Origin of the sequence: Sphingopyxis sp. (assembly GCF_035686825.1) — a bacterium.
Lineage (GTDB): Bacteria > Pseudomonadota > Alphaproteobacteria > Sphingomonadales > Sphingomonadaceae > Sphingopyxis.
The window spans coordinates 505,093-559,330 of the sequence record NZ_DASRYZ010000003.1; the positions used below are offsets into that span (position 1 = coordinate 505,093).

61 protein-coding genes (2 of these 61 running past the window's edge) are annotated in these 54,238 nt (G+C 66.0%); 34 read left to right on the top strand and 27 right to left on the bottom strand.

Features of this window, described 5'->3' with window-relative positions:
- Nucleotides 1–651: the 5' portion of a succinate--CoA ligase subunit alpha gene (gene sucD, locus VFG17_RS06995; RefSeq protein WP_325028731.1), read on the bottom strand. It extends 240 nt beyond the left edge of the window; 651 of the gene's 891 nt are visible here — the first part of the coding sequence; the start codon lies at nt 649–651; the stop codon falls past the left edge of the window.
- Nucleotides 652–776: 125 nt separating this feature from the next.
- The gene (gene mdh, locus VFG17_RS07000; protein WP_325028732.1) at nt 777–1,739 is read right to left on the bottom strand and encodes a malate dehydrogenase; all 963 of its coding nucleotides are present in this window, start codon (nt 1,737–1,739) and stop codon (nt 777–779) included.
- Nucleotides 1,740–2,076: 337 nt separating this feature from the next.
- Here mdh and VFG17_RS07005 point away from each other — a divergent pair, with 337 nt between their 5' ends.
- The gene (locus VFG17_RS07005) at nt 2,077–3,120 is read left to right on the top strand and encodes a polysaccharide deacetylase family protein (RefSeq protein ID WP_414712935.1); all 1,044 of its coding nucleotides are present in this window, start codon (nt 2,077–2,079) and stop codon (nt 3,118–3,120) included.
- A gap of 227 nt (nt 3,121–3,347) precedes the next feature.
- Here VFG17_RS07005 and zapE read toward each other — a convergent pair whose 3' ends face one another.
- Genes zapE through VFG17_RS07020 form a run of 3 tightly spaced genes read right to left on the bottom strand, consistent with a single transcriptional unit; the run spans nt 3,348 to nt 5,745 of the window.
- Nucleotides 3,348–4,478 (bottom strand): cell division protein ZapE, encoded by a 1,131-nt coding sequence (zapE, locus tag VFG17_RS07010; RefSeq protein WP_325028734.1) that lies wholly within the window; start codon nt 4,476–4,478, stop codon nt 3,348–3,350.
- Nucleotides 4,475–4,966 carry a PaaI family thioesterase gene (locus VFG17_RS07015; protein ID WP_325028735.1) on the bottom strand — a complete coding sequence of 164 codons (492 nt, stop codon included), beginning with the start codon at nt 4,964–4,966 and terminating at the stop codon, nt 4,475–4,477. Before VFG17_RS07015 ends, zapE begins: the two co-directional genes overlap by 4 nt.
- Nucleotides 4,963–5,745, bottom strand: coding sequence for a succinate dehydrogenase iron-sulfur subunit (locus VFG17_RS07020; protein ID WP_325028736.1), 783 nt, complete (start codon nt 5,743–5,745; stop codon nt 4,963–4,965). Before VFG17_RS07020 ends, VFG17_RS07015 begins: the two co-directional genes overlap by 4 nt.
- A 222-nt stretch (nt 5,746–5,967) precedes the next feature.
- Here VFG17_RS07020 and VFG17_RS07025 point away from each other — a divergent pair, with 222 nt between their 5' ends.
- Genes VFG17_RS07025 through VFG17_RS07045 form a run of 5 tightly spaced genes read left to right on the top strand, consistent with a single transcriptional unit; the run spans nt 5,968 to nt 10,877 of the window.
- Nucleotides 5,968–7,512 (top strand): lipopolysaccharide biosynthesis protein, encoded by a 1,545-nt coding sequence (locus VFG17_RS07025; protein ID WP_325028737.1) that lies wholly within the window; start codon nt 5,968–5,970, stop codon nt 7,510–7,512.
- On the top strand, nt 7,509–8,219 hold the full coding sequence (locus tag VFG17_RS07030) for an HAD-IB family phosphatase (RefSeq protein ID WP_325028738.1): 711 nt from the start codon (nt 7,509–7,511) through the stop codon (nt 8,217–8,219). The genes VFG17_RS07025 and VFG17_RS07030 overlap by 4 nt, the downstream gene beginning before the upstream one ends.
- Entirely contained in the window at nt 8,219–9,358 is a 1,140-nt protein-coding gene (locus VFG17_RS07035; protein ID WP_325028739.1) for a hypothetical protein, read from the top strand. The genes VFG17_RS07030 and VFG17_RS07035 overlap by 1 nt, the downstream gene beginning before the upstream one ends.
- The gene (locus VFG17_RS07040) at nt 9,355–10,452 is read left to right on the top strand and encodes a CDP-alcohol phosphatidyltransferase family protein (RefSeq protein WP_325028740.1); all 1,098 of its coding nucleotides are present in this window, start codon (nt 9,355–9,357) and stop codon (nt 10,450–10,452) included. Before VFG17_RS07035 ends, VFG17_RS07040 begins: the two co-directional genes overlap by 4 nt.
- On the top strand, nt 10,449–10,877 hold the full coding sequence (locus VFG17_RS07045; protein ID WP_325028741.1) for an HIT family protein: 429 nt from the start codon (nt 10,449–10,451) through the stop codon (nt 10,875–10,877). The genes VFG17_RS07040 and VFG17_RS07045 overlap by 4 nt, the downstream gene beginning before the upstream one ends.
- On the opposite strand, the gene VFG17_RS07050 is transcribed toward VFG17_RS07045, so the two are convergent.
- The 3 genes from VFG17_RS07050 to VFG17_RS07060 are packed head-to-tail and all read right to left on the bottom strand — an operon-like array spanning nt 10,865 to nt 13,343.
- The gene (locus VFG17_RS07050; protein WP_325028742.1) at nt 10,865–11,629 is read right to left on the bottom strand and encodes a phosphocholine cytidylyltransferase family protein; all 765 of its coding nucleotides are present in this window, start codon (nt 11,627–11,629) and stop codon (nt 10,865–10,867) included. The genes VFG17_RS07045 and VFG17_RS07050 overlap by 13 nt on opposite strands.
- Entirely contained in the window at nt 11,626–12,420 is a 795-nt protein-coding gene (locus VFG17_RS07055; protein ID WP_325028743.1) for a nucleotidyltransferase family protein, read from the bottom strand. Before VFG17_RS07055 ends, VFG17_RS07050 begins: the two co-directional genes overlap by 4 nt.
- Nucleotides 12,417–13,343 carry an alpha/beta hydrolase gene (locus VFG17_RS07060; RefSeq protein WP_325028744.1) on the bottom strand — a complete coding sequence of 309 codons (927 nt, stop codon included), beginning with the start codon at nt 13,341–13,343 and terminating at the stop codon, nt 12,417–12,419. The genes VFG17_RS07055 and VFG17_RS07060 overlap by 4 nt, the downstream gene beginning before the upstream one ends.
- A gap of 120 nt (nt 13,344–13,463) precedes the next feature.
- Between VFG17_RS07060 and VFG17_RS07065 the strand changes: the two genes are divergently transcribed.
- The 5 genes from VFG17_RS07065 to VFG17_RS07085 all read left to right on the top strand — a co-directional run bounded on the left by VFG17_RS07065 (nt 13,464) and on the right by VFG17_RS07085 (nt 18,054).
- Complete coding sequence (locus VFG17_RS07065; protein WP_325028745.1) at nt 13,464–14,297, top strand: diacylglycerol/lipid kinase family protein; 834 nt, start codon at nt 13,464–13,466, stop codon at nt 14,295–14,297.
- The gene (locus VFG17_RS07070; protein ID WP_325028746.1) at nt 14,294–15,142 is read left to right on the top strand and encodes a metallophosphoesterase; all 849 of its coding nucleotides are present in this window, start codon (nt 14,294–14,296) and stop codon (nt 15,140–15,142) included. The genes VFG17_RS07065 and VFG17_RS07070 overlap by 4 nt, the downstream gene beginning before the upstream one ends.
- Before the next feature lie 65 nt (nt 15,143–15,207).
- Entirely contained in the window at nt 15,208–16,299 is a 1,092-nt protein-coding gene (locus tag VFG17_RS07075; protein ID WP_325028747.1) for a hypothetical protein, read from the top strand.
- Nucleotides 16,296–17,336: a phosphotransferase gene (locus VFG17_RS07080; RefSeq protein WP_325028748.1), complete on the top strand. Its 1,041-nt coding sequence runs from the start codon at nt 16,296–16,298 to the stop codon at nt 17,334–17,336. The genes VFG17_RS07075 and VFG17_RS07080 overlap by 4 nt, the downstream gene beginning before the upstream one ends.
- 127 nt (nt 17,337–17,463) lie before the next feature.
- On the top strand, nt 17,464–18,054 hold the full coding sequence (locus VFG17_RS07085; protein ID WP_325028749.1) for a histidine phosphatase family protein: 591 nt from the start codon (nt 17,464–17,466) through the stop codon (nt 18,052–18,054).
- A gap of 131 nt (nt 18,055–18,185) precedes the next feature.
- On the opposite strand, the gene rpsI is transcribed toward VFG17_RS07085, so the two are convergent.
- The 4 genes from rpsI to VFG17_RS07105 all read right to left on the bottom strand — a co-directional run bounded on the left by rpsI (nt 18,186) and on the right by VFG17_RS07105 (nt 21,181).
- Entirely contained in the window at nt 18,186–18,683 is a 498-nt protein-coding gene (gene rpsI / locus VFG17_RS07090) for a 30S ribosomal protein S9 (protein WP_325028750.1), read from the bottom strand.
- Nucleotides 18,683–19,162 (bottom strand): 50S ribosomal protein L13, encoded by a 480-nt coding sequence (rplM, locus tag VFG17_RS07095; protein ID WP_325028751.1) that lies wholly within the window; start codon nt 19,160–19,162, stop codon nt 18,683–18,685. Before rplM ends, rpsI begins: the two co-directional genes overlap by 1 nt.
- 166 nt (nt 19,163–19,328) lie before the next feature.
- On the bottom strand, nt 19,329–20,135 hold the full coding sequence (locus tag VFG17_RS07100) for a hypothetical protein (protein ID WP_325028752.1): 807 nt from the start codon (nt 20,133–20,135) through the stop codon (nt 19,329–19,331).
- Nucleotides 20,132–21,181 (bottom strand): COX15/CtaA family protein, encoded by a 1,050-nt coding sequence (locus VFG17_RS07105; RefSeq protein ID WP_325028753.1) that lies wholly within the window; start codon nt 21,179–21,181, stop codon nt 20,132–20,134. Before VFG17_RS07105 ends, VFG17_RS07100 begins: the two co-directional genes overlap by 4 nt.
- 106 nt (nt 21,182–21,287) lie before the next feature.
- Here VFG17_RS07105 and VFG17_RS07110 point away from each other — a divergent pair, with 106 nt between their 5' ends.
- From VFG17_RS07110 to galU, 6 genes are all read left to right on the top strand, one after another.
- Entirely contained in the window at nt 21,288–22,277 is a 990-nt protein-coding gene (locus VFG17_RS07110) for a M48 family metallopeptidase (protein WP_325028754.1), read from the top strand.
- A gap of 69 nt (nt 22,278–22,346) precedes the next feature.
- Nucleotides 22,347–22,883, top strand: coding sequence for a peptide-methionine (S)-S-oxide reductase MsrA (gene msrA / locus VFG17_RS07115; RefSeq protein WP_325028755.1), 537 nt, complete (start codon nt 22,347–22,349; stop codon nt 22,881–22,883).
- A gap of 140 nt (nt 22,884–23,023) precedes the next feature.
- The gene (locus tag VFG17_RS07120; protein ID WP_325028756.1) at nt 23,024–23,560 is read left to right on the top strand and encodes a YfiR family protein; all 537 of its coding nucleotides are present in this window, start codon (nt 23,024–23,026) and stop codon (nt 23,558–23,560) included.
- Nucleotides 23,560–24,786 (top strand): diguanylate cyclase, encoded by a 1,227-nt coding sequence (locus VFG17_RS07125; RefSeq protein ID WP_325028757.1) that lies wholly within the window; start codon nt 23,560–23,562, stop codon nt 24,784–24,786. The genes VFG17_RS07120 and VFG17_RS07125 overlap by 1 nt, the downstream gene beginning before the upstream one ends.
- A 16-nt stretch (nt 24,787–24,802) precedes the next feature.
- The gene (locus VFG17_RS07130) at nt 24,803–25,300 is read left to right on the top strand and encodes an OmpA family protein (RefSeq protein WP_325028758.1); all 498 of its coding nucleotides are present in this window, start codon (nt 24,803–24,805) and stop codon (nt 25,298–25,300) included.
- A gap of 60 nt (nt 25,301–25,360) precedes the next feature.
- Nucleotides 25,361–26,224 carry a UTP--glucose-1-phosphate uridylyltransferase GalU gene (gene galU / locus VFG17_RS07135; protein WP_325028759.1) on the top strand — a complete coding sequence of 288 codons (864 nt, stop codon included), beginning with the start codon at nt 25,361–25,363 and terminating at the stop codon, nt 26,222–26,224.
- Nucleotides 26,225–26,259: 35 nt separating this feature from the next.
- Here galU and aqpZ read toward each other — a convergent pair whose 3' ends face one another.
- Together aqpZ and VFG17_RS07145 are read right to left on the bottom strand one after the other, a co-directional pair.
- A complete protein-coding gene (gene aqpZ / locus VFG17_RS07140) occupies nt 26,260–26,985 on the bottom strand; it encodes an aquaporin Z (RefSeq protein WP_325028760.1) in 726 nt (241 codons plus the stop codon).
- A gap of 99 nt (nt 26,986–27,084) precedes the next feature.
- Nucleotides 27,085–28,371, bottom strand: coding sequence for a methyl-accepting chemotaxis protein (locus VFG17_RS07145; RefSeq protein ID WP_325028761.1), 1,287 nt, complete (start codon nt 28,369–28,371; stop codon nt 27,085–27,087).
- 181 nt (nt 28,372–28,552) lie between these two features.
- On the opposite strand from VFG17_RS07145, the gene VFG17_RS07150 reads away from it, so the two are divergent.
- Nucleotides 28,553–28,858 carry a hypothetical protein gene (locus VFG17_RS07150; protein ID WP_325028762.1) on the top strand — a complete coding sequence of 102 codons (306 nt, stop codon included), beginning with the start codon at nt 28,553–28,555 and terminating at the stop codon, nt 28,856–28,858.
- 25 nt (nt 28,859–28,883) lie between these two features.
- Here the strand turns inward: VFG17_RS07150 and VFG17_RS07155 are convergent, their stop codons facing one another.
- Nucleotides 28,884–29,552: a LexA family transcriptional regulator gene (locus VFG17_RS07155; protein WP_325028763.1), complete on the bottom strand. Its 669-nt coding sequence runs from the start codon at nt 29,550–29,552 to the stop codon at nt 28,884–28,886.
- A 137-nt stretch (nt 29,553–29,689) separates the two neighbouring features.
- On the opposite strand from VFG17_RS07155, the gene VFG17_RS07160 reads away from it, so the two are divergent.
- Nucleotides 29,690–29,953, top strand: a complete 264-nt coding sequence (locus VFG17_RS07160) for a hypothetical protein (protein ID WP_325028764.1) — start codon at nt 29,690–29,692, stop codon at nt 29,951–29,953.
- On the top strand, nt 29,950–30,276 hold the full coding sequence (locus tag VFG17_RS07165) for a hypothetical protein (protein WP_325028765.1): 327 nt from the start codon (nt 29,950–29,952) through the stop codon (nt 30,274–30,276). The genes VFG17_RS07160 and VFG17_RS07165 overlap by 4 nt, the downstream gene beginning before the upstream one ends.
- On the opposite strand, the gene VFG17_RS07170 is transcribed toward VFG17_RS07165, so the two are convergent.
- On the bottom strand, nt 30,273–31,109 hold the full coding sequence (locus VFG17_RS07170) for a hypothetical protein (protein ID WP_325028766.1): 837 nt from the start codon (nt 31,107–31,109) through the stop codon (nt 30,273–30,275). The two genes, VFG17_RS07165 and VFG17_RS07170, sit on opposite strands and share 4 nt — an antisense overlap.
- 59 nt (nt 31,110–31,168) lie before the next feature.
- Nucleotides 31,169–32,386: a TIGR04063 family PEP-CTERM/XrtA system glycosyltransferase gene (locus VFG17_RS07175; RefSeq protein ID WP_325028767.1), complete on the bottom strand. Its 1,218-nt coding sequence runs from the start codon at nt 32,384–32,386 to the stop codon at nt 31,169–31,171.
- A 65-nt stretch (nt 32,387–32,451) separates the two neighbouring features.
- Between VFG17_RS07175 and VFG17_RS07180 the strand changes: the two genes are divergently transcribed.
- The 8 genes from VFG17_RS07180 (at nt 32,452) to VFG17_RS07215 (ending at nt 38,971) form a co-directional block, all read left to right on the top strand.
- Nucleotides 32,452–32,616 carry a hypothetical protein gene (locus tag VFG17_RS07180; protein ID WP_325028768.1) on the top strand — a complete coding sequence of 55 codons (165 nt, stop codon included), beginning with the start codon at nt 32,452–32,454 and terminating at the stop codon, nt 32,614–32,616.
- Complete coding sequence (locus tag VFG17_RS07185) at nt 32,609–33,991, top strand: putative O-glycosylation ligase, exosortase A system-associated (protein ID WP_325028769.1); 1,383 nt, start codon at nt 32,609–32,611, stop codon at nt 33,989–33,991. The genes VFG17_RS07180 and VFG17_RS07185 overlap by 8 nt, the downstream gene beginning before the upstream one ends.
- 40 nt (nt 33,992–34,031) lie before the next feature.
- Nucleotides 34,032–35,042, top strand: coding sequence for a DNA topoisomerase IB (locus tag VFG17_RS07190; protein WP_325028770.1), 1,011 nt, complete (start codon nt 34,032–34,034; stop codon nt 35,040–35,042).
- Nucleotides 35,043–35,063: 21 nt separating this feature from the next.
- Nucleotides 35,064–36,260 carry a mechanosensitive ion channel family protein gene (locus tag VFG17_RS07195; RefSeq protein ID WP_325028771.1) on the top strand — a complete coding sequence of 399 codons (1,197 nt, stop codon included), beginning with the start codon at nt 35,064–35,066 and terminating at the stop codon, nt 36,258–36,260.
- A 95-nt stretch (nt 36,261–36,355) separates the two neighbouring features.
- Nucleotides 36,356–36,814 carry a MaoC family dehydratase gene (locus VFG17_RS07200; RefSeq protein WP_325028772.1) on the top strand — a complete coding sequence of 153 codons (459 nt, stop codon included), beginning with the start codon at nt 36,356–36,358 and terminating at the stop codon, nt 36,812–36,814.
- A gap of 66 nt (nt 36,815–36,880) precedes the next feature.
- Nucleotides 36,881–38,062, top strand: coding sequence for an acetyl-CoA C-acyltransferase (locus VFG17_RS07205; RefSeq protein WP_325028773.1), 1,182 nt, complete (start codon nt 36,881–36,883; stop codon nt 38,060–38,062).
- A gap of 1 nt (nt 38,063) precedes the next feature.
- The gene (locus VFG17_RS07210; protein ID WP_325028774.1) at nt 38,064–38,660 is read left to right on the top strand and encodes a carboxymuconolactone decarboxylase family protein; all 597 of its coding nucleotides are present in this window, start codon (nt 38,064–38,066) and stop codon (nt 38,658–38,660) included.
- A 20-nt stretch (nt 38,661–38,680) separates the two neighbouring features.
- Complete coding sequence (locus tag VFG17_RS07215; protein ID WP_325028775.1) at nt 38,681–38,971, top strand: putative quinol monooxygenase; 291 nt, start codon at nt 38,681–38,683, stop codon at nt 38,969–38,971.
- A gap of 145 nt (nt 38,972–39,116) precedes the next feature.
- Here the strand turns inward: VFG17_RS07215 and soxR are convergent, their stop codons facing one another.
- Nucleotides 39,117–39,587 carry a redox-sensitive transcriptional activator SoxR gene (soxR, locus tag VFG17_RS07220; RefSeq protein ID WP_325028776.1) on the bottom strand — a complete coding sequence of 157 codons (471 nt, stop codon included), beginning with the start codon at nt 39,585–39,587 and terminating at the stop codon, nt 39,117–39,119.
- Between the two features lie 86 nt (nt 39,588–39,673).
- Here soxR and VFG17_RS07225 point away from each other — a divergent pair, with 86 nt between their 5' ends.
- The gene (locus VFG17_RS07225) at nt 39,674–40,069 is read left to right on the top strand and encodes a VOC family protein (protein ID WP_325028777.1); all 396 of its coding nucleotides are present in this window, start codon (nt 39,674–39,676) and stop codon (nt 40,067–40,069) included.
- A 65-nt stretch (nt 40,070–40,134) separates the two neighbouring features.
- Nucleotides 40,135–40,599: a pyridoxamine 5'-phosphate oxidase family protein gene (locus tag VFG17_RS07230; RefSeq protein WP_325028778.1), complete on the top strand. Its 465-nt coding sequence runs from the start codon at nt 40,135–40,137 to the stop codon at nt 40,597–40,599.
- Between the two features lie 2 nt (nt 40,600–40,601).
- Here VFG17_RS07230 and VFG17_RS07235 read toward each other — a convergent pair whose 3' ends face one another.
- On the bottom strand, nt 40,602–41,594 hold the full coding sequence (locus VFG17_RS07235; RefSeq protein WP_325028779.1) for a dipeptide epimerase: 993 nt from the start codon (nt 41,592–41,594) through the stop codon (nt 40,602–40,604).
- 24 nt (nt 41,595–41,618) lie between these two features.
- On the opposite strand from VFG17_RS07235, the gene VFG17_RS07240 reads away from it, so the two are divergent.
- Nucleotides 41,619–42,029: a YkvA family protein gene (locus tag VFG17_RS07240; protein ID WP_325028780.1), complete on the top strand. Its 411-nt coding sequence runs from the start codon at nt 41,619–41,621 to the stop codon at nt 42,027–42,029.
- 16 nt (nt 42,030–42,045) lie between these two features.
- Here the strand turns inward: VFG17_RS07240 and VFG17_RS07245 are convergent, their stop codons facing one another.
- Entirely contained in the window at nt 42,046–43,266 is a 1,221-nt protein-coding gene (locus VFG17_RS07245; RefSeq protein ID WP_325028781.1) for a polyhydroxyalkanoate depolymerase, read from the bottom strand.
- 275 nt (nt 43,267–43,541) lie between these two features.
- Between VFG17_RS07245 and VFG17_RS07250 the strand changes: the two genes are divergently transcribed.
- The 3 genes from VFG17_RS07250 to VFG17_RS07260 all read left to right on the top strand — a co-directional run bounded on the left by VFG17_RS07250 (nt 43,542) and on the right by VFG17_RS07260 (nt 46,274).
- Nucleotides 43,542–43,799 carry a YjhX family toxin gene (locus tag VFG17_RS07250; protein WP_325028782.1) on the top strand — a complete coding sequence of 86 codons (258 nt, stop codon included), beginning with the start codon at nt 43,542–43,544 and terminating at the stop codon, nt 43,797–43,799.
- Between the two features lie 117 nt (nt 43,800–43,916).
- On the top strand, nt 43,917–45,716 hold the full coding sequence (locus VFG17_RS07255) for an ABC transporter transmembrane domain-containing protein (RefSeq protein ID WP_325028783.1): 1,800 nt from the start codon (nt 43,917–43,919) through the stop codon (nt 45,714–45,716).
- A gap of 15 nt (nt 45,717–45,731) precedes the next feature.
- Entirely contained in the window at nt 45,732–46,274 is a 543-nt protein-coding gene (locus tag VFG17_RS07260; protein ID WP_325028784.1) for a DUF1993 domain-containing protein, read from the top strand.
- A 13-nt stretch (nt 46,275–46,287) separates the two neighbouring features.
- Here the strand turns inward: VFG17_RS07260 and VFG17_RS07265 are convergent, their stop codons facing one another.
- The 7 genes from VFG17_RS07265 to VFG17_RS07295 form a co-directional block, all read right to left on the bottom strand.
- On the bottom strand, nt 46,288–46,725 hold the full coding sequence (locus tag VFG17_RS07265; RefSeq protein ID WP_325028785.1) for a biopolymer transporter ExbD: 438 nt from the start codon (nt 46,723–46,725) through the stop codon (nt 46,288–46,290).
- A 226-nt stretch (nt 46,726–46,951) separates the two neighbouring features.
- Nucleotides 46,952–48,067 carry an OmpA family protein gene (locus VFG17_RS07270; RefSeq protein ID WP_325028786.1) on the bottom strand — a complete coding sequence of 372 codons (1,116 nt, stop codon included), beginning with the start codon at nt 48,065–48,067 and terminating at the stop codon, nt 46,952–46,954.
- A gap of 130 nt (nt 48,068–48,197) precedes the next feature.
- The gene (locus VFG17_RS07275) at nt 48,198–48,650 is read right to left on the bottom strand and encodes a DUF2793 domain-containing protein (RefSeq protein ID WP_325028787.1); all 453 of its coding nucleotides are present in this window, start codon (nt 48,648–48,650) and stop codon (nt 48,198–48,200) included.
- Nucleotides 48,651–48,659: 9 nt separating this feature from the next.
- Nucleotides 48,660–50,837 carry a phage tail protein gene (locus tag VFG17_RS07280; protein WP_325028788.1) on the bottom strand — a complete coding sequence of 726 codons (2,178 nt, stop codon included), beginning with the start codon at nt 50,835–50,837 and terminating at the stop codon, nt 48,660–48,662.
- A gap of 63 nt (nt 50,838–50,900) precedes the next feature.
- Nucleotides 50,901–51,323: an NlpC/P60 family protein gene (locus VFG17_RS07285; protein ID WP_325028789.1), complete on the bottom strand. Its 423-nt coding sequence runs from the start codon at nt 51,321–51,323 to the stop codon at nt 50,901–50,903.
- Nucleotides 51,316–52,137, bottom strand: a complete 822-nt coding sequence (locus VFG17_RS07290) for a DUF2163 domain-containing protein (protein WP_325028790.1) — start codon at nt 52,135–52,137, stop codon at nt 51,316–51,318. Before VFG17_RS07290 ends, VFG17_RS07285 begins: the two co-directional genes overlap by 8 nt.
- On the bottom strand, nt 52,134–54,238 hold the 3' portion of the coding sequence (locus VFG17_RS07295) for a DUF2460 domain-containing protein (protein ID WP_325028791.1). Its footprint extends 229 nt past the window's final position; 2,105 of the gene's 2,334 nt are visible here — the last part of the coding sequence; the start codon falls outside the window, past its right edge — the gene reads right to left on this strand; it ends in the stop codon at nt 52,134–52,136. Before VFG17_RS07295 ends, VFG17_RS07290 begins: the two co-directional genes overlap by 4 nt.

Genomic DNA, 54,238 nt, shown 5'->3' on the forward strand with positions numbered 1-54,238 from the left:
CTGCTCCTCGGCGTCGCCGCCGATTTCGCCGATCATGATGATGCTCTTCGTCGCATCGTCGGCGAGGAAGAGTTCGAGCACGTCGATGAAGTTGGTGCCGTTGACGGGGTCGCCGCCGATGCCGACCGCGGTGGTCTGGCCGAGGCCGACGTTCGAGGTCTGGAACACCGCTTCATAGGTCAGCGTGCCCGAACGCGAGACGACGCCGACGCTGCCCTTCTTGAAGATGTTGCCGGGCATGATGCCGATCTTGCATTCGTCGGGGGTCAAAACGCCGGGGCAGTTCGGGCCGATCAGGCGCGATTTCGAACCCGACAGCGCGCGCTTCACCTTGACCATGTCGAGCACCGGAATGCCTTCGGTGATCGCGACGATCAGCTCGACCTCGGCATCGATCGCCTCGAGGATCGAGTCGGCGGCGAACGGCGGCGGCACATAGATGACCGAAGCGGTCGCGCCGGTCGCATGCTTCGCTTCCTCGACGGTGTTGAACATCGGCAGGCCGATGTGCTGCGTGCCGCCCTTGCCCGGCGTCACGCCGCCGACCATCTGCGTGCCATAGGCCAGCGCCTGTTCGGTGTGGAAGGTGCCGGTGGCACCGGTCATCCCTTGCGTGATGACCTTGGTATTCTTGTCGATGAGAATGGACATAGATTTCGTTCCGTTGCTCGTGCCCCTGCGGAGGCAGGGGCCCATCTCCTGATTTCGCGTCGCCCGCCGCCCTGATTTGAGAGCGCGGGTGATGGGCCCCTGCCTTCGCAGGAGCACAATGTCCTTTATGCGAGGCTGGGGTCCAGCGCCTTGCACGCGTCGAGCAGTTCCTTGACCGCGTCGACCGAGACCTGGAGGCCCGCCTTGTCGGCGTCATCGAGCTCGATCTCGACGATCTTCTCAACGCCGCCCGCACCGATCATGACCGGCACGCCGACATAGAGGCCGTCGACGCCGTACTGGCCGTCGACATAGGCGGCACAGGGCAGGATGCGCTTCTGGTCGCCGAGATAGGCTTCGGCCATCGCGATGCCCGAGGCTGCGGGCGCATAGAAGGCCGAACCGGTGCCGAGCAGCGCGACGATCTCGCCGCCGCCGCCGCGGGTGCGCTTGACGATCGCGTCGATCTTGTCCTGCGACGACAGGCCCATTTTGACGAGGTCGGGAACAGGGATGCCGTTGATGGTCGAATAGCGGACGACGGGGACCATCGTGTCGCCATGGCCGCCGAGCACGAAGGTGTTCACATCCTTCACCGACACGTCGAACTCGTCGGCGATGAAGTGGCTGAAGCGCGCCGAGTCGAGCACGCCGGCCATGCCGACGACCTTATTGTGCGGAAGCCCCGAGAATTCGCGGAGCGCCCACACCATGGCGTCGAGGGGGTTGGTGATGCAGATGACGAAGGCGTCGGGGGCGTTGGCCTTGATGCCTTCGCCGACGGCCTTCATCACTTTCAGATTGATGCCGAGCAGGTCGTCGCGGCTCATGCCCGGCTTGCGGGCGACACCGGCGGTGACGATGATGACGTCGGCGCCGGCGATATCCTTGTAATCGTTCGTGCCGGTGATCTTCGCGTCGAAGCCCGCGATCGGGCCGACCTGCGACAGGTCGAGCGCCTTGCCCTGCGGCACGCCTTCGACGACGTCGAACAGGACGACGTCGCCCAGTTCCTTCTGCGCGGCGAGCAGCGCCAGCGTTCCGCCGATATTCCCGGCTCCGATCAAAGCGATCTTCTTGCGTCCCATGGCGCGCGGCACTCCCTTCCTGGCAAGCCCGGCAATTGGTTCACAGACCGGCGGGAGCACGGGCTAAAGCTCCGCTCCGGTCCCAAGACTGGCGACGCCCCTACGCCGATTCCCTTAACGAAACAACCGCCAAAAGGACGAAAAACCGCCTTTCTTTGATAATAGTTCGCAATAACAATAGTGTTGTCAAAATTGGATTTCGGAGACAGGCTGGCGCGTGATAGGATAGGATCGCAACGGGTTCGCGGTGGAATGGAACAAAAATGCGTCGTCCGCATAAGCTATCGCCCCGGGGCCGATTAACCCTCCCTTATTCCCGCTTTGTTACGCGCACATGGTGACGCGCGCGATCATCAGCTTTGACACCGAATTGTCGGCCGGCCTCTATCAACGGGGCCATGACGCGCGCGCCAATTTCGAAAGCTCGATCCTCGGCCGCTGCCGCGACGGCGATTTCGGCATCCATTTCCAGATGGACATGCTGGAAAAATACGGCCTCAAGGGCGTGTTCTTCGTCGATCCGATGCCGGCGCTCGTTCACGGATCGTCGATCATCCGCGATATCGTCGCCCCCATCGTCGCGCGCGGTCACGAGGTGCAATTGCACATCCACACCGAATGGCTCGCCTTCGCGCGGTTCAGCCCGGTCGGGCGGCTGACCGGGCGCAACATCGGCGACTTCCCGCTCGGCGCGCAGAAAAAGCTGATCGGGCTCGCGGCGGATATGCTGATGCGCGCGGGCGCCCCCGATCCGGTCGCCTTCCGCGCGGGCAATTTCGGCGCCAACGACGATACGCTGCGCGCGCTCGCCACGCTGGGCTTCGACTATGACAGCAGCTTCAACAGTGCTTATGTGGGCCAGGGCTGCGACATTGCGCTCGACCGCCGCAATATCGGGATGCGCCTGCACCACGGCGTTTGCGAGGTGCCGGTCAGCGGCTTGATGGACCGCGCCGACAGCTTTCGCCCGGCGCAGCTGTGCGCGATGTCCGAAGAGGAGATGCGCGACGCGCTCGATCATACGGCGGCGAGCGGGGCGATCCAATTCTCGGCCTTCAGCCACAGCTTCGAACTTCTGAGCCGCGACCGCGCGGTCGCCAACCGGCTGGCGATCGCGCGCATGGAGGCGCTGTGTCAAGCGGTCGCCGCCGATCCGCGCGTCACCAACGGGGGCTTCGCGGACCTGCCCTTGCCGCCCGCGCGGCCGGGGCCGATCCGGATGCCCGAACCGCGGCCGTTACGGACGCTGCGCCGCACCGCCGAACAGGCAGCGGGGCATCTCGCCCACGAAATGCGTTACGTCCGCAGCCTCACCTATGTCGCCGCCAACACATCACGCTGGGGGAAGATCGCCGGCGGCATCCTGTTGGCCATGGCTTAGGCCACGGACCCGGCGATAGCACGCACGAGGCGTCGAAATGGCGAAGATATCGGGTTTGGGTGGCCGCCGCGGGTAGCATCGCTACCCGCAAGGCCGCGCAGGCCAGAGATCGAAGCCATTTCGGCGTCCCTTCGGGATTTGACCGATTTTGCCCATGGCTTCGTCGGCAAGTCTTGAAATATCGACATATTCCCGCGCCTTGCCTCCTAGCCCTGAGCAAAATCGCTTCAAACCTCGTGCGTGCTATCGCCGGGTCCGTGGCCTAACGCCAGGTAATCGTCGGACTGCATTTCGGCGAGGCGGCTCGCGGTGCGCTCGAATTCGAACGCGCCGTCGCCCGCTACATACAGCTGGTCGGGCATCGCCGCCGCGCTTGCGAGCAGCTTGACCTTATATTCGTAAAGCGCATCGATCAGCGTGACGAAGCGCGCCGCCTCGTTGCGGTTCTCGGGCCCCATGCGCGGGATGCCGACGATGATCACGGTGTGAAAGTGGCGCGCGACGGCGAGATAGTCGGCGGCCCCGCGCGCCTCGCCGCACAGCCGCTTGAACGAAAAGACGGCGACGCCCTTCAGCGCCTTGGGAACGTGCAAGCTCCGCCCGCCGCCGACGTCGAGGTCGAGGCTCGGCACATGCGCGCGATCCTCGGGCGGATAGTCGGTGAGGCGAAAGAAGGCGGCCGACAGCGCCGCGCTCGCGGCATCGTCGGCCGGAACGAACCAGCGCGCGCCGTCGCCGAGCCGGTCGCGGCGGTAATCGGTCGGCCCGTTCAGCCCCATGACGTCGAGCCGTTCCTCGACGAGCGCGATGAAGGGCAGGAAATGCTCGCGGTTGAGCCCGTCCTTGTAGAGATCCTTCGGCGGCCGGTTCGACGTCGCGACCATCGTCACGCCATGATCGAGCAGCGCGGTGAACAGGCGCGAGAGGATCATCGCATCGGCGCTGTTGTTCACGACCATCTCGTCGAAGGCGAGGCAGCGGGTATTTTCGGCGAGCGCCTCGGCGACGATCGGGATCGGATCGCCGCTCTCGCCCTTGCGCACTTCGCGCAGCCGCGCGTGGACATCGAGCATGAAGGCGTGGAAATGGACGCGCCGCTTCCGCTGGATGGCGAGCTGATCATAGAACAGGTCCATCAGCATCGACTTGCCGCGCCCGACCGCGCCCCACAGATAGACGCCGCGCAGCGCATCGGGCTTGCGCCCCGCGAGGCGCCACAGCAGGCTGCCGCGGCGCGGCACCGCTTCGAGTTCGGCCTGCAGCTGATTCAACCGCGTCGCCGCCGCGCGCTGCTCGGGATCGGGGCGGAGCTCGCCCGCCGCGACAAGCGCGTCATAAGCCGCAAGGACGGTGGTCACTTGGCGCTCGCCTTGCGGATCGTTCCGGCGAAGCTCAGCACGATATGGCCGTCATCCTCGCCCTGCACGACCAGCCCGCGCAGGAAGATCAGCCGGCCGGTTTCGCGCACCAGCTCGACCACGGCGTCGAGCGGCTCGCCGACGCGGCCCGCGCCGACGAACTGGGTCGACAGGTCGAGCGTCACCGAATGCCCCGCATTGAGCGAACCGAACTGGTGCGACGCGGCGAACAGCGCGATGTCGACGAGCGCCAGCGTCACCGCGCCGTGAACATTGTCGCCGAGGTTGCTGTGCTTGCGTTCGGGGACCATCCGTACCCGCGCGCAGGGCCGGCCGTCGGCCGTCGGCGGCTCGACGCGAACCGTCAGCGGTTCGATGAAAGCGTTGAAGCGGCTGGGATCCTTGAGGTTCCAGCTGACCCAACCATCCTCCAGCGTCTCCGCGCTGAAATGGTCGCGACGCTTCGGTTCCTCGATCCCGTCGTTCACACCTGCCGCTCGGCCTCGAGCTTCTTGATCTCGGCGATCGCGCGCGCCGGGCTCAGACCCTTGGGGCACGCGTTGGCGCAGTTCATGATCGTGTGGCAGCGATAAAGGCGGAAGGGATCCTCCAGCTCGTCGAGCCGCTCGCCGGTCATCTCGTCGCGGCTGTCGGCGAGCCAGCGATAGGCCTGAAGCAGGATCGCGGGACCGAGGAACTTGTCGCTGTTCCACCAATAGCTCGGGCAGCTCGTCGAGCAGCAGGCGCAGAGGATGCACTCGTAAAGCCCGTCGAGCTTTTCGCGTTCCTCGGGCGACTGGAGCCGTTCCTTGCCGCTCGGCGTCGTCGTCTTGGTCTTGAGCCACGGCTCGATCGACGCATATTGCGCATAGAAATGGGTGAAGTCGGGGACGAGGTCCTTGATCACGTCCATCGACGGCAGCGGCGTGATCGTGATGTCGCCCTTCAGATCCTCGATCGCGGTCGTGCAGGCGAGCCCGTTCTTACCGTTCATGTTCATCGAACAGCTGCCGCAAATGCCTTCACGGCACGAGCGGCGGAAGGTCAGCGTCGAATCCTGCTCGCTCTTCATCTTGATGAGCGCGTCGAGCACCATCGGGCCGCATTTTTCGGTATCGATCTCGAACGTGTCGAAATGCGGATTCTGCCCCTTGTCGGGATCGTAGCGATAGACCTTGAATTTCTTCACCGCCGCAGCGCCCTCGGCCTTGTGGACCTTGCCCGTCTTTTGCGGGCGGCTGTTCTTGGGCAGGACAAATTGAGCCATATCGCGGTCTTCCCTATGCAATCGCGGGCTGCCTAGACCGATTGGGCAGAGTCGGCAAGAGGGTGAGGCGCCACATTTATCTCTCGATTTTCGAGTTGCGTCCCCGCGAAGGCGGGGACCCATCACCTGCCGGCTCTAGCTTGCGCCATCCGGTGATGGGCACCCGCCTTCGCGGGTGCACACGGCTTTTCTTTCGTATGAATACTGCTTAGGTGCGCTGCGATGAGCGAAAGCGTCGCCCAACCCGCCGTTACCAGCCGCAGCGTCGCGCGCGGGCTCGGCACGACCGTGCTGGCGCGGCTGGGCGCGGTGGTCGAAATCATCGCGCAGCCGCTCTACGTCCTGATGTTCGGCCTCGCGGGCTACGGCCTCTACGCGGTGCTGTGGGCGGCGGTGAACCTGCTCGAGAATATCTTCGACCTCGGCATGACGAGTGCGATGCAGCGCACCGTGCCGCAATCGGCGAGCAATGCCGAAGCCGCGGCGGCGCTGCGCACGGCGATGGTCTTTGGTGTGGGACCGTGCATCCTCGTCGCGGCGCTCGTCGCCGTCTTCGCCGCCGACCTCGCGCCGCTGCTCAACGTCGCGGCGAAGGACCGCGAGCTTGTCACCCCCGCGATCCGCATCTTCGTCTGGGCGCTGCCGCTCTGGGCCTTTGTCGAGATCGCGACCTCGGCGCTGCGTGCGCGCATGCTATTCGGGGCCGAGATACGCCTGCGGATCGTGTGGGAACAGGTGATGCGGCTGGTCTTCGCCGGCCTGTTCTTTGCCGGCGGGCTCGGCCTCAAGGGACTGTTCATCGCGCATCTTTGCTCGCTTGGCATCACCGCGGCACTGAGCATCCGCCTCCTCGCGCGCCACTACAGCTTCACCGACCTGTGGCGCGGGCCGTGGGCGGGAGAGACCGCGCGCAACACCTTTTTGGCGGGGCTTTCGATCCTGCCCTCGAACATCATCGCGCGGCTGTTCGGCGACGCCCCGGCGCTGATCCTCAATATGCTGCTTCCCGGTGCGGCGGGCGCCGCGGCCGCGGGGCTGTTCACGATCGCGCGCAAACTGTCGAGCGTCGTCCAGCTCGTGCGTATCGCCTTCACCTATGTGATGGCGCCGCTCGCCGCCAGCGCCGAGCGCGAGGACCGGCGCCAGGTCGCCGACATCTATGCCTATGCGACGCGGCTGATTCTGGCGATCGCGCTGCCGCTCGCCGCCGTGCTCGCGGCGGGCAGCGCGTCGCTGCTCGGCCTGTTCGGGCATGGCGCGCAGGCGGCGCAAGCCGCGCTGATCATCCTGCTCTTCGCCCGCGCCGCCGAGGCGGTGCTCGGCATTTCGGCGCCGGTGCTGCAGGTGGTCGCCGCCCTCCGGCATCAGCTCACCGCCAGCATTTTCGGTGTTGGCGTCGCGATCGGCGCCGGCTGGCTCATCGTCGGCCATCTCGATCCGCTGACGGGGGTGACGTTGGCGACCGCATTGGGCCTCGTCGTAATGGCGGCGATCCCGATGATACAGCTCGCGATCACCGAAAAGCTGCATCCTTTCGACGCGCAATTTCCGATGCTGGCGCTGCGCGGCATCGCGATCACCCTTGTAGCCGGCGCCGCAGCGATGCTCGCCGACCTGTTGCCCGACGCGCTTTCGCTGCCGCTGCTCGGGCTGATCGCCGCTGCGTCGATATGGCTTGCGCTGCGCTTCGCCTTGCCGCTCGCCGATCGCATGTCGCTGGGCAAGACCGGCCGCAAGCTCCGGCTATTCGAGCCCGAAACCGCATGACCGACGCGCCATCCTCCCCCCGCGTCGCGATTTACGATCTCGACCGGACCGTGCTGCGCACCCCGACCTTCACCCTGTTTCTGCTGTGGGCGGCGTGGCGCGAGGCGCCGTGGCGCTTGCTGCTACTGCCCGCGCTCGCCGCGCTGATGATCGGCCATGCGCTGCGCCTTTACGGACGCGACCGGTTCAAGCCCGCCGCCATCCATCTGATGCTCGGCAAAAGCATCGCACCCGCGCGGGCCGAAGCCCTCGCCGCCGCCTTCGCCGCGTGGCGCGTTCCGCGCGACGTCCCGCCGGGCGCCGCCGCGTGCATCGCGCGCGACCGGGCCGAGGGATACCGGCTGCTGATGGCCACCGCCGCCCCCGAATTCTACGCAAGCGCGATCGCCGAAGCACTCGGCTTCGACGCCATCGTGGCCTCGCGCCACCGGCGCGACAATGCTGGCAACTGGCTCCCCCTGCTCGACGGAGCCAATTGTTACGGAGCGGAAAAGGCGCGGCGCGTCAGCGAATGGCTCGCCGCGAACGCCCCGGACGGCACGGCGCATATCCGCGCCTATTCGGATCATCTCAGCGACGCGCCGACCTTTGCGCTGGCCGGAGAGGCCTGGCTGATCGGGCGCGGCAACAAATATATTCGGCTGGCCGCGAAACATGGCTGGCGCGCCGCCGATTTCGAGGATGTCGCGGTGACGGAGGTCCGCTGATGCGCATCCTCTTCCTCTTCATCGGCGAGCCGCATCATGTGTTCCACGCGCTGCCCATCGCCGCGGAGATGGCGGCCGCGGGGCAGCTCATCGATGTCGCGGTGGCGAGCGCCGACCATTTGCGAATGGTCGAGCAGGTCGCGCTGGCCTATCCGGGCTTCGCGCCGGACATCGCCATGCTCGGCCAGAAGGGATTGTCGCGCTGGCTGCGCGATAGGGGCCTCTTCCGCAATCCGCGCTTGCCGATGCTGCTCGAAGCCCTGCCCTTTCTGCGGCGGTTCGACGCGATCGTCGTGCCCGAGCGGACGACCACGTCGATCCGGCATTTCCTGTCGCAGGGGACGCGCCTTGTCTTCACGCCGCACGGCGCAGGCGACCGGGCGATCACCTTCGACATACGCGACCGGCATTTCGATTTTGCGCTCGTGGCCGGCGAAAAGAGCGAACATCGAATGCTCGATGCCGGGACGATCCGGCCGGGTCATTATGCGGTGAACGGCTATGTGAAGCTCGACCTGATGCCGCGACTGCAGGCGGCGCGCGAGCCCTTGTTCGCCAACGGCCGGACGACGGTTCTCTATTCGCCGCACTTCAAGCGCGAGCTGTCGTCGTGGGACCGCTTCGGCCGCGACATCATCGCCTGGTTCGCGGGCCAGGATCGCTACAATCTCGTCGTCGCGCCGCATGTTCGCCTGTTCGCCGAAGCGAGCGATGCCGAGCGCGCGGCGGTCACGAAACTGGCGGTGTCGGACAAGGTCATGATCGACCTCGCGTCCGACCGCCTGTTCGACATGAGCTATACGAGCGGCGCCGACATCTATCTCGGCGATGTGAGCAGTCAGGTTTACGAGTTTCTCGCGACCCCGCGCCCGTGCGTCTTCCTCAACGCTCACCATGTCGATTGGGCCGGCGATCCCGATTACCTCTTCTGGACGCTCGGCGACGTCATCGACGATCTTGCCGAATTGCCAGAGGCGCTGGAACAAGCGCCCGTTCGCCATCCATTTTATGCCGATGCCCAGAGCGCGAGGCTGGCCGAATCGATCGGCGGCGATCCGGCGGGCGCGGCGCGGCGCGGCGCCGAAGCGATCCTCGGCTTCCTTGCAAAGAACGCCCGGCAGGATAAGAGCGGCGAATGACCGACGCCAAGTCCCTCCCCGCCCTGACCCCGATCAGCGAAAATTCGACGCCGCTGTGGGGCATGACCAATGCCGAACGGCTGCGCCGGCTGGCGCGCGCGGAAGGCCTGCCCGAAACGTCGCCGACAGCACGGCTTTACGTCAATCTCGACTATGTCTTCGACCCGGTGTGGCTGCGTCACATCGTCGCGCTGCCCGGCACCGTGGTGATGGATGGCGGCGACCTCGTGATGGCGCATCTGACCGGCGGCATGACCCCCGTGGATATCGCGCAGCATCGCGGTGCGCTCAGCATCATCGACTATCGGGACAATCCGCAAATCTACAACCGCCAGCTCCGCAAGCTCGACTGCCCCTTCATCCAGCGGCTGACGCCCGAAACGCGGCGCGCGATCGAACGGAAGAGCTATTTCGGCGCGTATAAGGGCGTCACCGACGCGCTGACCAAATATCTGTGGCCCGAGCTCGCTTTGTGGCTGACGCGTGGCGCCGCGAGCATCGGCATGACCCCGAATATGGTCACCGCGATCGGCGCGGTGCTCTGTGTCTATGCGACATATCTCTTCGCTTATGGCCATTACTGGACGGGGATGCTCGCGGGTTTCATCTTCATGGTGCTCGACACCGTCGATGGAAAGCTCGCGCGCTGCACGATCACCTCGTCGAAATGGGGCAATGTCGCCGACCATGGCGTCGACCTGATCCATCCACCCTTCTGGTGGTATTTCTGGGGCGTCGGCCTCGGCGCCTGGGGTCTCGCGCTATCGACCCAAACCTTCATCTGGGTGATGGTCGCGGTCGTCGCCGGCTATGTGCTGCAACGCGTGATCGAGGGGTTGTTCATCAAGGACTTCGGCATGGACATCCATGTCTGGCAAAGGTTCGACAGCCAGTTCCGCCTGATCACCGCGCGGCGCAACCCGAACTTCGCGATCCTCTTTTTCGCAACGCTGGCCGGGCGCCCCGACATCGGCCTGATCGCGCTCGCCTGGTGGACGGTCATCTCGCTGGTCGTCCATGCCGTGCGGCTGGCGCAGGCCTATGCCGTCAAGCGTTCCGGCCGCCCGATCGTCAGCTGGATGGAAGAAGCATGAACGCAACGATCGAGAAATTCGGCCACCCCGCGACGCTGATCGCCGAATATGATCATTGGGTCGTGCTGCTCCGCCCCGCGCAGCCGACGCTCGGCGCGCTGGTCCTGGCGGCGAAATCGGATGCGACGGCGTTCGGCGACCTGCCCACCGAAGTGCATGCCGAACTCAAGACCGCGACCGCTGCGATCGAGGCCGCGCTGACGCAGGCCGTCGGTTACGCGAAGATCAACTATCTGATGCTGATGATGGTGGACCCGCACGTCCATTTCCACGTCCTGCCGCGCTATGAGGGCGAACGCAGCGGTGCGGGTCTGACGGTGGTGGACGCAGGCTGGCCGGCGCAGCCCGACCTCGGGCAGGCGGTAAAGCTCGACGACGCACAGGTCGCCGCGCTTGCAGACTGGCTCAAACCCTATTTCGCATAACGGCCTTCTTCGGCCCATTTTGCGGTAAGCGCGTCGGCGGCTTCAACGTCCTGCGGGAAGTCGACTTCCTGCCATTCGAGCCCCTCGATCGACACGGTGCCGACGCGGTTGCCCTTCGCGATGATGTCGATCGCGCGCAGATACCAGCGCTCCACGCCATCGGGTGTGCGCATCATCTGGTCGACCTGATTGCGGAAGATCGACGGCCCGTCGCCGACGAAGGCGAGCATGCCGATCGATTCGGCATTGGTATCGGGCGGCAGCAGCCGCTTGCCGATGTGATGCAGCCGCCCCTCGGCGTCGCGGTTCACCTTCATGTCGTCATCGTCATAATCGCTTTTCACATCGACGGTGACGTTGATCGGCTCGTTCGCCCCCGCGATCAGCTTCGCGACGATCTCGTCCGAAATGATCGTGTCGCCGTTGAGGATGATGAAGTCGCGATCCATCTCCTCGCGCGCGATCCAGCAGGTGCCGAGATTGTCGGCAACCTGGAAGAAGGGATTGAAGAGCGTGCGGATGCGCGCGCCGGTGTCGCGGTAGAGCTGGAGCGCATGATCCTCGACACGCTCGGTGCGAAAGCCGGTGACGACGACGATATCCTTGATGCCGTTCGCAACGAGCGCCGCGACCTGCCAGCTGATCAGGCTGCGGCCGTTGAACTCGATCAGGCATTTGGGAATATCGCGGGTCAGCGGCAGCAGGCGGGAGCCTTGCCCGGCCGACAGGATGATGGCTTTGTCGATGGTCATAGGGGCTGCCCTATAGCGCCTTGCCGCCGCGCGGCAAATATCGCTTCGATCAGTTCGATGTCGGCGGGCTTGTCGGCATCGATGCACGCTTCGGGTTCGGACATCGGCACGACCCGTGCCTTGAGCCCGAAACGAAGTCCGGCGCGCGCGACGCCCCGCTGGATCGTGAAGAGGCGAAGTAGCGCGCCGATCAGCAGCCACGGACCGAAAGCGGCGACGATCCTGAGCCCTTTCTTGCGGTCGCGTTCGATGCGGCCCCAGAAGTCGAGCAACGGTAGAACGCGGCGCCCGCGCAGGCGGAACATGTTCGCGCCCGACCACCAACCGCCGCGGAATTTCAGCCAGGTGCGCCTGGATTCCGGGTAGCGCGCAAGCAGCACGTCGCGCTCGACCATCGCCACCGCGACATCGCTGTCCGGCGCGCCGCCGAGAAACTCGGCGATCATCGTGGGCGTGAGCAGCACATTGTCGGCGGTCGTGACGAGCAGCGGATCGTCGCCCGGCGGCAGCGCGGCGGCAAGCGAGCTGCTGATCCCCTGCCCCGAATCCGCGAAATGCAGGTCCGCGAAATCCGCGAGGTCCGGCTCGGCGGCCAGTTCGGCGCTATTCTGTGCCAGGATCGTGATCGGCCCGACCAACGGCGAGTTCCGGAGCGCGTCCACGACATGGACGAGCATCGGCCGCCCGTCGATCGGGAGCAGCGCCTTGGTCGACACGCCGCTTCCCGAAAGCAGCGGGTCCGGGCCGGGGCGGCTGCCCGCGAGGACGATCGCGGGGATAAGGGCGCTCACTGCGCGGCCTCTGCCGCGGACGCGATGCGGCGGCCGGTAACCCCGCGCAGGAAGTCGGTCGCCTCGTCGAGCACCGGTCCCTTGTTCTGGAACGGCGCGGCGAGCGCCATGACGATGCCGGTATGCCCCATGCCCGGATAGACGCGCAGCGTCGCCGATCCCCCCGCCTTTTCGATCGCGGCGGCGAGGTTCTGGCTGTTGCGCGGGCGCACCGTGCCGTCCTCTTCGCCGGTCGCGAGCCATAACGGCGGCGCGTCGCCGCGCGCGAAGTGGATCGGCTGCGTTTTCTCGATCGGTTTGACCTTGCCCATCGCCCTGTCCCCGCGCCCGCCCTTTTCGAGCGGGAGGAAATCATAAGGCCCGGCCAGACCCGCAACGCCGCGGATGATCGCAGGGTCACTCTTTGCCGCACGCAGCCATTGCGGGTCGAGCGCGAGCATCGCGGCATTATAGGCACCCGCCGAATGGCCCATCAGCGCGATCCGCTCGGGATCGCCGCCCAGTTTTTCGATATGCTCGTGCGTCCAGGCGACCGCCGCCGCGCTATCCTCGATAAAGTCGGGCCAATGCGCTTTGGGCACGAGGCGATAGTCCGGGATCACGACGACGAAGCCTTGCCGCGCCAGAGCGCGTCCGGCGAAACCGTAGCTGCCCCGCTCACCGCTGTCCCAGCCGCCGCCATAGAAAAAGACGACCACGGGCAACCGGTCGCCCTCTTTGGCATTTTCGGGAGCCCAGATGTCGAGCGATTGGCGCGGTCCCCGGCCATAGGGCTGGTCGGCGAGCAACAGCCGCGCGCCGTCGCCCTGTCCGAGCAGCCGGTCGGCCATGTTGAGCGACTTCGCGCCGCCCGCGACGATCATCTTGGCGCCGCCGCCGAACAGCAGCACGAGCAGCAGGACCACGAAGAGAATCTTGATCAATCGCTGTCCTTTGGAAACCGGCGCGTCATCCTTCGCGCCCTACAGGGCAGCGGACCGGCGAACAAGCCGGCGGCGCGATAGGCACGCGACCTTTTCCGCCCTCGCGCGTAGGAAAGTGCGATGACGACAGGAAACTTCACCCGCCCCGCCCTTGTCTGCAACATCCAGAGCGGCAGTCATGATGACGCCGTCCTGGCCGAGATCGTCGAAAGCTGCCGCGCTGCGGGCGCGCCGCTCGTCGCCGTCTTCGCGCTGCCCGACGACGAGATTCCCGATGCCGGCGAACTCGTCCGGCAAGGCATCGACCTGCTGCTCGTCTGGACTGGCGACGGGACGATCAACGCCGCGGCGACCGGGGCGACGGGTTGGGACGGCGCGATCCTGCCGCTTCCCGGCGGGACGCTCAACCTTCTGTCGAAGGAACTGCACGGCGACCGGCCAGTGACCGAAATCCTGACGGACGCACTGCAGGGCAAGGCGCGGCGGCAACCCGTGCCCATGATCCGGTCCGACGACGGCGACGCCTTCATCACGATCGTCGCCGGCCCCGCGACACAATGGGCCGAAGTGCGCGAAACGATGCGGCAGGACGGGTTGATCGAAGCAAGCCGGTCGGCGCCCGACGCGCTCGACGCGATGATCAACGCCCCCGGCGTCGCGGTGGCCGGACACGGCCGGGCCTATCCGGCGATCATCCTTACCCCGACGGCGCAGGGCATCCGCGCCGACGGCATATTGACCGAGGGCACCGCCGACGTGCTGCGTCATGGCTTGGCCTGGGTCGGCGGCGATTTTCGCGACGGGCCGAGCGAGGAAATCATCAGCGGCGAAACGATCATCCTTGAAAGCGGTGTGCCGATCAGCCTCGAATATGACGGCGAGCTCGGCGAAACGCCCTCTCCCGCGCGCTTCGGGCTGGGGACGAGCGCGGTGGACTTCGTCGCGACGGCATGACCCGGCTCTTCCACATCAGCGACCTGCATTTCGGGCTCGAGGATCGCGCCGCGCTCGCCTGGTTCACCGATTGCGTCCGGACCGAGCGCCCCGATGCGGTGCTGATCACGGGCGACCTCACGATGCGCGCGCGCAGCCGCGAATTCGCTGCGGCCTGCGACTGGATCGGCGCGCTCGACGTGCCGGTGACGGTCGAGGTCGGCAATCACGACCTGCCCTATTTCAACCCCGTCGAACGCTTCTTCTTCCCCTATCGCCGCATTCGCGGGATCGAGCGGCTGGTCGAGCGCGAACTCGATCTTCCCGGCGTCGCCGTGGTGCCGCTGAAGACGACGGCGCGCGCGCAATGGCGGCTCGACTGGTCGAAGGGGTGGGTGACGGGGCACGCGCTGGAAAAGACGCTCGCTGCCATCGACGCACTGCCGCGCGGCACGACGGTGCTGGTCACCGCGCATCATCCGCTGGTCGAGGCCGGGACCAAGGGGCGCGCGCTGACGCGCGGCGGCGAACGCGCACTCGCTGGCCTGGCGGAGCGCGGCGTGGCGGCGGTGCTGACCGGCCATGTCCACGACGCCTTCGACCTGAAAAAGACGACCGCCGCGGGCCCGATCCGCATGATCGGGGCGGGCACTCTGTCGCAGCGCATCCGCTCGACCCCCCCGAGTTTCAACGACCTGACCGTCGAAGGCGCGGCGATCGACCTGCGCGTGCGCAATCTCGATCATGTCCCGACCCCCGACATGCAGATCGACGATGTGCCCCCTGACGCGCTGCCGCCGCGCGAACCCGGCGAGCCGATCGCCCCCGTCGCGGCGGTGCCGCCGGTCGATCCGCCGGTGCATTGACGTCGCTGCCCCATTGACGCGTCCCGGCGGCCCGTTAAGTTGCAAGAAAAAACGGGATGAGGACTATGCTGACAAAAGGCGACGATTTTCCGTTGCACCAGACCAGCGAACCGATTGCGTTCGCGGGGACCGACCGCAACTTCTACGACCGCTATTTCTTCAACGGCTACTCGCCCGACGGATCGATCTTCTTCGCCGCGGCGATGGGCTTTTATCCGCAGCTCGGCATCGTCGATGCGAGTTTCTGCGTCATCGTCGGCGGAGTTCAGCACAATCTTCGCGCCAGCCGGCGGTCGGGCGGCGAGCGGCTCGAACTGTCGGTGGGGCCGATTGCGCTCGAAATCGACGTCCCGCTCGAAATCGTCACGCTGCGGATCGCGCCGGGTGACGGGCCGCTTGCGGGCGAACTGCGCTTCACCGGCCGCCACTTCCCGATCGAGGAACCGCGCTTCATCCGCCGCAACGGCACGCGGCTGTTCATGGACTATACGCGCATGACGCAAAACGGCCATTGGTCGGGATGGCTGGCGGTCGGCGGAGAGCGCATCGAGACCGGCGCCGGATGGGCGGGGACACGCGACCGCAGCTGGGGCATCCGTCCTGTGGGCGCGAACGAACCGCAGCCGCCGCCCGAAGGCAATTTCAGCCAGTTTTTCTGGCTGTGGACGCCGTGCAATTTCGAAAGCAACTCGCTCTTCTTCCACAGCAACGACGACGGTGCGGGAAAGCCGTGGAACCGCCGCGCCGTGCTCATGGGCGACGGCGGGACCGAGCAGCATTTCGACGCAGCGACGTTCGACATCGAATGGCAAGCGGGATCGCGGCGGATCGCGAAGATGACCGCCGACCTCGGCAGCGGTCGATCATTGACGCTGACGCCCACCGGGCCGGTCTTCGCGATGAGCGGGCTTGGCTATACGCATCCGACATGGAGCCATGGCTTCGATCATGGGCCGGAACTCGCGGTCGCCTATGACAGCCTGTCCGAAACCGAGCGCGGTTGGGGCAATCCGCTGGCGATGCACATACAGGCGCTCGTCACCGCCACGCTGAACGACAGCGGCAGCGCCCGCAGCGGCGCGGGGGTGCTCGAGCAACTGTTCGTCGGCCGGCACGAGCCAACCGGCCTTGCCGGCCTCATGGACCCCGCGCCTTGAGCTTTCCGACCTCGCCCGAGGCGATGACGACGGCATGGCTCGGCTATGTGCTCGGGCAGCCGGGACGGCTGAGGGGCTTCATTGCTGCCAGGGTCGGCACCGGGCAGATGTGCGACAGCTACCGCCTCGCGCTCGATTGGGAGGACGGCGTCGACGCGCCCGCCAGCGTCATCGCCAAATGCCCGAGCCACGACGAGGCCAGCCGCAACATCGCCAAGCTGACCGGCACCTATGTCAAGGAGGTCAGCTGGTATCGCGAACTCGCGGCGGACAGCGGCGTCGCTGCGCCCCGCTGCTATCATGCCGAAATCGCGGACGACGACGTCGATTTCGTGTTGATCCTCTCCGACCTCGCGCCGGCGCGGCAAGGCGACCAGCTCGCCGGAACCGGGCTTGCCGGGCTCCGCCCCTGCATCGAAGCCGCGGCGGGTCTGCATGCGCTGCTCTGGAACGATCCGCGGCTCGAGGCTCTGCCTTGGCTGTCGCGCGACAATGGCGACCTGATCCGCCACCTCTTTCCGCAATTCTACCTCGGCTTTCGCGAACGCTATGCGGCGCGGCTCGATCCCGAAGTGCTCGACCTCGGCGCGAGAATCGTCGAGCGGCTCGACACCTATCTGGCGCGCGTGCCCGCGGCGCGGACGATCGTTCATGGCGACCTGCGCATCGACAACATCCTTTTTGCCCCAGATGACGAGCGCTGCTGGCTCGTCGACTGGCAGACGCTGGGCCGCGGCAGCGGTGCGAGCGACCTCGCCTATCTTGTCGGCACCAGCATCGCCGATCCCGTCGAGCGCGCGGCAGCCGACCGGCCGGCATTCGACCATTGGATCGGCTCGCTCGGGCGGCTGGGCGTTGCGCCGGACGAAGCCGGCCTGTGGACCGACTACCGGATCGGCGCGCTCAGCGGTTATTTCATGGCGGTTTTCGCGTCGATGAGCGTCGAGCGCACGACGCGCGGCGACGAGATGTTCGCAGTGATGGCCGAGCGCCCCGCACGGCAGGCGTTGGCGCTTGGTAGCCTTGAGCTGCTTTAGGCCATATCGGCGTTCGGCCGCTGCGGCCGTCAGACCATGCGAATTATTTCAGACGGCGACTGCCGACCGGTAGCGGCGGAAGGGCGGCGGCTATAGTGTCTCAGAACCAGATGTTGGAGGCTGTTCCGTGGCTGTACCTTCGCAAGGAGAAATCTATCTGGTTCGGCACGGCGAAACCGAGTGGAACGTCGCTGGTCGTTTTCAGGGCAAACTCGATTCACGACTGACCAAAAGAGGTGTGGCGCAAGCAAAAGCATATGGAAGGCGGCTTGCTGCGATCGCGGCGGAGATAGATACGTTAGTAGCAAGTCCATTGGGGCGGGTACGCGAAACCACATCCATCATTAAATCGTTTGGGAAATTCCCTGAGACGCAGTGGGAGCCCCGAATTGCGGAGGTTTCGGTTGGTTCGTGGGACGGCCTGACGCATCTGGACATAGACGCCCGGTGGCCGGGGCGATTGGATGAAACGACTCCCTTCGACTGGTTTTTCCGATCACCTGACGGCGAAAGCTACGATGTTGCTATGGAGCGCGTGAAGCAATGGCTGGATAGTTCGCAAGGTATCGTGCTTGCCGTTTCCCATGGGTTAATCGGTCGCCTCATTCGAGGGGCGTATCTTAATCTGAGCAAGGATGACGCACTCGGTTTGCCCGTTCCACAGGACGTAATATGGCGCTTAGCTAAGGGGTCCGTTGAGCCTATCCACGTCAGCTGATGCGCATCGCGAATGTCCGCTGTTCAATGATGTCTACCGCAAAGCTGACTGTCCCTTCCGCAAAGCGGACACGAAAAAGGGCGGCCCGTTGCCGGACCGCCCTTCCTTCTCCACCCGTCGGTGGAAAAACTTTAGCGCTTCGAGAACTGGAAGCTGCGGCGGGCCTTGGCCTTGCCATACTTCTTACGCTCGACCGCGCGGCTGTCGCGGGTCAGGAAGCCCGCCGCCTTGACCGGGCTGCGCAGCGCCGGTTCGAAGCGGGTGAGCGCCTGCGCGATGCCGTGCAGAACGGCGCCGGCCTGGCCCGACAGACCGCCGCCCTTGACGGTCGCGACGACATCATATTGGCCAACGCGCTCGGTCAGGCCGAACGGCTGGTTGATGACGAGGCGCAGCGTCGGACGCGCGAAATAGACTTCCTGGTCGCGGCCGTTGATCGTGATCTTGCCCGTGCCGGGCTTGACCCACACGCGCGCGACGGCGTCCTTGCGGCGGCCGGTCGCATAGGCGCGGCCCTGCTTGTCGACGATCTTTTCGCGCAGCGGCGCGGTCGAGACCGGAGCTGCAACGGTGCCTTCGACGGCGCCGCCGAGATCCTTGAGATCGGTCATGGTCTGTTCGTCAGCCATTATGCACCCACCTTGTTCTTGCGGTTCATCGACGCGACGTCGATCACTTCGGGGTTCTGCCCTTCATGCGGGTGTTCGGTGCCGGCGAAGATGCGCAGGTTGCGCATCTGCTGGCGGCCGAGCGGACCGCGCGGGATCATGCGTTCGACGGCCTTTTCGAGCACGCGCTCGGGGAAACGGCCTTCGAGGATCTTCGCCGGGCTCGTTTCCTTGATGCCACCGGCATAACCGGTGTGCTTGTAGTAACGCTTGTCCTGCAGCTTCTTGCCGGTGAACGCCACCTTCTCGGCGTTGATGACGATGACATTGTCACCGCAATCGACGTGCGGGGTGAACGACGGCTTGTGCTTGCCGCGCAGGATGTTGGCGATGATCGATGCAACGCGGCCCACGACGAGGCCCTCGGCGTCGATCAGCACCCATTTCTTTTCGACCGTCGCGGCGTTCGCCGACTGGGTCGTCTTGGTCAGCGCCTTCATGGCACGCTCCTTGACAGATATGGACCGGAGCATAAGCGCCCCGAAACAGGGGCGCCGCCTGTCCCATCGGGACGAAGCGGCGCTTCGGAGCGGGCCAATGACGCCAGACCGACGAAAAGTCAAGCATAGCGCGGCTTTGCTGACGGGTATTATGATACCCTTTGCTTTAAGGCGCCGGTTCCAGCGCCCGCACGCGCTCCTCGATCAGCCTGCGGCCCTCGCCGCCGGATTCGACGATCCAGCTCTGGCGGCGCTCGCGCATGACCAGCCCCGTATCGGTGTCGACGGTCCAGAGATTGTCGATTTCGAGCGGCTGCGCCTTTCCGGCGATCGGCGCCGAATCGCGCTCGACCGTGGCGATCGTCCGCCGCGCACCGTCATGACGGATCGATATATCGACGTCGTACAATGCCTTGGCGGCGGGAATGGCGTCGTTCGCCGGCGCGATCAGGGCGCGGATGTCGGCCGTCGCCAGCCGGTCGCGCTCGCCAGCGGGGAGCGCGGCGATCAATTGCGCCAATTGCCGGGCTTCCGGCCGGTCCGCTTCCCCGCCCGCCTTCTCCATCCGTGCCGTCACCCGATCCCACAATTGACCGGGGTCGACCAGATCGATCCGGCTGCCGTCGGCCGGGACCAGATAGGCGATCTCTTCGCCGACCAGCGGGGCAAGCATCATCGTCAGCATCCGCGTCACGCCGGGTTCCGCCCCCGAATCGATCCGTTGCAGCACCGTGTCGAGCCGATAACCCCGCCCGGTCCGTTGCCATTCCAGCGCATAGACGAGCGCGAAATCGATCAGCTTTCCGTCGCGGCCGATACGGCGCGTCGTGACGCGATAGCGCAGCGGCACGCCAATCGGCGGCGCGAACCGCACTTGCGCGGCTGCGGCGGGCGAGGCGTCGCCCGGCGCGGGCACCGCCTGCGATGGGGGCGTCAGCAGCAGCAAGGCACCGAGAGCGCCCGCCAGCATCATGCGTGGTCGCGGCCCAGCCGGTGGAGCGATGCCGCCGCCGCGGCGACAAGGATCGCGCCAACGACCTGATGCAATACGGCGACCCACATCGAAACCCCCGACACGACGGTCCAGATGCCGAGCAGCATCTGCGCCGCAACGACCACGACGAGCAACCGCGCCTCGCGCGCCGCGCCGCGCCGCGACAGCGTCCGCGCGAGGAGCAGCAACGCCAGCGCCGCGATCCACGACCACCAGCGATGGAGGAAATGAATGAGGAAAGGATCGTTGGTCAGCGCGAGCCACGCGCCCCCTGCCCAGTCGATCCCTTCGGGCACGAAATGATCGTTCATCAGCGGCCAAGTGCTGGCGACATAGCCGGCGTTGAGTCCCGCGACCCATGCGCCGAGCAACAACTGGACGAAGAGGATCGCGATCACGGCCACCGCCGGACCGGCCAGTCGCGCCGGCCGCGCGGCGGGATCGCGTGCCAGCACGCCGAGGTCGCGCGCCGTCCACACGAGGCCTGCGAGCAGGAACAATGCGGTCAACAAGTGCGTCGCGAGGCGGAAATGGCTGACGTCGGTGCGATATTCGAGACCCGAGGCCACCATCCACCAGCCGATCGCGCCCTGCAGCCCGACGAGCGCCGCGAGCGCGAACAGGCGCCAGCCATAACCCGCCGGGATGGCGCGGCGCCAAGCGTACCAGATCAGCGGGACGACGAGCGCCATGCCGACCAGCCGCCCGAGGATGCGGTGCAGCCATTCCCAGAAGAAGATCGCCTTGAAGCCCTCGAGCGTCATGCCGAGGTTGATCGCCTGATATTCGGGAATCCGCTTGTATTTCTCGAACTCCTCGACCCACCCGGCCTCGGTCAGCGGCGGAATCACGCCCGAGACCGGCCGCCATTCGGTGATCGACAGTCCGGATTCGGTCAATCGGGTGATGCCACCGACGCCGACGACGATGATCACGAGCAGCGCGACGGCCCAGAGCCAGCGCGCCAGCGCGGCGGGACGGGGTGAGTGCACAGCGGGCGCGGGCGAGGTGGAGATTTGCGTCATCGCCCCGCCCTATCGACGCTTGCCGGGCGATAGGCAAGAGGCCGGGAACCCAGCCATAAAGGGAAATTCATGGTCGCGACAGGTGCGCCTTGATAGGGAAAGGCCGATGCCGCACCGCGCCCGATCGATCCTTGCCGTCCTGATGCTGTCGATAGGCGTGCCGTCGATGGCGGCGCCCGCCGAGCCATCGCCCTATGCCGCGCTGGCGGCCGCAGAGGCGCGCGTGGCGGCGATCGGATTTCGCCTGACGACCGAAAACGCCGCATGGTGCAAGGTGCGCCAGCCGCAGTTCGGCTGGATCTGGGGCGACCCGCGCCTGTATGACGCGGACCGGCGCGCCGAAGCGCTCGGCGTCTATGGCGCCGACGATCAGGCTCATGCTTTCATCGCCGCGCTGGCGCCGGCATCGCCGGCCGCATTGGCGGGGATCGGCGTCGGCACCCCGGTGACCGGAATCGGCGAAGCGCCCGTCCCCGACGGCGCGGGCAATCACCCCTTTGCGCGGATCACCGCGATCGAAACCTATCTCGCGGCGCTGCCCGCCGACGCCATGCTTGCGCTTCATACCGGCGCGGGGCGGACGGTCGACGTCATGCCCAGGCCCGGGTGTGTCAGCGACTTTCGCGTCGAGGCGAATGAGAAACCGGGCGCCGTCGCCGACGGCCGTATGATACTCGTCAACCAGGGTCTCGTCGATTTTTCGCCCGACGACGCGGAACTCGCGGCGGCGATTGCGCACGAACTGGCGCACAATATCCTGCGCCACCGCGCGCGGCTCGACGCGGCCGGGGTCGATCGCGGCCTCGCGAAGCAATTCGGCCGCAACGCGCGCATGTTCAAACAGACGGAGATCGAGGCCGACCGCCTGTCGGTGTGGCTGCTCGCCGGGGCGGGCTATGATCCCTCCGCAGCGGCGCGCTTCTGGTCGCGTTTCGGCCAGCGCAAGGGCCGGCCGATGTTCCAGGCGAGCACCCATCCCTCGTGGCGCGACCGCGTCGCCGCGCTCGAAGCCGAAGCGGCCACCATCGCCGCGGCGCGGATGCTCGGCCGGCCGCTGCACCCGCCGCTGATCGACGCGCCGCCGCCCTTGGAATAGGATCGGCCACATACTATTTTGGGGATATCCCATTCTCCCCGACCCAATTCCCCCATAAGGATCGACACCATGACCCGTGAAACCGCCATTTTCGCCGGAGGCTGCTTCTGGTGCACCGAAGCCGTGTTCCAGTCGCTCGAAGGCGTCGACGGCGTCGAGAGCGGCTATATCGGCGGCGGTGTCGCGAACCCGACCTACAAGCAGGTGTGCGGCGGCGACACTGGCCATGCCGAAGCGATCCGCATCGGCTTCGACCCCTCGGTCATCTCCTATGCCGATCTGCTCGACGTCTTTTTCGCGACGCACGATCCGACGCAACTCAACCGCCAAGGCAATGACATCGGCACCCAATATCGCAGCGCGATCTTCCCGCTCGACGCCGCGCAGGCCGACGCCGCGCGCGCCGGAATCGCGCGGGCCGCAGCCGATTGGCCCGCGCCGATCGTCACGACGGTCGAAAGCGCGTCCGAATGGTATCCGGCCGAGGATTACCATCAGGCCTATTGGGAAGGCGAAGGACAGCGCAATCCCTATTGCATGGCGGTCATTCCCCCGAAACTGGCCAAATTACGCAAAGGTTTTAGCGACCGTTTGCGTACGGCATAGCAGCGTCACGGCATAGGTGGCCAGATTGCAATATGGCCGCATGACGTCACTTTTCATTGACTTTCCAATTGTTTTGACTAGCGGACGCGCCTGCGCTGGGGCTAGGGTGACCCTGAAGCGCAGTTGGGGGGCACGGCTCGGTGCTGGCATCACTGTTTCTGATCGGCGCGTTGGTGACGACGCCGCAGATGTCGGTTCAGGCGGCAGGTCAGTCGGTTGTGGAGGAAAGCGCCGGCGGGATGACGCGGGCGGTCAACCGGATGATCGGTGGCATCACCAGCTATGCTCGCTGGCCCAATGAGTCGCCCGCCGTCAATCGCCGGATGTGCGTCGTCGGGACGCCGCGCCTCGCGCCCCACATGGCGCCGGACACGCCAGGCCGGGGTTCGATCTCGGTCCGTCTGACCTCGGCAGCAGGCGTCACCCCCGATTGCGACATATTGTTCCTCGGCCGGATGCCGGTTGCCGACCGGCGGCAATTGATCGCATGGGTGCGCGGCCGTCCGGTGCTGACGATCACCGACGATGACGCGGCGTGCATCTATGGCGCGATGTTCTGCCTCAACAGCCGCGCCGCCAGCCTCAGCTTCTCGGTCAATCTCGACGCGATCGGCCGCGGGCCGCTGCGTATCGACCCGCGCGTGCTGCGCATCGGTTCGGGTCAGGGAGGCGCATGATGAGCAGATCCGATCTGCCGCGCCCCGCCCAACGCATCGGCGCGCGCACGACGCTGCAAAAGCTGCTGTCGCGTTTCCATTTCGGCATCACGCTATTCGCGGTCGCACTCTCCGGGCTGACGATCCTGCTTGCCGGGGTGACGGCGCTACGTGGCTATGCCGACCGCAACATGGAACTCGCGGCACAATTGGGTGCCTATGGCGTCGAGCCGGCGCTGGTATTCAATGATCCGGTTGCCGCGCGCGAAGGGCTCGAACCGCTTACCCGTATTCCCGGCATCGCGCGGCTGCGGGTGCTCAACGACGTGGGCCAGCCGGTGACCGAATGGACGTCGCCCACCGCCGATCCGGCACCCACGCTCAGCCGTATCTTCTTCCCCCACCCCTTCGCGGTGACGGTCGAGCGCAACGGATCGGCGATCGGCACGATCGAGGTATGGGGCGACAGTTCGACGCTGATCGACTATGTCCGGCTCGGTCTGCTCGCCGGGCTGACCTGCCTGCTCATCACCGCATTCGGCACGATTTTTCTCGCGCGACGGTTCGAATATGAGCTCGTCAAGCCGCTCAACGAAATCGCGACCGTCGCGCATGATGTGCGACTGCACCGCCGCTTCGACAAGCGGGTCCAGCCGTTAGGCATCGCCGAGCTCGATCGGCTGGGCGGCGACATCAACGCCCTGCTCGACGAATTGCAAGGCTGGCAAGGTCATATGGAAAGCGAACGCGCGATGCTCGCCCACCGCGCGTCGCACGACCCGCTGACCGCGCTGCCTAACCGCGCTGCCTTCGACGAACAGCTCGCGCGGCGCATCGAGGCGGCCGAGAGTCGTGGCAGCCGCTTTGCGCTGCTGTTCATCGATGCCGACAATTTCAAGGCGGCCAACGACAATTTCGGCCACGCCGCGGGCGACGCCGTGCTCGTCGCGCTTTCGGCCTGCATCAAGGAAACACTGCGCAAGGATGATTTCGCCGCCCGCATCGGCGGCGACGAATTCGTCGTCATCATCGACCCCTTCGACGTCGACGCGGTCACCGAGGAAGTTGCCGGGCGCATCCGGACCTGCGTGTCGCAACCCATCGCGTTGCCGGACGGAGAGACCTATCGCGCGTCGGTCAGCGTCGGCGTCGCGATCTTCCCCGACAGCGGCAGCAACGCGACCGCGTTGCTCACCGCCGCCGACGCCGCAATGTATGCCGACAAATTGGCCAACCGTTCCCGATGACCAACGGAGAAACGCCGTGACTTATGCCTTGCCTCGCACCATCCGCCTCTTCGCGATCGCCGTTTTGGCGGCGTTGCTCGCGGCGTGCCAGAGCGCACCGCCCGCCGGCGATTTCAGCGCGGCGCAGATCGCGACGCTGCAATCGGAGGGATTTGTCGACACCGGGCTCGGCTGGGAACTGAACATGCCCGAGCGCCTCCTCTTTCCTTCCGACCAAAGCAGCATTCCCGCCGATCAGCAAAAGCGGATCACCGACATCGCGGCCAAGCTCGTCTCGGTCGGGATCGCAACCGCGCGGGTCGAAGGGCACACCGATTCGACCGGTGCGTCGGCCTATAATCTTTGGCTGTCGCAAGCGCGCGCGGAGGCGGTCGCGACGCCGATGCAGGCGGGCGGGATGCAGTTGACGGCGGATCAGATCGTCGGCCGCGGCGAAACCCTGCCCTTGTCGAGCAACGCGACGCCCGAAGGTCGGCAGGACAACCGCCGCGTGGTCGTGATCGTCACGCCGTAATAGCGCGGCGAGCGGCCTGCCGGCTTTCCTTGGCCGGCGTTCGCCGCTAGGCCTTCGTCCATGAAACCGATCCGCAAAGCCGTCTTTCCCGTTGCCGGCCTCGGCACGCGCTTCCTGCCCGCGACCAAGGCGATCCCGAAGGAAATGTTGCCCGTCGTCGACCGGCCGCTGATCCAATATGCCGTCGACGAAGCGCGCGAGGCCGGGATCGAACAAATGATCTTCGTCACCGGGCGCGGCAAGAGCGCGATCGAGGATCATTTCGACGTCGCCTTCGAACTCGAAAAGACGATGTCCGAACGCGGCAAGGATCTGTCGGTGCTCGAACCGACGCGGCTCGGCCCCGGCAATTGCGCCTATGTCCGGCAGCAGGAGCCGCTGGGGCTGGGGCACGCAATCTGGTGCGCGCGCGACATCGTCGGCGACGAGCCCTTCGCGATCTTCCTGCCCGACGAATTCATGCACGGTTCGCCCGGCTGCATGAAGCAGATGGTCGACGCCTATGCCCGGGTCGGCGGTAACCTGATCTCGGTGCTCGAAGTGCCGCGCGAGCAGGTGTCCTCCTATGGCGTGATCGCTCCCGGTGCGCGCGACGGGTCGCTGACCGAGGTGACCGGTCTTGTCGAAAAACCGGCGGTCGATGCCGCGCCTTCGAACCTGATCATCTCGGGCCGCTATATCCTCCAGCCCGAAGTGATGCGCGTGCTCGAACGCCAGGAAAAGGGCGCCGGCGGCGAAATCCAGCTCACCGACGCGATGGCGACGATGATCGGCGACCAGCCCTTCCACGCCGTCACCTTCGACGGCGCGCGCTATGATTGCGGGTCCAAGGCTGGCTATATCCAGGCCAATCTGGCGGTCGCGCTCGAACGCCCCGATATGGCGGACGAGGTCCGCGCCTTTGCGATCGACCTGCTGAAATAGTCCGGCGGAGGCGGCGCCCCCGCCGGAAAAGGCGATTATTCGCCTTCGATATTCGGCTTGGGGAAGGTATCGGCCCCGAGCATCTTGTAGAGCAGCCCCCCGATCGCCCCGCCGATCAGCGGCGCGACCCAGAACAGCCACAATTGTTGGAGCGCCAGCCCGCCGACGACGAGCGCAGGGCCGGTGCTGCGCGCCGGGTTGACCGACGTGTTGGTTACCGGGATCGAGATGAGGTGGATCAGCGCCAGCGCAAGGCCGATCGCCAAGGGCGCGAAACCCGCGGGCGCGCGCCCGTCGGTCGACCCCATGATGATCCACACGAAAAAGGCGGTCAGCACAACCTCGATCAGCACGCCCGACCAGATGTCGTAACCGCCGGGCGATCCTTCGCCGAAGCCGTTCGCCGCCAGGCCGTTGGTGGCGAGGTCATAAACGGGACTGCCGCTCGCGATATAGAAAAGCAGGAACGCCGCGACGATCGCGCCAAGCACCTGTGCAATCACATAGAGCGGGATGTCGCGCGCGTCGAAACGCCCGCCCGCCCACAGGCCGACGGTGACCGCGGGATTGAGGTGACAGCCCGAAATATGGCCGATCGCATAGGCCATGGTCACGACCGTCAGGCCGAAAGCGAGCGAAACGCCGAGCAATCCGATGCCGACATCGGGAAATGCGGCAGCCAGAACCGCGCTACCGCAGCCGCCGAACACAAGCCAGAACGTGCCGATGAATTCGGCCAAGCCCTTTTGGATATTCGTCATGATGACCCTCCTCCCCGCCGACGGCCTCAGACGCCTCCGGCGCAGGGCCATCCTATCAATGTTGCGGAATCGGGCAAGCCCTTGTCCGACCGCGCGGAATCAGGCGATGGCGACCGCTGCGACGAAGTGCTGCGCGCGCTGGTGCAGCGACTGCGCGGCCTCGGTCAGCCCCGCCGACAGTCGGCCGAGCGTCCGGGCGCCATCGCCCACCGCCGTGGCGCCATGGCCGATCTCGCGAACGCGCGCGTCGATCTCGCGCCCCGCGAACACGGCTTGTTCGACATAGCTCGCGATCGTCAGCGTCGTCGCGCTCTGGCCATCGACCGCGCGGTCGATCGCGTCGGAGAAGCCGTTGTTCGCGTCGATCGCCTTCTCTACCTCGTCGAAGCCCGCGGCAACCTGCCCGACGATGTCTCGGATCCGGTCGATATATTGGGTGATGTCGCCCGCCGCGACGCGCGTCTGGCTGGCCAGCGTCTTCACTTCGGAGGCGACCACGGCGAAACCGCGGCCGGCATCGCCCGCGCGCGCCGCCTCGATCCCGGCGTTAAGCGCGAGCATGTTGGTGCGGCTCGCCATGTCGATGATCAGCGCGAGCATCTGCTCGATCGACTGGCTCGCCGCCTTCAGCGCCGCCGCGCGTTCGCTAGCTTGCTTGATCTTGATATGCGCATCGCCGCGAACCGCCCGCGCCCTCGATCCGTCGTCGACGATCCTGGTCATGGTCGCGGCCAGCGCATGGCCACGATCGCCAAGATCCTGCAGCCCCGCTAGCGTCTGCGCCGTCGCTCCAGCCACGGTCACCGCGTCGCGGCCCGTCTGCTGCGCGCGTTCGGACAGCGCGCCGGCAACCGCCTCGACCTTTTTCGCGGTTTCGGAAAGCGTCCCGGTGAGCGCGGCAATGTCGTGCCGGAACTGCCGTCCGGCGTCATCGATATGCGCCGCGCGCGCGGCGCGCTCCTGCGCCAGTTCGACCTCGCGCAGCATCGCGAGCTTGGCGAGCTGGCCGCTGTCGAGCGTCTCGACGAACCGGCCCGCATCGACAAGGATAAGTTCCTGCTGCCCCGCCGACTGCGCGGCGATCCGCAGGAGGTCGGTCGTGGATCGCGCGACGTCGGCGGTCGGGCAGGGCTCGATCATCGAGGCGATCGAGCCGCCGATCGTCGGATTCTGCATCAGCGAAAACCAGAAGGGGCAGAAAAGCAATTCGCGCACGCGCTGTTCGCGAATGATGCCGACGGGGCGATCGTCCGCATCGACCACCGCGAGCGCGCGCAATTGGGGATCGCTGCGAAACAGATCGATGACCGCAGACATATGCGCGTCGGCGCCGATCGCGGACGCGTGGCCCGACGCTGGCTCTAGGGCATGTCCGATGACGTTCATTCGATTCTCTTCAAGTTGCGACCCGGTTAGCGCCTCGACTAGAGCCGGAGGGTAAACAGCAATTTAACCATTTATTTCAGTGATGTGACACATGAGCTGGAAGCCCCGTCGCCCCGTCGCAATATCCTGTTCAGATCGCGGCGATTATGCGATGTGGCATCCAGTCGGCGAGGAGAAGGACATGCGCATTTTGATCGTTGCCGTTTTGGCGGCGCCCTTGCTCGCCGGCTGCGTCAGTGCGGTCAAGACGGTCGTCACCGCGCCGGTAAAAGCCGTCGGCCAGGTCGCCGACTGGTCGACGACCAGTCAGGATGAATCCGACCGCAACCGCGGCCGCGAGATGCGCAAGCGCGAGGAGCGCATCGGCAAATTATCGCGTCAGCGCGACAAGGCGGCCGAGAAGTGCCGCGATGGCAATGACGAGCAGTGCCGGCGCGCCGAAGTGCTCGACCATGAGATCGAAGCCGAGATGGCGGCGCCGCGTTAATCCTGCCAACCGGCGGCGAAGATAATCACCGCACCCGCCGCCCCGTCCACACGACGCGACCGATCAGCTGGATCGCCGCCATCGGCAAATCGCCCCAGCTGCGATAATGGGGGTTATCGCTGATCACCGAGATACGCCCCTGCCCTGGCGCGCGCGCAATACGCTTCACCATCAACACATCGTCCATGCGCAGCACATAGATGCCGTCGCGTAGCCGCGCCGCGGCATCGCCGCCGTCGACCAAAATATCGTCGCCGTCGTCAAGCGTCGGCGCCATCGAATCGCCTTCGACGCGAATGATGCTGAGCGCGCGCGGATCGGCGCCAAGGTCGCGCAGCCATTTTGAATCGAAGGCGACCTCGCCCTCGACCGGTTCGCCGTCGACGCTGGCCCCCGCGCCCGCTGACGCGCCGATCGCCAGTTTCGGCACGAGGACCATCCCGGGTCCGCGCCCGCGCGCGGGGGTCGCGACGCGCTGCACCGGCCCGCCGAGCATCGCTTCCGACACGCCCAGATAGGCGGCGATGCGGGCGCGGTCCTGCTCGGCCAGCCGCCGCGGCGAGCCACGCTTGATATATTGCTGGATATAGGCGGGGTTGCGCCCGATCACCTGCGACAGACGCGCATAGTCGATGCCCTTGTCGGCCAGCAGGCGGTCGAGCGCAGCGCGCGGATCGTGAACGAAATCGGCCATAGGTCGCTGGGGGCTGGTCCTTCCTATTTCGTATTAGCAAGAGGATTTTTCCTAGACAAGTAGGAAATTCAACATCAAATAGGAAATATCCTATCGGGTGAGTCGCCCGGTTTTTAAGTGCGGTCGAGGAGGACATGATGGAGCGCAGCTTTTTGCAACGGATCGAGGCCTTTCTGAACGAATCGGCCATGCCGCCCAGCGTCTTCGGCCGGGCCGCAGTGCGCGATCCGCGCCTCATCAGCGATCTGCGTAGCGGGCGCGAGCCGGGCCGCGACATCATATGTCGTGTGGAACATTTCATGAACAAATGGCGCGCCGACCGCCACATTGGGGATGTCGCGCCTTCGGGCGACCGACGAACGCGCGCGTTCCGGCGTCTCGGCACGGAGTTCAAGGCATGATGCGCTGGTCCCCCGCCCTGCCGCCGCGTCCCGGCTGCCCGCATCGCCGGCTCCGTCACCTGCTGACGCGCGAATTGCCGCACGGCCTCTCGCCCGGAGCGTCGACCTTCCGCCCTTGGGCGAGCGCAAGTTTCGTGGGCGCGCGCCACATCTTTCCCTGCGCGTTGGCGACCGGAGACGTGGCCGCGACGCGGCGCGCGCTGCAGGCAAAACTGGGGGCGGCCGAATGGACGCTGCCCGGGCATATCGTTGCCGATGTCGTGGTGGAATGCGGAACCGACCCGTTGGACTTGCGGATCGAGATCTTGACGGTCGAGGATTAACCGACCGACTGGCGCGTCATCCGATGCAAGGTGGAGAGCGCGGCTTCGAGCGCAAAGTCGACCTCAGGCTCGTGTTCGGCGGCGACGTCCGTCGCCGCCGGGGCCGTCGCCTGCGTGGCGGCATCCTGACGTCGGCGCGCCAACCCCGCTTCGAACCGCGCGACCATCGCGCCGAGCGATTTGTCGGCGGGATCGGACAATGGTGACGGCGCGCTCATCTCGGCCGGCTGCAACCAGGGCGCCTCGTCGCCGAAATCCTCTTCGGCGGCAAGGTCGGCGAGGACGAGTTCGTCTTCGGCTTCTTCGCGCGCCTCGACCGTCGCTCCGCCAAGCCACGGATCGAATTCGGCAGGTTCATAAACACTCGTGGTTCCGACGGCGCCCAGCCCGCCCGCCGGCAGGTCGCGGCCCGCGCGGATCGGCGGCCGCGGGGGATCGTCGGGGTGCAGATCGACGCGGCGGCGCGTCAGGACGGGCTCGTCATCGTCGGCCTCTTCGGCCCCGCGGCGAAAAACATTGCGCAGCGAGGTCAGGCCAGCCGCCTCGGGCCGTGCGATCAGCAGCGCGGCGAGCCCCGCAATCGCGGCGGCGACGGCCGACATGCCGAGCGCGAGCGCGAGCCGTCCGCCATTGCCGATCGGCGGGACGAACAAGTCGGAAAGGCGGTCGAGATAAAGATTCCAGCCGATCGCGGCGACCCATGAAAAGGGCATCAGCGCGGCGAACAGGAAGGTCAGCGCCGCGGCGCCGATCACCGCCGGGATCGCGGGCTGGAGCGCGCGCAGCAGCGCGGTCGCTATAGCCTTGGCCCGATTCTCGCTGGTTTCTTCCATAGCGTCCCAAATCCGTCGGCCCGCCGGGCCGTCCTGTCCTCACATCAAGCGCGTCGCCCTCAGGCGCCGCGCAGCAATCGCTGGTAAACCGGCTCGTAACGTAAAATGTTTGACGACCAGTTACGATGGCTTTCGACAAAAATACGTGCGGTTCGCCGGCGTTCGGGCCACATCGCCCGATTGCCCAGCAAGCCGGCGAGCGCATCGGCGATCGCGGCCGGATCGTCGGGCGCGAACAGCGTTCCCGTCACGCCGTCCTCGATCAACTCGCGGTGGCCGCCCACGTTGGACGCCGCGACCAGCTTGCCCTGCGCCATCGCCTCGAGCGGTTTCAGCGGCGTGACGAGGTCGGTCAGCCGCATCTGCTTGCGCGGATAGGCGAGGATGTCGATCAGCGAATAATAGCGTTCGACCTCGCCGTGCGGCACGCGGCCGACGAAGAGGATTTGCGCCGCGACGGGCGACGCCGCCGCCTGTGTCTTGAGTGCGATTTCCATCGGGCCGCCGCCGACCAGCAGCAGCCGCGCCTTCGGCTGCGCGGCGACGAGCGCGGGCATCGCCGCGATCAGGTCGTCGATCCCTTCATAATCGTAGAAGCTGCCGATATAGCCGATCACGACATCGTCCACGGCGAGGCTGAGCGTTTCGGCGAGCGCATCGTCGCGCGGCGGCGGATCGCCGAACAGGTCGAGGTCGACGCCGTTGGGCGACACGATGATCTTGTCCGCGCCGATGCCGCGCGCGATCAGGTCGCCGCGCAGACCCTCGCAGATCACCGCAACGGCATCGGCGGCTTTCACCGCGTGGGTTTCGAGCCTTTTGGTCAGCCGGTAGCGCAGGCTGCCTTCGCGCCCGGTGCCGTTGCCGACCGCCGCATCCTCCCAAAAGGCGCGGATTTCATAGATGACCGGGATGCCGAGCTTCTTGCCGACGCGCAGTGCCGCAAGACCGTCGAGCACGGGGGAATGGGCGTGAAGCACATCGGGCTTCCACTCCTTCGCCAGCGCCTGGACCCGCTTTGCCAGCGCGCCGATTTCGCGCCATTCGCGGATCGGCGAGCGTGCCGGCGCGATCGGCGGAGTGCGGTAAAAGGTCAGCCCATCGACCGTCTCGCTGCCATCTCCTTTGGCAGCTCCCGGCTCGGGATGGCGCACGCCGGTCACCCCCGCGACCTCCCACCCCTTCGCGACTTGCGCCTTCATCAGCGCGCGGGTGCGAAAGGTGTAGCCGCTGTGCGCGGGCAGGCTATGGTCGAGGACGTGCAATATTCGGGTCATCGTTGATGTCCCTGACATACAAGCCTTAACGCGGCGTCAACCCCGATCGCGTAGCGGGAGCCGATATGGTCGACAATTTCTCCATTGGCCTGACGCATCTGCTGATGGCGATCGCGCTCTGGCGCCTGCTCTATCGCGACGATCTCGACCGCGAAGTGAGCCCGCGCATGCTGTGGCAACAGCGCCGCGACGCCGAGCGTGCCGAAGCGGATGCCCGCCCCGATGCGTGACATCGCCTTCGTCGCCTTTCTCTTCGCTTTCATCGGGCTCGGCTTTCGCAAGCCGTTCCTGTTCATACTGTGCTTTTGCTATATCGACATCGTCGCGCCGCAACGCCTCAGCTATTTCCTCATCAATTCGATCCCGATCTCGCTGATTGTCTTCGGACTGGCGATCGTCGGCTGGCTCGCGGTCGACGACAAGAAGGATGTGCGATGGTCGGGGCGGCAACTCCTGCTGATCGCGCTGCTTCTCTATTGCTGGATGACGACGATCCAGGCCGATTTCCCGGTCGAGGCGGCCGATAAATGGAGCTGGGTGTGGAAGGCGCTCGTCTGGGCGATCTTTCTGCCGCTCACGCTTCGGACCAAGCTGCGCATCGAATCGCTGGTTCTCGTCATGCTGCTGTCGGCCGCGGCGATCGCGATCGCGGGCGGGATCAAGACCGCAGCGGGGGGCGGTGGATACGGCTCGCTGCAGTTGCTGCTCAACGAGAACTACGGCCTTTACGAAGGCTCAATCATGTCGGCGGTGGGCATTTCGATCATCCCGCTGATCCTCTGGTATCGCAACCATGGCACGATCTTCCCGCCCGACTGGCGCGTGTCGATCTTCTGTTTCGCGCTCGTCTTCGCCTGCGCGCTGCTCCCGGTCGGCACGCAGGCGCGCACCGGGCTCGTCTGCCTCGTCATCCTCGCGATCCTGTCGCTCCGCGCCGTGAAGCACCGTTTCCTCTACATGGCGGGTGCGGGATTGCTCGCGATCGCCGCCATTCCCTTCCTGCCGCAAAGCTTTACCGAGCGGATGGAGACGATCCGCGACCACAAGTCCGACCAGTCGGCATCGACCCGCGTCGCGGTGTGGGCGTGGACGTGGGAATATGCGAAGGAAAATCCGTTCGGCGGCGGCTTCAATGCCTATATTCAGAACCATGTCCGCGTCGAAAGAGCGGCGAGCGACTATGACCCCGACGCGCCGCAAAATGACGAACCGATGGTTTATGAGGAAAATTCGCGCGCCTATCATTCGAGCTATTTCGAGATGCTCGGCGAACAGGGCTATCCGGGGCTGGGACTATGGCTGCTCCTGCACGCGGTCGGGCTGCTGCGAATGGAGCAACTCCGCCGCCGCTATCTCAAGACACGGCGCGCCGAGGAGCAATGGATCGCGCCGCTCGCGACCGCGCTCCAGCATGGCCATATCGTCTATATGGTCGGGTCGCTGTTCGTCGGCATCGCCTTCCAGCCCTTCATCTACATGATGCTCGCGCTCGAAATGGGACTGTCGACCTATGTGCGCCGTCGCGAACAGGAAGCGGGATGGCGCCCGCTGACCGCGCGCCCGGCACAGGTTCCGGCGCGGCATCCGGTGGCCACGCCCGGCTGATCTTCCGGAACCATATGGCGCAGCGGGGCGCTATGGACGCATGGCCGCAACCCGCCTTGTCCATGTCGACGACAGCCTGCCCGGGATCAGCCGCGCGCGCTCGGGGGTCGGTTGGCGCTATCGCGATGCCAAGGGCAAGATCATCCGCGACCGCGAGGAAATCGACCGCCTCAACGCGATCGCGCTGCCCCCGGCTTATGAGGACGCATGGTTCTGTCCGGCACCGAACGGCCATATTCTGGCGACCGGCTATGATGCGCGCGGGCGCAAGCAATATCGCTATCACCCCGACTTCCGGATGGCGCGCGAGGCCGACAAATATGACCGCTGCGCCGCCTTCGGCCATGCGCTGCCGCTGCTCCGCGCGCGCCTCGCCGACGATCTCGCCCGCCGGACTTTGTGCTCGGAACGCGTAGTCGCGGCGGTCGTGCGCCTCCTCGACCTCGCCGCGCTGCGTATCGGCAACGAGCAATATGTCGCCGCGAACAAGAGCTTCGGGGCGACGACGCTGCGCCAACGCCATGCGAAGGCTTCGGGCAAAACATTGCGCCTGCAATATGTGGCCAAGGGCGGCGCGAAGCGCGACGTGACGATCAGCGACCGCAGCCTTTCCACACTGGTGCGCCGGTTGCAGGATCTGCCGGGGCAGAAGCTTTTCCAATATGAGGATGCCGACAGCCTCTGCGCGGTCGGATCGGACGATGTGAATGCCTATATCCGCCAGGCGATGGGCGAGGAATTCAGCGCCAAGCATTTCCGTACCTGGTCTGCCAGCGTCGAGGCCTTCGCCTTCCTTTACGACGCGCCCGAACCGCCGACGCTGAAGGCGATGCTCGAACATGTCGCCGACCGTCTCGGCAACACCCCCGCCATCGCGCGCAAGGCCTATGTCCATCCGACGATGATCGCGGCGGCGCATGAGCGCGCGGACTTCCCGGCAGCCGTTGGTACGCTGCCGCGCGCGACGCGCTATCTTTCGCGTTACGAGCGCGGATTTTTGACCTATCTGGAGCAGGCGCCCGCCGCCGCGGTGCTGCTTCAATCCGCCTGATCCGATTCAAGAGGACCTGACGTGACTTTCTCCCTGATCGCCGCCGCGACCACCGCCGCCCCGCAAACCGCGCCCGTACGAACGCCGGCGACCAACCCTGTCGAGGATCTGCAACGCTATTGGGATATGAGCGTCGCGTGGGTGAACAGTCATTGGCTACAGATCGGCATCGCCATCGGCGTCGGCCTCGCCATCTATTTCATCCTCTCGATGCTTCGCCGCTTCGCACTCAAATACGCGCAGTCGGCCGAAGGCGAGATGTCGTTGACCCACATCGCCGGGCGCGTGATCCACAAGACCAAGTCGCTGGTGCTCGCGATCATCGCGATCCGCCTGGTCGCGGGCTATGCGCAACCGCCCTCGGTGATCATGCAGATCGTCCAGCTCGTCTTTACTGTCGCCGTGGTGCTGCAGGTCGCGATCTGGGCCCGCGAGATCGTGCTCGGACTGATCCAGCGCCGCGCCGCCGAGGGCCACAACGAAACGCTCAGCAACGCCATGGGCATCATCCGCCTGCTCATCAGCGTCGCGCTGTTCGCGATCGCCGCGATCGTCATCCTCGACAATATGGGCGTCAACGTCACGGGGCTGGTCGCCGGGCTCGGCATCGGCGGCATCGCGATCGGCCTTGCCGCGCAGGGTATCTTCTCCGACCTCTTCGCCTCGCTCTCGATCATCTTCGACCGGCCGTTCCGCGTCGGCGAGACGATCAAATATGACATGAGCACCGCGACGGTCGAGCGCATCGGCCTCAAGAGCACGCGGCTGCGTTCGGTCAACGGCGAGCTGCTCGTCATTTCGAACACCAATCTGCTCGCGAAGGAAATCACCAATTTCGCGCATCTCCATCGCCGCCGCATCACCTTCATGATCGGCGTGATCTACCAGACGACGCCCGCGATGCTGCGCGACCTGCCCGCACTGCTCGAGGAACAGGTCAAGGCGGCCGGACAGGAGTTCATCCGCTCGAGCTTCGTCACCTTCGGCCCGTCGAGCCTCGACTTCGAACTGCTCTTCGACGTGTTCAGCGACGATTATGACGTCGTCACCGCCGCGCGCACCGATGTCGCGATCCGGCTGTTCGAAGCGATGGCGGGCGCGGGCTATGAATTCGCCTATCCGACCCAGACCACCTTCACCGCGGCACCCGACGGCACGATGATTCTACCCTATGCCGAAAGCGTGACGATGAAGACGCCGAAGCCCGCCAAGAGCTGACGCTACGGCGACGCGGCTGCGGGGCTTGGCCCTTGTGCAATGCGGCAAGAGAGGCCTAGAACGCGCCCCGAACCAGCAATTCGAGGGGATGAGATATGGCCACCATCACGCCGCAGGATCTGCAAGCCAAGGTCGGTGAGCATCTGGGCACGTCCGAATGGGTGCTCGTCGATCAGGAGATGATCAACAAGTTCGCCGATGCGACGGGCGATCATCAATTCATCCATATCGACGAGGAAAAGGCGAAGCTCACGCCCTTCGGCGGCACGATCGCGCACGGCTTCCTGACGCTGTCGCTGATCCCGATGCTCGGCGCGCGCACCGACGGGCCGAAGATCGAAGGCGTCAAAATGGGCGTCAATTATGGCGGCAACAAAGTCCGCTTCCTCGCCCCCGTCCGCTCGGGCAAGCGCGTGCGCAGCCATGTGAAGCTGCTCGAACTCGAAGAGAAGCGCCCCGGCCAGTGGCAGCAGACTAATGAAGTGACGATCGAGATCGAAGGCGAGGAAAAGCCCGCGCTGATCGCCGAATGGATCAGCCAGTTCTTCGTCTAAAGCACAGGTTTTTCCGGCCGACCTCCCCCGTTAAGATAACCGGACTCAGAAAGAAGGACCCCTATCATGCGTGACGCCGTCATCGTTTCCACCGCCCGCACTCCGCTGACCAAAGCGGCGCGCGGCTCGTTCAACAATACCCTCGCCCCGACGCTCGGCGCCTTCTCGGTCAAGGCCGCGGTCGAGCGCGCCGGCCTCGAAGGCGGCGAGATCGACGACGTGCTCTTCGGCGCCGCGATGCAGCAGGGATCGCAGACGATGAACATCGGCCGCCTCGTCGCGCTGCGCGCCGGCCTGCCCGTCACCGTCCCCGGCATGTCGATCGACCGCCAATGCTCCTCGGGCCTGATGACGATCGCGACCGCCGCGAAACAGATCATCGTCGACCGCCAGGACATCGCGGTTGCCGGCGGCATCGAGTCGATCTCGAAAGTCAGCGGCAGCGGCAAGGTGTTCATCGAGACCGACGCCGAGCTGATCGCGATGCACAAGGACACCTATATGCCGATGATCGGCACCGCCGAGGTCGTCGCGAAGCGCTACAATATCAGCCGCGAAGCGCAGGACGAATATTCGCTCCAGTCGCAGCAGCGCACCGCCGCCGCGCAGCAGGCCGGCAAATATGACGACGAGATCGTCGCATGCAAGGCGACGATGGCGGTGGTGAACAAGGAAACCAAGGAAGTCAGCTTCAAGGACGTCGTCGCCGACAAGGACGAATGCAACCGCCCCGACACGACGCTCGAAGGGCTTTCGAGCCTGAAACCCGTGATGGGCGAAGGCCACACGATCACCGCGGGCAACGCCAGCCAGCTCGCCGACGGCTCGTCGGCATGCGTCGTGATGGAAGCCAAGGTCGCCGAAAAGCGCGGCCTCCAGCCGCTGGGGCGCTATGTGGGCATGGCGGTTGCGGGCACCGAGCCCGACGAAATGGGCATCGGCCCCGTCTTCGCAATCCCGAAGCTGCTCGAACGCTTCGAGCTCAAGATGGACGACATCGGCCTCTGGGAACTCAACGAAGCCTTCGCGGTGCAGGTGCTCTACTGCCGCGACAAGCTCGGCATTCCGAACGAGTTGCTCAACGTCAACGGCGGCTCGATCTCGATCGGCCACCCGTTCGGGATGACGGGCGCACGCTGCGTCGGCCATGCGCTGATCGAAGGCAAGCGCCGCGGCGTCAAATATGCCGTCGTCACCATGTGCATCGGCGGCGGACAGGGCGCGGCGGGCCTGTTCGAGGTCTTCTGATTTGCGTTTGAACGCACCGCGTATCGAGCCGGTCGATCTCGACCGGCTCGATGCCGACCAGCGCGCCGCGCTCGAACCCTTCCTTGCTGCCGGCCCCAATGGTCAGGGCGGCAAGGTCGGGGGCGGCAAGATCCTCAACATCTTCCGCACCCTTGCCCATGCGCCCAAGGCGCTCACCGCCTTTCTGGGTTGGGGCAATTATATCCTCTCGAAGCGTAATGCGCTTTCGCACCGGAATCGCGAACTCGTCATCCTGCGCACCGGCTACAACTGCCGCTCGGGTTACGAATGGACGCAGCACAAGCGCATCGGGCTCGACTGCGGCCTTTCCGAAGACGAGATCGCGCGCATCAAGGCCGGGCCCGACACGGGCGGCTGGAACGACCTCGACCGCGCGATGCTCCGTGCGACCGACGAACTGACGACCAATCATTTCGTGACCGATACGAGCTGGGCCGCGCTCGCTCCGCTCGGCGACAAGGGGCGCATGGACCTCGTCATGACCGTCGGCCAATACACCCAGGTTTCGATGATATTGAACAGCTTCGGCATCCAGGTGGAGGACGGCTGGACCGTCGACCCAGACCTCCGGGTCTGATTAGAAAAACGGAGAGATTTATGAGCAGCATCGGCATCATCGCGACCCTGCGCGTGCAGCCCGGCAAGGAAGAGGCTTTCGAAGGCGTATTCGCCGAACTCGCCGCCGCCGTTCGCGCGAACGAAGCCGGCAACAGCTATTACAAGCTGTTCCGTACCGCGGAGGCGGGCGTCTACAAGGTCATGGAATGTTATGACGACGAAGCCGCGGTCGAAGCGCACCGCGCCTCGGACCACTTCCGCACCCTCGGCGCAAAACTCGGTCCCTGCCTCGCGGGTGCTCCCGAAATCGAAACGCTAAGCGCCGCCTGAGTGGCGGGTATCGACCGAAACTAGCCGTCGCCCCCGCGAAGGCGGGGGCCGCTGTCGGTTTACGCAGCGCCTCTGGGTAAGCCCGCTAGCGGCCCCTTCGCGGGGGCGACGGTAAAGGGGGCATCCGCTCTCCACCCCTAAATCGTCAGCCGATCTCGGCAATCTCGCCCGCCCGGTCGCCGATCACATAGCGCGGCCCGGCTCCCCGCTGCGCCGCCTTGTCCTCGCGGTTGTAGAGCCCGCATTTCTTGAGCGACAGGCAGCCGCAGCCGATACACTGGTCGAGCAGTTCGCGGGTGCGCTTGAGCGCCGATAACTGCTGATCGATGCGCGTGCGCAGCCCGGTGCTGATCCGCGTCCAGTCGGTGCCATTGGGCGTCCGCCCGGCGGGCAATCGGGCAAGCTCGTCGCCGATCTCCTCGAGGCTCAACCCCATCTGCTGCGCGATCAGGATGAAGGAGACGCGGCGGATATCGGCCCGCAGGAAGCGGCGCTGCCCGCCGCCGGTGCGCAACGCCTCGATCAGCCCCTTCACTTCGTAAAATCGGATCGCCGACACCGCGACGCCGGTGCGCGCGGCGAGTTCGCCGATGGCGATCAGGTCGGTCCGGTGCATGATCCGCACTCCTCGCTTTTCGCTTGATCTAAACCTCACTTGAGCTTTCATAAGCCGCTGCGTCAACCCGAATCAGGAGTTCCCCCGTGACGCACCCATTCATCGAGCATGTGAATCTGACCGTCAGCGATCCCGACCGCACCGCCGGCATCCTGTCGGCGATCTTCGGCTGGCACGAACGCTGGCGCGGCCCCGCCCGCGATGGCGGGCGCACGATCCACCTCGGCAGCGACGCCGCCTATATCGCGCTCTACACTGGCCCCGACGGCCAGCATGCGGATGCGCATTATCCCAAGGGCGAGCCGCTCAACCATATCGGGGTGCAGGTCGACGATCTCGACACGATCGAGATGCGGGTCAAGGCGGTGGGGCTTACGCCGTTCAACCATGGCGATTACGAACCAGGCCGCCGCTTTTATTTCTTCGATCCCGACGGCATCGAATATGAAGTCGTCAGCTATGCCGAGCCGCGGCGGCGCTGAACGGGGCAACAAGTGCACCGCTGCCGCGTTGATCGGTCATCGGGGGACAGAAATGGAGCCTTTCGATGAGCGACGATATCAAACAGCAGTTTTGGAAAGCCTTGGCCGACAGCCCCTATGTCATGCTCGGCGCAACCGGCGAACGCGAACATCATATCCCGATGAACGCGCAGCTCGACAAGGATGCGCACGGCGCTTTCTGGTTCTTCACCGCGCCCGACAACCGCTTGGCGGCCGGCGGACCCGCGATGGCGCAATTCGCCGCCAAGGGTCATGATCTCTTCGCCTGCATTTCGGGAACGCTGGTGCACGAGAATGATCGCACGGTGCTCGACAAATTGTGGAACAACAGCATCGCGGCCTGGTATCCGGGCGGCAAGGATGACCCCAAGCTCGTCCTCCTGCGTTTCGATCTCGACGATGCCGAAATCTGGACCGCCGATCCCGGTATCAAGGGAATGTTCAAGCTCGCGACCGGAATGACGATGAAGGACGGCGACCTCGGCAAGCATGCCGAAGTCGCGCTTTAGGGTCAGATTACCGGCGGCCCGATCCGCCCCTCGCGAAATTCGAACCCGCCTTCGCGGTCCCGCTCCAGCAACGCGGGACCGTCGAGGTCGACCCATTTCGCGCGCTGCGCGAGCACGAAGGCCGGCGCGATCGCGAGGCTGGTCGAGAGCATGCACCCGGCCATGATCGACAGCCCCGCCGCGTCGGCGGCGTCGGCGATCCTCAGCGCCTCGGTCAGCCCGCCCGCCTTGTCGAGCTTTATATTCACCCCGTCATAGAAAGGCCCGATCCGCGCCACGTCGGCCGCGGTCTGACAGCTTTCGTCGGCGATGAAGGGCAGCGGCGCGTAAATCGGATCGAGCAGCGCATCGGCCCCCACCGGCACCGGCTGCTCGATCATTTCGACCCCCATGTCGGCGAGCGCCTCGGCCTCGCTCAAAATATCGATCTCGCCCCAGCTTTCGTTCGCATCGACGATCAGCCGCGCCTCGGGTGCCCCCTTGCGGACCCCCGCGACGCGCAGCCGGTCGCCTTCGCCGGTGAGTTTGATCTTGAGCAGTCGATAGCCGTCGGCGGCCGCCGTCGCCGCCTGTTCAGCCATCGCGCCCGGCGTGCCCAGCGAGATGGTATAGGCCGTGACCCGCGACGTCGGCGCTCCGTCGCAGCCGGCGAGCTGCCAGAGCCGGAGCCCGCGTTGCCGCGCTTCCAGATCCCACAGCGCGCAATCGAGCGCGTTGCGCGCCGCACCAGCCGGCATCAACAGCTGCACCGCTGCTCGCGCTTCGGCGGCGCCCATCTCGGCGATATGCGGCGCGGCAAGTAGAATCTGATCGCGGCAACCCGCCGCATCCTCGCCAAGATAATAGATGGGAGTACCTTCGCCGCGCCCGACCTCGCCCCGCCCCTCGATTTCGGCAACCACGACATCGACATGCGTCTTGGCGCCGCGGCTGATGACGAACTCGCCGGCGACGGCCCAGCGTTCGACGCGCGCGCTTTTCAGTTGGATAGCCATGCAGGAACAGTAATGAGGGAAGCGATGAGCGGCAAACCTCTTTCGGGCAAATCCCTTTCCGAGCGCATCGGCGATCTCGGCCATCGCCTCGCGATCGAGGCGCACGCCGCCTGGCTCGCCGCGCGCGACCCGCGCGTGCCGATGCTCGCGCGCGCGCTCGCGGTCGCGGTCGCCGCCTATGCGTTGTCGCCGATCGACCTCATCCCCGACTTCATTCCGGTGCTCGGCTGGCTCGACGACCTTGTCATCGTCCCGCTCGGCCTGCTCATCGTCCGGCGATTGATCCCCGCTGCGCTATGGACAGAACTCCACGCCGCCGCCGAAACCGCAAGCGAGCGCCCGTCAAGCCGCGCCGGCATGGCCTTCATCCTCCTGCTCTGGGCAGGGCTGCTCTATATCGTCTATTGGGGTGTGCGGACTTCGCCCTGGCATTGACCGACACTTCCAGTCGTCAGCCGCCGTGCGCCCGAATCCACTTTTCGACCACCGGCGCGATCTCTTCGCGCCATTTGCGGCCGTTGAAGATGCCGTAATGGCCGACACTCTTCGCCATCAGATATTTCTTCCGGTCGGCGGGTAGCGCCTTCGCGAGCGTCAGCGCCGCCTTGGTCTGGCCGATCCCCGAAATATCGTCGCGCTCGCCCTCGATCGCGAGGATCGCGATATCCTCGATGGCGCCGACATCGACCGTCTGGCCGCGATGCGTCATCTCGCCCTTTGGCAGCAGATGGCGCTGGAACACGATGTCGACCGTCTGGAGATAGAATTCCGCCGTCATGTCGCACACCGCGCGATATTCGTCATAGAATTCCTTGGTCTTGTCGGCGCTCTCGCCGTCGCCGTCGACCAGATGTTTGAACATCTCCCAATGGCTCATCATGTGATTGCCGAGGTTCATCGACATGAAGCCGGCGAGTTGCAGAAAGCCCGGATAGACGCGGCGGCCGGCGCCCGGATAATAGGCCGGCACGGTCGCAATCACATTCTCCTGGAACCAGGCATGCGGCCGCGTCATCGCGTGGTCGTTCACCGCGGTCGGCGCCTTGCGCGTGTCGATCGGTCCGCCCATCATCGTCAGCGTCCTGGGCCGGCATTTATGCTTGTTCGCCGCCATGATCGCCGCGGCGGCGAGGCTTGGCACCGACGGCTGGCACACCGCCAGCACATGCGCGCCCGGCCCGATATGCTCAAGCCACGAAATCAGATAGTCGACATAATCGTCGAGATCGAACCGCCCCGCCTCCAGCGGCACGTTACGCGCGTCGCGCCAGTCGGTAATCCACACGTCATGATCCGGCAGCATCCGCTCGACCGTGCCGCGCAGCAGCGTCGCATAATGGCCCGACATCGGCGCGACGATCAGCAGCTTCGGCGCGTCTTTGGTGCCCTTGTGCTTGAAATGCTTGAGCTGGCCGAAGGGCTTGCGCGCCTCGACCACCTCGGTCACGCGCACCATCTCGCCGTCGACGATGGTCTCGTAAAGTTCGAACCCCGGCTTGCCGCGGGGCGCGGCCGCATGCGCGAAGACTTCCAGCGCCGAGGCGAACATCGGGCTGCCACCGAAATAGCCGAGCGGATTCGCCGGATGCTGCATCACCTGCGCGCCCGCGGTCGCCAGCGCACTCGCCCCGGCGAGCCAGTTCTTCTGAATTTCAAAGGCATGATACAGCATATTCACTCGTTCCTTGCGTGACCCGAACGGCACTCTTCCGGCACCTGATTGTTGGTTAGCAGTCTAGGGGGTTCGGCTCATTGTGCAATGCATCAAAATCATTGCGGGACAGGGCGATTGCGAATAATCTGCATGGCGAGGTGCATGATGCGCCGACGGAGTGAATATGTCTGAGATTGCGGGCAACCGCTAACATCCCGGCGAAAACGGGATGTGCGCAGCGCGCGGGCCATGAGTTCGCGCGCCGTTGTTGCTTATCAATCCGGACATATCCCATGAATATCTCGAAAGCGGAGCAGCGCATGCTCCATGTGCTGGCGCAGGGCGGCATGATCCGCCATCGGCGTGATGAAAGCGGCCATATCGTCGAGGCTTTATGCTTCACCCGCGATGGCTTCATCCTCGCCAGCACCGGCCTGCCCTTGTTCAACCGGCTGCGGCGACGCGGTTTCATCGGCTCGCACGGCGGCGCGCCGTACCGCATCACGCAGGCGGGGTTACGAGCGGTCAGGGCACAGCTCGACAATCGCTGAAAAACCGGGAGCGCGGCGCAATCGCCGCGCTCCTTTGCGTTCCGCTTCAAAGCGCATGAAGCGCCGCATCATTCTGCATCGTTGAGCACGGCCCGCGCCGCTGCTAGGGCCGGTGCAATGGCCAGCCAGTCCGACCTTTCCGCCGCGAACGCTTCCGCCGAACCTCGCCGCAAACTCGGCAGCCTGCGCATGGTATGGCAACATGCCAGCCGCTATCCGCTGCAATTGATCGTTGCCGCGATCGCGCTCGGCATCGCCGCGCTCGCAACGCTCGCGATTCCCTATCAATTCAAGGAAATGATCGACAGCGGCTTTATCGCTGGCGGCGGCAACGTCGCGCCGCATTTCCGGCTTTTTTACGCCATCTGTGTCGCGCTCGCCCTCGCGACCGCGCTGCGCTTCTATTTCGTGAGTTGGCTCGGGGAACGCACCGTCGCCGACATCCGCCAGGCGGTGCAGCGCAACCTGCTGCGCCTCGCTCCCGGCTTTTTCGAAGAAAACCGCCCGTCCGAAATCGCCTCGCGCATGACGTCAGATACCGCGATCATCGAGCAGGTGGTCGGCACCACGGTTTCGGTCGCGCTGCGCAACGCGGTGATGGGCATCGGCGGCATCATCTATCTGTTCAGCCTGTCGCCAAAGCTCACCGCGGGCATCCTCCTCGGCATCCCGGTCATTATTCTGCCGATCGTGCTGCTCGGCCGTCGGCTCCAAAAGGTCTCGCGGACCAGCCAGGACCGTGTCGCCGACATCGGCGCGACCACCGCCGAACAGATGGGCGCGATGAAGATCGTTCAGGCGTTCGGCCAGGAATCGCGCGAAGCCGATCGTTTCTCGACCGCGGTCGAGGCCAATTTCGCAACCGCGAAGCGCCGCATCCGCCTTCGCGCGATCATCACCGCGACGGTCATCGGTCTGCTGTTCGGCGCGATTACCACCCTGCTCTGGTACGGCGCCGAGGGCGTCGCGCAGGGAACGATCACCGGCGGCACGATCGCCGCCTTCGTCCTGACCGGCGGGCTAGTCGCGGGCGCGTTTGGTGCGCTCACCGAAGTCTATGGCGACCTGCTGCGCGCCGCCGGCGCCGCCGAGCGGCTCAGCGAACTGCTGCACGCCGAAGCGACGATTGCCCCGCCCGCAACACCGCGCGCCTTCCCCGAGCCGCCGGTCGGCACGCTCGAATTCGCGGACGTCGAATTTCGCTACCCGACGCGCCCCGACGCTCCCGCGCTCCACGATTTCAGCCTTGCGATCCATCCGCGCGAGACGGTTGCCATCGTCGGCCCCTCGGGCGCCGGCAAGTCGACGCTCTTTCAACTCGCCGAACGCTTCTATGATCCGCAGGCGGGGCAGATTCTGCTCGACGGCGTGCCGCTGACCGAGGCCGACCCTGCCGACATTCGCGCGCGCATCGCGATGGTCCCGCAGGAAACGGTGATCTTTGCAGCGTCGGCGCGCGACAACCTGCGCTACGGCAACTGGGACGCGACCGATGACGAGCTTTGGGCGGCCGCACGCGCGGCCAATGCCGAGGAATTCCTCCGAAGGCTGCCGCAAGGTCTCGACACCTTCATGGGCGAAGGCGGCGCACGTCTCTCGGGGGGCCAGCGCCAGCGCGTCGCAATCGCGCGCGCGCTGCTCCGCCGTGCGCCGCTGCTGCTGCTCGACGAAGCGACCTCGGCGCTCGACGCCGAATCCGAAAAGCTGGTGCAAGATGCGCTCGAAACGCTGATGGCCGATCGCACGACGATCGTGATCGCCCACCGCCTCGCGACCGTGCGAGCCGCCGACCGCATCGTCGTGATGGACGACGGCCGCATTGTCGAAGAGGGCAAGCACGACGAACTCGTTGCCGCCGACGGCCTCTACGCCCGCCTTGCACGCCTGCAATTTCAGGACAATCTCGCCGCTGCATGACAAGACCGAAGGAAGATGACGATGCTCTACGACCTGACCGTACCGGCCTACCAGAATGGCCTGAAGGCGCTGTCCGGCGAGTTGTCGAAGGCAAGTGCATGGGGGACGGATAACGGCATCGGCGAGTTGCAGTTCGCGGTCGCGCGGCTTGCGCCCGACATGTTCCCGCTCGCCTCGCAGGTCCGGTTCACCTGCATCCAGGCATTGCAGCCCCTAAGCCGGCTCGGAGGCATCGCGATTCCCGAGCTTCCCGAGGACGCGACCGATTTCGCCGGAATGCAGGAACAAATCGCCGCGACGCTGGCGGTCCTCGACGAGATCGATCGCGCCGCGCTGGGAGACGACATGGAGCGGGCGGTCGGCTTCGACCTGCCGAACGGCATGATCTTCGACCTCAGCGCCGCGGACTATGTCCTCGACTGGGCGCAGCCGCAATTCTACTTCCACCGCGTCGCGGCCTATGCCGTATTGCGCCACATGGGCGTCCCGCTCGGCAAGGCTGATTATGTCGCCTATATGATGCGCCACCTCCGCCCTGGAACGGCGCCCGCCGCCTAAACGACGCCCGATCTCAGATCAGCCCGGCGTAATTCTCGATACCTGGAAAGGCGAGCTTGGTCCCGCCATTGCGCCGGATCGCTCCGATCGCCTCGTCGACGCGCAGATAACGCGCCCGCGCATCGGGTTCGAGCAGGATTGCCGCCGGCTCTGCACGCTCCGACGCCTGCTTTACCAGAACGCCCAGTTCGGCGAGGTCGATCGCTTCGTCGTTCCACCGGATCACGTCGCTCGTATCGATGGTAACGCGATTTTGATCGAGTATCTTTCCCGGAACATCGCCGGTCGGCAGCGTTACGTCGACGCTGTGCGTCGGTGCGGGAATAGTGATGATGAACATCACGAGCATCACCAGCATGACGTCGATCAGCGGCGTGGTGTTGATGTCGGGATCGCCGTTCGGGTCGGCGCGAAAAATACTGCGATGGAACATGCTACGGCGGTTGCGCATCGTCTCTCTCCCGTTCGGGAGGTGCGGCACCGCTATGCTTCGGGCGCTCGCCCCTCGGCGGGGCGTGAACTATCTCAGCCCCGATTTGTGATGGTATATCATTATTCCAACAGAGCAAGCAGTATTGCGCGAACGGGCCGGGCGAGGCAAATACCAAAAGAAAGGGCGGCACCTTGCGGTACCGCCCCTCTTTTCTTCCAGTCCCCGTCGGGGATGGAAACCGGTCTTACATGCCCGAGTTCGGACCGTAAGTGATTTCCACGCGACGGTTCTGGTCGTTGCGGACGCCGTCGGCGGTCGCAACGGCCGGGCGGGTTTCGCCGAAGCCCTGCGCGCTGATCGAGCCATCCGAGATGCCGCGAGCGGTCAGGTAGCTGCGAACCGCGTCGTTGCGGCGGTTCGACAGGCCGACGTTGTATGTGGCCGAACCCGAACGGTCGGCGTGACCGGCGAGCATGACCTGCGTGCCCGTGCAACCACGGTTGTACGCGCTGATCGCGTTGTCGAGCGTCGAAGCCGCTTCCGGCGTGATGTTCGACTGATCCCAGTCGAAATACACGATGTACGGCCCAGGTGCGCATTCCACGACCGGCGGCGGCGGAGGCGGCGGGGGCGGGGGCGGAGGCGGCGGAGGCGGCGGAGGCGGCGGAGGTGCGACCGGTTCCGGAGCGCCACCGAAGTTGAACGTCAGCGTGCCGAGAATCGAGTGCGAACGGAAGCGCGTCGAAACGTCGCGACCCGCCTGATCGACCAGATCGAGGTTGTCGGCGTTGAAGAAGCGATACTTCAGGCCAACGTCGATGTTGTCGCTGAGCGGAGCGCGGACGCCCGCGATCGCCTGCCAGGCAAAGCCCGTGTCCGAATCGTCAAGGAACGGACCCGCGAAAACGGGTTCGACCGAAACGCGAGCGACACCGGCACCACCGCCGACAAAGCCCTGAAGGCCGTCGTCGTCACCGAAATCGAGCAGGCCGTTGACCATGAAGCTGAGCGCGTTCGAATCGCCGTTCAGGTCGGTGTTGCCGGTAAAGCTACCGCCGCCACCGGGCAGGCTCGGAATGCCGGGGGTCGTGAAGCGGCCCGACTTGATGTCGGCTTCACGGAAACCGACTTCGACTTCCGCGCGGAAACCGCCGAAATCGTAACCGACGGTGCCTTCGACATCGTAGCCAGCGCGATGATCGAGCGTACCGGCATTGTTGAAGGTGCCGATATCGAGGTCCAGGTCCTCGACGAGCATTGCGCCAGCACCAACACCAACATACCAGGAGTTGTCGCGCGCCAGAACCGGCGACGCCAGGGTGGTGGAGGCCAACGCCACAGCGACGGCAAGCTTCCTCATAGTAATTCCCCTTTCAATTTGAGATATACGTCTCGGCAGACGTCCTACTCGTCGCTTTGGTTCCGTGCAAGTGAACAAATCGTCAATCTGTTGCCAAAAAGTCGCACTTTGTTCGCCAACGAACGGAAATTCAGCCTGAGATCAGAAGACCCTGCGCGGCGAGGTTAAGGATCAATGCCGTGATCGCGCTACGCGCTTCGGAATCGACCGTCGTCCCGCCTTCGGGCGCGCCTATCGTTGCGGGCGCGGTCCACGCGCCGGCGTCGAATCGCAGCCGCGCCCCATCGGTGAGACGAGTTACCTGCACCCCGGCGCGCGGCGCGGCGAATCTCCAGCCACCGGAGGTCCAGATGGCAATTGCATTCCCTTCGCCGGTCCAGACACCGGTCGCGGCAACGTCGACGATCCAGCATTGTCCAATGGCAGGATTCGCCGGCGGCGTCGCAAGCGGGCCCGCTTCGATCGCCGCATGGACAAGCGTATCGAGCAAGATGAGCGCCTCATTGTGGGTCACCTCCTTTTGCGCCTGCGCAACCGCAAGTAACGGTAACGCAAAGCGCGGCGTGGTCGGCATGTCGGTCATGATCTGTCCTTATGTCAAAGCCAGGGAAAGCGGTGGAGACCGCGAGAAATCGCCCGTTTGACGAATTTCTATCGCATGGCCCGGCGCCAGCGCGGCCAGTTCGTCGGCACCGATATTCAGCACAGGCGACGCCGGCTCCCACGGTCCCACGCCCGGAACCGGCGGCACCAGTGAAACACGCCACATTTCGCGGGCTTCGCCCAACGGCTGGTCGACATGGTCGCGCCAGCCCGTGTCGATGCGGCTTCGCCTTGTCCATCCGACCGTCACGCCGCCCGCCCCGTCGGGACGTATCCGCGCATGTACGGGCGAAAGGGGTCGCAACGCTCGTCCAGCCGACGCTATGCCGATCTCGGTCAGCGCGGTGCCGCTCCGCGGCGCCCATTGAAGCGTCGCCCCGCCCCCCACCGTCATCGCAGCGAGGTCGTCGGGCAGCGTCAGCAACGCCGGATCGTCGAGCAGGACGAACGGCTCGCCCGCCGGATGGATCATCGCGCTTGCGGTTCCGGCACGCCCGCGAAGCAGACGCGATAGACGCCATATCCCTGGCCCGACGATCTCGGCTTCGCCGAACTGCAGCAGCTCGCCGCCTACCATCGCCCGGTTCGCGCCGGCTAGCAGCGCGGCGTCGTCGACCGATTCAAGCATCATCGAAGGATTGATCAGCTCGACCACGGCCGTGCTGGAAAGATCGAACAGGCTGCCGCTCCCCGCCGCCAGCGGTTCGGCGAGCAGGCCGAGCGCCGCTGCCGGCCGCACCGAGCCGACCGGAATCGGTTCGCTTCCCGGCGACGCAACGAACCAGCAATCGGCACCGCGCCAGCCATCGTTGCTGCCCGCTCCGGCGATAAGAATCTTTGGGGTCGACGCGGCAGGACTGCCGAGATTGGGCAGATCGAACAGCCGGACCACGCCGACCGCATCGGGCCAGTCGGGAGCGCCGACCGCCACGCCCGGCGGCGCCGGAAGCTCGATCGCGGGCAGCGGCTGGTGACGCCGCAGTTCCAGTGAGATTTCGTTGCCGCGAACCGTCCGTCCCGCCAGCCGCCAGCGGCTCCCGTCGGCACCTACCACGACCTGCCCGACGGTCAGCGCCAGCGCGGCCAGGTCGGCGTGCCGGATAACCGTCTCGCGCTCGTCTGCCGTGGCCGACGCAAGGCGCTGCGCCAGCGCCCGCGCCGACGTCGCGGGCAGGACCGCGGGCAGGTCGATCCGTTCCTCGCGCGCGCCGCCGCCCGCGACCCGGCTCGTCTGCTGGCCCAGCTGAAAATCGCGCTCGGGTTCATAGTGGCGCAGCCGGATCGTCCCCGGCAGCGACGACAAGGGCGCGCGCCGCCGCTCGGCACGGTCGCCGGGGGCATCGCGCCGCCCAGCCTCGCAGAAATCGCTGAGCGCCGGCACCTCGCCCGCCCCTTCCGCCGGCGTCAACCGCCAGCTCTCAGGCCCGCTCGCCAGCCGCACACCGTCGGCGTCGAACAGCGGCGCCAGCGCATCGCGCGCCCGGTCGCCCGATGCAGCATAGCCCGAAAAGGGCCACGCGCCTTGGCAGCGCCCGGCGTCAGCGAGCAATGCGTTGCCGATCAGCCCGACATCGACGCTTCCCGTATCGGCTTCGACCTCGAAGGTAAGCGACGGAATCCGGTTGCCGAACGCGCCCAGTTCAAGCTCCTCGAACACCACATAGGACAGACCCCGAAACGCGCTCGCCGACGCGATCCCCAGCGCCGACGCGATCAGCGGATCGGCCGCCTGATCCTCGCTCCCGTCATACCAGCGGAAGGTGCAGCGTTCCCGAAAGCTGCCGCTCGCCCCACGCAGAAGATTGCCGTCGGCCCAGATGCGTCCGATCGTGCGGACGGGGCGCGACGACAGCGCGATCGCCAGCGACACCGCATAGCTATATTCACTCGTCGACGGCCGCCCCTTGCCGCCACCGCGCTTGGCCCGCCGCTCGATCAGGTCGGTTGCCCAGATCACGCTGCCCGCGACGCGCATCGTCCCGAACAATTGCGGGATCTGCTGGCCATAGGTCGACGCCTGGACCTTCAAATCGGCGAGCTGCGGCCCCTCACGCCCCTTAGGCTTGAATATCTGGGCGTCGACTTGCTGCCCGACCGCCGCGCCGATCGCTGCACCCACCGGGCCTCCGACAATCCCGCCCACCACCGTCAGCACCAAAGTCGCCATAGATTTGCTCCCCGATAATCCCTCCCCAAAGCGGAAGGGGTGCGCGACTAGGACGCTCGCGCCCTAGTCGCAGCAGGGTGGGCACAGCGGCAATCGCCAACGCACCGCACCCCGCAATCCGTCATCCAGCGGCGTCTCCACCACCCGCCGCAGCCCCGCATGGGCGTGAACCATGCTCGCCGGCCCCAACAGCCCGAGATGAAACTGCCCCGCCGGACAGGCGATCAACGCCACATCGCCCGCGCGCATCGCATCCGCCGCGCGCGCGAAGCTCGCCGCCGCCAGCGCCGCCTCGACCCGCCCGCGCGGCCACCCGCGCAGTGGATAATCGCGCGGCCGCGCCAGCATCCGCCCCGCCGCCGCATAAGCCGCCCAGACCAGTCCGACACAGTCGAGCCCCGTCGCCGGATCGTTCCCTTGCGGGCGGAATCGCGCTCCCACCATCGTGCGCGCCGCGCGAAAGGCGGCCGCGCCGCAATCAGCCACCGGGATAGCGCGTCAGCAAATCATTGCCCGGCAGATGCGCCTCGCCGCGGAAGTTGATCGCATTGGCAAAACGGTCGCGGCACGTCGCGAGCTGCTTGTCGCATCCCTCGATCAGCCGCACGCGCACCGGGCCCGGCGGCTCGAACGCCGGCGCCTCGGCGAGGTGGAGGCTCGCTCCATCGGCCGAAATCACCGGACTTTCCAGGCCGCAATTGGCGCCCTCGATCCACGACAAGCTGCCGAAAGCCATATTGCCCACCGCAACATCCAGCGTCACCACCCGCCCATCGACGGCCACGACGCGCCGGACATGCGTGCGCGGCGCCAGGTCGACGCGGCACGCGCGGTCGCCAAGCATCGCACGGCACGAGGGCGAGGTCGCCGGGCACACCGGCCGGTCGAGCAGCCGCGTCACGCCTTGCAGCTCGGCGGCAAAGGCCGCCCCACGCTGCTCGATCGCGCCCAACGATCCGCGCGCAACCGTCACCGGCGCTGCATCGGGCGCGGTCCAGTCCGTCACGAACAGCTCGAGTTCCGCCCCGTCCCAGCGCCCCGCTTCCAGGTCGCGCGCGGTCATCGCATCGCTCGCGATCGCGCCCTCCAGGTCCATCGTCGCGGCGTCGAGGCTGTCATTCGTCTCGATCGCCGAGGGCTTCATCCCCGGCGCCGCGCGATACGCCAAGCCGCCGATTACCAGATCGCGGTCGTGCGACGTGAAGCCGATCGCGACGCCGTCGCGCCGCGCCAGCCGCCAGCACCAGGCAAGCGTCACCAATTCCTCGCGCAGCCAGCCGGGCGCCACCATCAACGTCATGTGAAATCGCCTCGGGGGGCGCGCACTTCGATCAGCGGCACGCTCGCCAACTCGCCCGCGAGAAAGGTTGCGCGGCTCGCTTCCAGCCGGTCCTCGGCAAAGCGCACCGGCACGTCGAACAGAAAGCCGGCGCGCACCGCGATCCCCACTCCCGGGGCGACATCGAGCGACACCTCCCCGTCGTCGGTGATCAGGAACGACGCCGTCTCGATCCCGTCGACCGAGACGCGCACGCTCCCTTCGACCGGCAGCCGGATCGGACGGACCTGTTCGGCATCGCCCTCACCATAGCGTTTCACCAGCGCGAACTGCCGCCGCTCCCCGTCGCCCAGCCCGAGCAGCTGGTCGGCCGCCGCCGGAAGGCCGCCATCGGCCGCCGAACTGCCGTCGAAGGGATCGCGAAAACGAAACGCCCGCGCCGCACCCCGCCGCGCGCGAAAGAAATCGGTCAGCGCGCGCACATCGGCCTCGGACCGGATTCCCGGCCCCGCATCATAGCGCATCCGCGGCTCGGCCCATTCGCTCGCGCGCTGCTCGTGCCCCGACGGCGAGCTCACGATCTGTGTTGAAAATTCGGTCGCGACCACCGCCTCGCGCCCGATCGCGAGCGGAAAATCCACCGCATCGAAAGCCTGCACATCATCCTCCCCATCAAAGGCCACGAACCCGTCGCGCGCCACCTGCGGCAGCGCCCAGACAAAGGCCCGCGCCACCCCGGCGCGCCGGGCCGCGTCGGCCGCACCGGCGATCGCCGCCCACGCGGCCCGCTGTTCGGGCAACAGCACAAAGCCCGAAAAATAATGCTGCTCGTGGGCCGGATAACCGAGCCGCACGACCATCGCTGTCCGCGCGCGCGCCGTTTCCGCGCCGCGTCCGCCCGTCACCCAGTCATAATCCTCGAGCTGCAGCACATCGAAGGCCGGCGCCGCCCACCCCAGCGGGACATTGGCACGCCGCACCGCGGGCGCCGCGGGGTCGAGCACAGTCGGCAGATAGACGAGCAGATGGCTCACCAGCCCCGCCGCGTCCGCCTCGCCCTGCGCCGCCGCGACCAGCGCGGCGGTCGATGCGGCGAGGAGCGCGCCGAGTTCATCGAGCATCGCCAATTGCGGCGCGTCCAGCGCCGCCCGCACGTCGGCGATCGGTACGCTTGCGCTCCCCAGCGCCGTCGTCGTCGCGGCGTCATAGGCGCAGATCCGCCCTTCGCTGGCGATCCACCACCACGGCTCGCCGACCTGGAATTTCAGGTCAAGCCCCGCCGCCGCGCCGATCGCGACGAACGCGCGCGCGACCAACTGCAAATATCCCATCGCCGCCGCATTCGCCGGCGACAGCAAAGTCGACGGCGGCGCCCACCCGGTCAGCGCGGGCGACCCGTCGCTCGCACGCTGCTTCCACTCCTCGGGGCAATAGGCGTCGAACAGCTCGTAAGAAAGCGACCAGATCACCCCCAGCCCCGCCGTTTCGCATGCCGCCGCGAACCCCGCGTGCCACGCCGCGCACGGCGCATTGAGCGCCCCGCCCGCCACACTCGCATGAAAAGCGCCGCCTGCCGCACCGAGCCGCATATAATGGCTCATCCCGACATAATGGACGACGTCGCCGCGATAGCCCAATTGCACGACCTGCCGCACAAGCCGCACCGGGGTCAGATGATAGCTGTCGTCATAGCCGCTCGCGATACCCAGCCCATGCTCGGGCATCACGACATCGCCGATCACAAGCACCGATCCCGACCCCGAACAGGCGATCTCGCTCATCTCGGCCCAGCCCTGCGCCGGCGCCGGCAGCACGGCATCGCCGCCGTCATAGTCCGGCGGCACCAGCGAAATGAACATCCGGTCGATATCGCCCGCCCACACCGGGTCGGCCTCGCCCGGCAACAGGAAGCCGCCGGCCAACGCACCGAAATCGAGCGTGACGACGGCATCCTCCGCCGTTCCCTCGGCATAATTCCACAGCCGCACATACCAGGCGCGCGGACTCCCCGTCGCGTCGCGCCCCTCGATCGTCAGCGTCGGCCCGTGCAGCGCGTCGAGCGGCTTCACCCCGCCCGATCGCCAACGAAACTTGAGCTGCGTGTGCCGGAAATCGCGCTTCG

Bases quoted from the DNA above. Each gene is read 5' to 3' on its own strand.
- mdh (WP_325028732.1), bottom strand. From the start codon at position 1,739: ATGGGACGCAAGAAGATCGCTTTGATCGGAGCCGGGAATATCGGCGGA.
- VFG17_RS07020 (WP_325028736.1), bottom strand. From the start codon at position 5,745: ATGGCTCAATTTGTCCTGCCCAAGAACAGCCGCCCGCAAAAGACGGGC.
- VFG17_RS07025 (WP_325028737.1), top strand. From the start codon at position 5,968: ATGAGCGAAAGCGTCGCCCAACCCGCCGTTACCAGCCGCAGCGTCGCG.
- VFG17_RS07030 (WP_325028738.1), top strand. From the start codon at position 7,509: ATGACCGACGCGCCATCCTCCCCCCGCGTCGCGATTTACGATCTCGAC.
- VFG17_RS07035 (WP_325028739.1), top strand. From the start codon at position 8,219: ATGCGCATCCTCTTCCTCTTCATCGGCGAGCCGCATCATGTGTTCCAC.
- VFG17_RS07040 (WP_325028740.1), top strand. From the start codon at position 9,355: ATGACCGACGCCAAGTCCCTCCCCGCCCTGACCCCGATCAGCGAAAAT.
- VFG17_RS07045 (WP_325028741.1), top strand. From the start codon at position 10,449: ATGAACGCAACGATCGAGAAATTCGGCCACCCCGCGACGCTGATCGCC.
- VFG17_RS07050 (WP_325028742.1), bottom strand. From the start codon at position 11,629: ATGACCATCGACAAAGCCATCATCCTGTCGGCCGGGCAAGGCTCCCGC.
- VFG17_RS07065 (WP_325028745.1), top strand. From the start codon at position 13,464: ATGACGACAGGAAACTTCACCCGCCCCGCCCTTGTCTGCAACATCCAG.
- VFG17_RS07070 (WP_325028746.1), top strand. From the start codon at position 14,294: ATGACCCGGCTCTTCCACATCAGCGACCTGCATTTCGGGCTCGAGGAT.
- VFG17_RS07075 (WP_325028747.1), top strand. From the start codon at position 15,208: ATGCTGACAAAAGGCGACGATTTTCCGTTGCACCAGACCAGCGAACCG.
- rpsI (WP_325028750.1), bottom strand. From the start codon at position 18,683: ATGGCTGACGAACAGACCATGACCGATCTCAAGGATCTCGGCGGCGCC.
- rplM (WP_325028751.1), bottom strand. From the start codon at position 19,162: ATGAAGGCGCTGACCAAGACGACCCAGTCGGCGAACGCCGCGACGGTC.
- VFG17_RS07100 (WP_325028752.1), bottom strand. From the start codon at position 20,135: ATGATGCTGGCGGGCGCTCTCGGTGCCTTGCTGCTGCTGACGCCCCCA.
- VFG17_RS07105 (WP_325028753.1), bottom strand. From the start codon at position 21,181: ATGACGCAAATCTCCACCTCGCCCGCGCCCGCTGTGCACTCACCCCGT.
- VFG17_RS07110 (WP_325028754.1), top strand. From the start codon at position 21,288: ATGCCGCACCGCGCCCGATCGATCCTTGCCGTCCTGATGCTGTCGATA.
- msrA (WP_325028755.1), top strand. From the start codon at position 22,347: ATGACCCGTGAAACCGCCATTTTCGCCGGAGGCTGCTTCTGGTGCACC.
- VFG17_RS07125 (WP_325028757.1), top strand. From the start codon at position 23,560: ATGAGCAGATCCGATCTGCCGCGCCCCGCCCAACGCATCGGCGCGCGC.
- galU (WP_325028759.1), top strand. From the start codon at position 25,361: ATGAAACCGATCCGCAAAGCCGTCTTTCCCGTTGCCGGCCTCGGCACG.
- aqpZ (WP_325028760.1), bottom strand. From the start codon at position 26,985: ATGACGAATATCCAAAAGGGCTTGGCCGAATTCATCGGCACGTTCTGG.
- VFG17_RS07145 (WP_325028761.1), bottom strand. From the start codon at position 28,371: ATGAACGTCATCGGACATGCCCTAGAGCCAGCGTCGGGCCACGCGTCC.
- VFG17_RS07150 (WP_325028762.1), top strand. From the start codon at position 28,553: ATGCGCATTTTGATCGTTGCCGTTTTGGCGGCGCCCTTGCTCGCCGGC.
- VFG17_RS07155 (WP_325028763.1), bottom strand. From the start codon at position 29,552: ATGGCCGATTTCGTTCACGATCCGCGCGCTGCGCTCGACCGCCTGCTG.
- VFG17_RS07160 (WP_325028764.1), top strand. From the start codon at position 29,690: ATGGAGCGCAGCTTTTTGCAACGGATCGAGGCCTTTCTGAACGAATCG.
- VFG17_RS07165 (WP_325028765.1), top strand. From the start codon at position 29,950: ATGATGCGCTGGTCCCCCGCCCTGCCGCCGCGTCCCGGCTGCCCGCAT.
- VFG17_RS07170 (WP_325028766.1), bottom strand. From the start codon at position 31,109: ATGGAAGAAACCAGCGAGAATCGGGCCAAGGCTATAGCGACCGCGCTG.
- VFG17_RS07175 (WP_325028767.1), bottom strand. From the start codon at position 32,386: ATGACCCGAATATTGCACGTCCTCGACCATAGCCTGCCCGCGCACAGC.
- VFG17_RS07180 (WP_325028768.1), top strand. From the start codon at position 32,452: ATGGTCGACAATTTCTCCATTGGCCTGACGCATCTGCTGATGGCGATC.
- VFG17_RS07185 (WP_325028769.1), top strand. From the start codon at position 32,609: ATGCGTGACATCGCCTTCGTCGCCTTTCTCTTCGCTTTCATCGGGCTC.
- VFG17_RS07190 (WP_325028770.1), top strand. From the start codon at position 34,032: ATGGCCGCAACCCGCCTTGTCCATGTCGACGACAGCCTGCCCGGGATC.
- VFG17_RS07200 (WP_325028772.1), top strand. From the start codon at position 36,356: ATGGCCACCATCACGCCGCAGGATCTGCAAGCCAAGGTCGGTGAGCAT.
- VFG17_RS07205 (WP_325028773.1), top strand. From the start codon at position 36,881: ATGCGTGACGCCGTCATCGTTTCCACCGCCCGCACTCCGCTGACCAAA.
- VFG17_RS07215 (WP_325028775.1), top strand. From the start codon at position 38,681: ATGAGCAGCATCGGCATCATCGCGACCCTGCGCGTGCAGCCCGGCAAG.
- soxR (WP_325028776.1), bottom strand. From the start codon at position 39,587: ATGCACCGGACCGACCTGATCGCCATCGGCGAACTCGCCGCGCGCACC.
- VFG17_RS07230 (WP_325028778.1), top strand. From the start codon at position 40,135: ATGAGCGACGATATCAAACAGCAGTTTTGGAAAGCCTTGGCCGACAGC.
- VFG17_RS07235 (WP_325028779.1), bottom strand. From the start codon at position 41,594: ATGGCTATCCAACTGAAAAGCGCGCGCGTCGAACGCTGGGCCGTCGCC.
- VFG17_RS07240 (WP_325028780.1), top strand. From the start codon at position 41,619: ATGAGCGGCAAACCTCTTTCGGGCAAATCCCTTTCCGAGCGCATCGGC.
- VFG17_RS07245 (WP_325028781.1), bottom strand. From the start codon at position 43,266: ATGCTGTATCATGCCTTTGAAATTCAGAAGAACTGGCTCGCCGGGGCG.
- VFG17_RS07250 (WP_325028782.1), top strand. From the start codon at position 43,542: ATGAATATCTCGAAAGCGGAGCAGCGCATGCTCCATGTGCTGGCGCAG.
- VFG17_RS07255 (WP_325028783.1), top strand. From the start codon at position 43,917: ATGGCCAGCCAGTCCGACCTTTCCGCCGCGAACGCTTCCGCCGAACCT.
- VFG17_RS07260 (WP_325028784.1), top strand. From the start codon at position 45,732: ATGACGATGCTCTACGACCTGACCGTACCGGCCTACCAGAATGGCCTG.
- VFG17_RS07265 (WP_325028785.1), bottom strand. From the start codon at position 46,725: ATGCGCAACCGCCGTAGCATGTTCCATCGCAGTATTTTTCGCGCCGAC.
- VFG17_RS07270 (WP_325028786.1), bottom strand. From the start codon at position 48,067: ATGAGGAAGCTTGCCGTCGCTGTGGCGTTGGCCTCCACCACCCTGGCG.
- VFG17_RS07275 (WP_325028787.1), bottom strand. From the start codon at position 48,650: ATGACCGACATGCCGACCACGCCGCGCTTTGCGTTACCGTTACTTGCG.
- VFG17_RS07280 (WP_325028788.1), bottom strand. From the start codon at position 50,837: ATGGCGACTTTGGTGCTGACGGTGGTGGGCGGGATTGTCGGAGGCCCG.
- VFG17_RS07290 (WP_325028790.1), bottom strand. From the start codon at position 52,137: ATGACGTTGATGGTGGCGCCCGGCTGGCTGCGCGAGGAATTGGTGACG.